Source organism: Pseudomonas sp. HS6-2 (genome assembly GCF_049325675.2).
In the GTDB taxonomy this organism is placed as follows: Bacteria; Pseudomonadota; Gammaproteobacteria; order Pseudomonadales; family Pseudomonadaceae; genus Aquipseudomonas; species Aquipseudomonas putida_N.
In genome coordinates this window covers 4,121,593-4,172,783 of record NZ_CM143906.1, presented here as the reverse complement: position 1 = coordinate 4,172,783, position 51,191 = coordinate 4,121,593, and the positions used below count along the sequence as shown (strand labels likewise).

At 62.3% G+C, this 51,191-nt stretch carries 70 protein-coding genes (2 of these 70 only partly in view); 30 read left to right on the top strand and 40 right to left on the bottom strand.

Features of this window, described 5'->3' with window-relative positions; genetic code table 11:
- Positions 1–1,878: the 5' portion of an ABC transporter permease gene (locus ACOKS3_RS19470; protein WP_422763905.1), read on the bottom strand. The gene continues 630 nt to the left of window position 1, outside the view; the window shows 1,878 of its 2,508 coding nt (coding positions 1–1,878); its start codon is at positions 1,876–1,878; the stop codon falls past the left edge of the window.
- Positions 1,878–2,561: an ABC transporter ATP-binding protein gene (locus ACOKS3_RS19465; RefSeq protein ID WP_103448154.1), complete on the bottom strand. Its 684-nt coding sequence runs from the start codon at positions 2,559–2,561 to the stop codon at positions 1,878–1,880. Before ACOKS3_RS19465 ends, ACOKS3_RS19470 begins: the two co-directional genes overlap by 1 nt.
- A 10-nt stretch (positions 2,562–2,571) precedes the next feature.
- On the opposite strand from ACOKS3_RS19465, the gene ACOKS3_RS19460 reads away from it, so the two are divergent.
- From ACOKS3_RS19460 to ACOKS3_RS19450, 3 genes are all read left to right on the top strand, one after another.
- Positions 2,572–3,177, top strand: a complete 606-nt coding sequence (locus ACOKS3_RS19460; RefSeq protein WP_422763904.1) for an arylesterase — start codon at positions 2,572–2,574, stop codon at positions 3,175–3,177.
- A 58-nt stretch (positions 3,178–3,235) separates the two neighbouring features.
- A complete protein-coding gene (locus ACOKS3_RS19455) occupies positions 3,236–3,517 on the top strand; it encodes a hypothetical protein (protein ID WP_027919636.1) in 282 nt (93 codons plus the stop codon).
- A 131-nt stretch (positions 3,518–3,648) separates the two neighbouring features.
- Positions 3,649–4,626 carry a L,D-transpeptidase family protein gene (locus ACOKS3_RS19450; protein WP_103448151.1) on the top strand — a complete coding sequence of 326 codons (978 nt, stop codon included), beginning with the start codon at positions 3,649–3,651 and terminating at the stop codon, positions 4,624–4,626.
- A 139-nt stretch (positions 4,627–4,765) separates the two neighbouring features.
- On the opposite strand, the gene ACOKS3_RS19445 is transcribed toward ACOKS3_RS19450, so the two are convergent.
- Positions 4,766–5,017 (bottom strand): Lpp/OprI family alanine-zipper lipoprotein, encoded by a 252-nt coding sequence (locus ACOKS3_RS19445; RefSeq protein WP_003250288.1) that lies wholly within the window; start codon positions 5,015–5,017, stop codon positions 4,766–4,768.
- A 508-nt stretch (positions 5,018–5,525) separates the two neighbouring features.
- On the opposite strand from ACOKS3_RS19445, the gene ACOKS3_RS19440 reads away from it, so the two are divergent.
- Positions 5,526–5,807 carry a GNAT family N-acetyltransferase gene (locus ACOKS3_RS19440; RefSeq protein ID WP_008095521.1) on the top strand — a complete coding sequence of 94 codons (282 nt, stop codon included), beginning with the start codon at positions 5,526–5,528 and terminating at the stop codon, positions 5,805–5,807.
- A gap of 65 nt (positions 5,808–5,872) precedes the next feature.
- Here the strand turns inward: ACOKS3_RS19440 and ACOKS3_RS19435 are convergent, their stop codons facing one another.
- Positions 5,873–6,949 carry a 3-deoxy-7-phosphoheptulonate synthase gene (locus tag ACOKS3_RS19435; RefSeq protein WP_054901725.1) on the bottom strand — a complete coding sequence of 359 codons (1,077 nt, stop codon included), beginning with the start codon at positions 6,947–6,949 and terminating at the stop codon, positions 5,873–5,875.
- 234 nt (positions 6,950–7,183) lie between these two features.
- On the opposite strand from ACOKS3_RS19435, the gene ACOKS3_RS19430 reads away from it, so the two are divergent.
- The 3 genes from ACOKS3_RS19430 to cysB all read left to right on the top strand — a co-directional run bounded on the left by ACOKS3_RS19430 (position 7,184) and on the right by cysB (position 9,837).
- Entirely contained in the window at positions 7,184–8,131 is a 948-nt protein-coding gene (locus ACOKS3_RS19430) for a putative 2-dehydropantoate 2-reductase (protein WP_422763903.1), read from the top strand.
- 104 nt (positions 8,132–8,235) lie between these two features.
- Complete coding sequence (locus ACOKS3_RS19425; protein WP_103448149.1) at positions 8,236–8,733, top strand: universal stress protein; 498 nt, start codon at positions 8,236–8,238, stop codon at positions 8,731–8,733.
- Positions 8,734–8,862: 129 nt separating this feature from the next.
- Positions 8,863–9,837, top strand: coding sequence for an HTH-type transcriptional regulator CysB (gene cysB / locus ACOKS3_RS19420; protein WP_027593928.1), 975 nt, complete (start codon positions 8,863–8,865; stop codon positions 9,835–9,837).
- Between the two features lie 54 nt (positions 9,838–9,891).
- Here the strand turns inward: cysB and ACOKS3_RS19415 are convergent, their stop codons facing one another.
- The 5 genes from ACOKS3_RS19415 to rloA form a co-directional block, all read right to left on the bottom strand.
- Positions 9,892–10,626, bottom strand: a complete 735-nt coding sequence (locus ACOKS3_RS19415) for a phosphoadenylyl-sulfate reductase (protein ID WP_103448148.1) — start codon at positions 10,624–10,626, stop codon at positions 9,892–9,894.
- Between the two features lie 90 nt (positions 10,627–10,716).
- Entirely contained in the window at positions 10,717–12,060 is a 1,344-nt protein-coding gene (pabB, locus tag ACOKS3_RS19410; RefSeq protein WP_103448147.1) for an aminodeoxychorismate synthase component I, read from the bottom strand.
- Positions 12,061–12,175: 115 nt separating this feature from the next.
- Positions 12,176–13,156 carry an alpha-L-glutamate ligase-like protein gene (locus ACOKS3_RS19405; RefSeq protein WP_422763902.1) on the bottom strand — a complete coding sequence of 327 codons (981 nt, stop codon included), beginning with the start codon at positions 13,154–13,156 and terminating at the stop codon, positions 12,176–12,178.
- A complete protein-coding gene (gene rloB / locus ACOKS3_RS19400; protein ID WP_027919646.1) occupies positions 13,156–14,691 on the bottom strand; it encodes an osmotic stress tolerance membrane protein RloB in 1,536 nt (511 codons plus the stop codon). Before rloB ends, ACOKS3_RS19405 begins: the two co-directional genes overlap by 1 nt.
- A 5-nt stretch (positions 14,692–14,696) precedes the next feature.
- On the bottom strand, positions 14,697–15,233 hold the full coding sequence (gene rloA, locus ACOKS3_RS19395; protein WP_027919647.1) for a retropepsin-like aspartic peptidase RloA: 537 nt from the start codon (positions 15,231–15,233) through the stop codon (positions 14,697–14,699).
- Positions 15,234–15,533: 300 nt separating this feature from the next.
- Between rloA and ACOKS3_RS19390 the strand changes: the two genes are divergently transcribed.
- The 6 genes from ACOKS3_RS19390 (at position 15,534) to prpD (ending at position 23,753) form a co-directional block, all read left to right on the top strand.
- A complete protein-coding gene (locus tag ACOKS3_RS19390; protein WP_103448145.1) occupies positions 15,534–16,250 on the top strand; it encodes a GntR family transcriptional regulator in 717 nt (238 codons plus the stop codon).
- The gene (gene prpB / locus ACOKS3_RS19385) at positions 16,247–17,137 is read left to right on the top strand and encodes a methylisocitrate lyase (protein ID WP_027919649.1); all 891 of its coding nucleotides are present in this window, start codon (positions 16,247–16,249) and stop codon (positions 17,135–17,137) included. The genes ACOKS3_RS19390 and prpB overlap by 4 nt, the downstream gene beginning before the upstream one ends.
- Positions 17,138–17,199: 62 nt before the next feature.
- On the top strand, positions 17,200–18,327 hold the full coding sequence (gene prpC, locus ACOKS3_RS19380; protein ID WP_060483892.1) for a bifunctional 2-methylcitrate synthase/citrate synthase: 1,128 nt from the start codon (positions 17,200–17,202) through the stop codon (positions 18,325–18,327).
- An 80-nt stretch (positions 18,328–18,407) separates the two neighbouring features.
- On the top strand, positions 18,408–20,996 hold the full coding sequence (gene acnD, locus ACOKS3_RS19375) for a Fe/S-dependent 2-methylisocitrate dehydratase AcnD (protein WP_103448144.1): 2,589 nt from the start codon (positions 18,408–18,410) through the stop codon (positions 20,994–20,996).
- 13 nt (positions 20,997–21,009) lie between these two features.
- Positions 21,010–22,200: a 2-methylaconitate cis-trans isomerase PrpF gene (prpF, locus tag ACOKS3_RS19370; protein ID WP_103448143.1), complete on the top strand. Its 1,191-nt coding sequence runs from the start codon at positions 21,010–21,012 to the stop codon at positions 22,198–22,200.
- Between the two features lie 68 nt (positions 22,201–22,268).
- Complete coding sequence (gene prpD, locus ACOKS3_RS19365; protein ID WP_103448142.1) at positions 22,269–23,753, top strand: 2-methylcitrate dehydratase; 1,485 nt, start codon at positions 22,269–22,271, stop codon at positions 23,751–23,753.
- A gap of 120 nt (positions 23,754–23,873) precedes the next feature.
- Here prpD and acnB read toward each other — a convergent pair whose 3' ends face one another.
- Positions 23,874–26,483 carry a bifunctional aconitate hydratase 2/2-methylisocitrate dehydratase gene (acnB, locus tag ACOKS3_RS19360; protein WP_103448141.1) on the bottom strand — a complete coding sequence of 870 codons (2,610 nt, stop codon included), beginning with the start codon at positions 26,481–26,483 and terminating at the stop codon, positions 23,874–23,876.
- A 403-nt stretch (positions 26,484–26,886) separates the two neighbouring features.
- Here acnB and ACOKS3_RS19355 point away from each other — a divergent pair, with 403 nt between their 5' ends.
- Both ACOKS3_RS19355 and ACOKS3_RS19350 read left to right on the top strand, forming a co-directional pair.
- A complete protein-coding gene (locus ACOKS3_RS19355; protein ID WP_422763930.1) occupies positions 26,887–27,354 on the top strand; it encodes a DUF1289 domain-containing protein in 468 nt (155 codons plus the stop codon).
- A gap of 75 nt (positions 27,355–27,429) precedes the next feature.
- The gene (locus ACOKS3_RS19350) at positions 27,430–28,083 is read left to right on the top strand and encodes a hypothetical protein (RefSeq protein WP_103448139.1); all 654 of its coding nucleotides are present in this window, start codon (positions 27,430–27,432) and stop codon (positions 28,081–28,083) included.
- Positions 28,084–28,090: 7 nt separating this feature from the next.
- On the opposite strand, the gene queD is transcribed toward ACOKS3_RS19350, so the two are convergent.
- The 26 genes from queD to ACOKS3_RS19220 form a co-directional block, all read right to left on the bottom strand.
- A complete protein-coding gene (gene queD, locus ACOKS3_RS19345) occupies positions 28,091–28,447 on the bottom strand; it encodes a 6-carboxytetrahydropterin synthase QueD (protein WP_103448138.1) in 357 nt (118 codons plus the stop codon).
- 63 nt (positions 28,448–28,510) lie between these two features.
- Positions 28,511–28,723, bottom strand: coding sequence for a helix-turn-helix transcriptional regulator (locus ACOKS3_RS19340; RefSeq protein ID WP_054883587.1), 213 nt, complete (start codon positions 28,721–28,723; stop codon positions 28,511–28,513).
- Positions 28,724–28,746: 23 nt separating this feature from the next.
- Complete coding sequence (locus ACOKS3_RS19335) at positions 28,747–28,923, bottom strand: hypothetical protein (protein WP_422763901.1); 177 nt, start codon at positions 28,921–28,923, stop codon at positions 28,747–28,749.
- 14 nt (positions 28,924–28,937) lie between these two features.
- Positions 28,938–29,672 carry a metallophosphoesterase gene (locus ACOKS3_RS19330; RefSeq protein ID WP_422763900.1) on the bottom strand — a complete coding sequence of 245 codons (735 nt, stop codon included), beginning with the start codon at positions 29,670–29,672 and terminating at the stop codon, positions 28,938–28,940.
- 37 nt (positions 29,673–29,709) lie between these two features.
- On the bottom strand, positions 29,710–30,024 hold the full coding sequence (locus ACOKS3_RS19325) for a hypothetical protein (RefSeq protein ID WP_422763899.1): 315 nt from the start codon (positions 30,022–30,024) through the stop codon (positions 29,710–29,712).
- A 52-nt stretch (positions 30,025–30,076) separates the two neighbouring features.
- Positions 30,077–30,268 carry a hypothetical protein gene (locus ACOKS3_RS19320; RefSeq protein WP_422763898.1) on the bottom strand — a complete coding sequence of 64 codons (192 nt, stop codon included), beginning with the start codon at positions 30,266–30,268 and terminating at the stop codon, positions 30,077–30,079.
- A 46-nt stretch (positions 30,269–30,314) separates the two neighbouring features.
- Positions 30,315–30,797 (bottom strand): hypothetical protein, encoded by a 483-nt coding sequence (locus ACOKS3_RS19315; protein WP_422763897.1) that lies wholly within the window; start codon positions 30,795–30,797, stop codon positions 30,315–30,317.
- A complete protein-coding gene (locus ACOKS3_RS19310) occupies positions 30,787–31,188 on the bottom strand; it encodes a phage protein NinX family protein (RefSeq protein WP_422763896.1) in 402 nt (133 codons plus the stop codon). The genes ACOKS3_RS19315 and ACOKS3_RS19310 overlap by 11 nt, the downstream gene beginning before the upstream one ends.
- Positions 31,185–31,580: a hypothetical protein gene (locus ACOKS3_RS19305; protein WP_422763895.1), complete on the bottom strand. Its 396-nt coding sequence runs from the start codon at positions 31,578–31,580 to the stop codon at positions 31,185–31,187. Before ACOKS3_RS19305 ends, ACOKS3_RS19310 begins: the two co-directional genes overlap by 4 nt.
- A complete protein-coding gene (locus tag ACOKS3_RS19300) occupies positions 31,577–31,828 on the bottom strand; it encodes a hypothetical protein (RefSeq protein WP_422763894.1) in 252 nt (83 codons plus the stop codon). Before ACOKS3_RS19300 ends, ACOKS3_RS19305 begins: the two co-directional genes overlap by 4 nt.
- Positions 31,825–32,319, bottom strand: a complete 495-nt coding sequence (locus ACOKS3_RS19295) for a hypothetical protein (protein WP_422763893.1) — start codon at positions 32,317–32,319, stop codon at positions 31,825–31,827. Before ACOKS3_RS19295 ends, ACOKS3_RS19300 begins: the two co-directional genes overlap by 4 nt.
- 199 nt (positions 32,320–32,518) lie before the next feature.
- Positions 32,519–33,319 (bottom strand): hypothetical protein, encoded by an 801-nt coding sequence (locus ACOKS3_RS19290; RefSeq protein WP_422763892.1) that lies wholly within the window; start codon positions 33,317–33,319, stop codon positions 32,519–32,521.
- 15 nt (positions 33,320–33,334) lie between these two features.
- On the bottom strand, positions 33,335–33,685 hold the full coding sequence (locus ACOKS3_RS19285; protein ID WP_422763891.1) for a hypothetical protein: 351 nt from the start codon (positions 33,683–33,685) through the stop codon (positions 33,335–33,337).
- A 74-nt stretch (positions 33,686–33,759) separates the two neighbouring features.
- Entirely contained in the window at positions 33,760–34,917 is a 1,158-nt protein-coding gene (locus ACOKS3_RS19280; RefSeq protein ID WP_463581452.1) for an RNA-directed DNA polymerase, read from the bottom strand.
- Positions 34,918–35,115: 198 nt separating this feature from the next.
- A complete protein-coding gene (locus ACOKS3_RS19275; protein WP_422763889.1) occupies positions 35,116–35,469 on the bottom strand; it encodes a four helix bundle protein in 354 nt (117 codons plus the stop codon).
- Between the two features lie 52 nt (positions 35,470–35,521).
- Positions 35,522–36,094 carry a DUF1566 domain-containing protein gene (locus ACOKS3_RS19270; RefSeq protein WP_422763887.1) on the bottom strand — a complete coding sequence of 191 codons (573 nt, stop codon included), beginning with the start codon at positions 36,092–36,094 and terminating at the stop codon, positions 35,522–35,524.
- Between the two features lie 116 nt (positions 36,095–36,210).
- Positions 36,211–36,687: a hypothetical protein gene (locus ACOKS3_RS19265; protein ID WP_422763886.1), complete on the bottom strand. Its 477-nt coding sequence runs from the start codon at positions 36,685–36,687 to the stop codon at positions 36,211–36,213.
- 67 nt (positions 36,688–36,754) lie between these two features.
- A complete protein-coding gene (locus ACOKS3_RS19260; protein WP_422763885.1) occupies positions 36,755–37,117 on the bottom strand; it encodes a hypothetical protein in 363 nt (120 codons plus the stop codon).
- Positions 37,092–37,457, bottom strand: coding sequence for a DUF7740 domain-containing protein (locus ACOKS3_RS19255; protein ID WP_422763884.1), 366 nt, complete (start codon positions 37,455–37,457; stop codon positions 37,092–37,094). Before ACOKS3_RS19255 ends, ACOKS3_RS19260 begins: the two co-directional genes overlap by 26 nt.
- An 81-nt stretch (positions 37,458–37,538) precedes the next feature.
- Positions 37,539–38,081, bottom strand: a complete 543-nt coding sequence (locus ACOKS3_RS19250; protein ID WP_422763883.1) for a hypothetical protein — start codon at positions 38,079–38,081, stop codon at positions 37,539–37,541.
- A gap of 7 nt (positions 38,082–38,088) precedes the next feature.
- Positions 38,089–38,652 (bottom strand): siphovirus Gp157 family protein, encoded by a 564-nt coding sequence (locus ACOKS3_RS19245; RefSeq protein WP_422763882.1) that lies wholly within the window; start codon positions 38,650–38,652, stop codon positions 38,089–38,091.
- A complete protein-coding gene (locus ACOKS3_RS19240) occupies positions 38,649–39,380 on the bottom strand; it encodes a hypothetical protein (RefSeq protein WP_422763881.1) in 732 nt (243 codons plus the stop codon). The genes ACOKS3_RS19245 and ACOKS3_RS19240 overlap by 4 nt, the downstream gene beginning before the upstream one ends.
- 290 nt (positions 39,381–39,670) lie before the next feature.
- Positions 39,671–39,865, bottom strand: coding sequence for a hypothetical protein (locus ACOKS3_RS19235; protein ID WP_422763880.1), 195 nt, complete (start codon positions 39,863–39,865; stop codon positions 39,671–39,673).
- Positions 39,862–40,053 carry a hypothetical protein gene (locus ACOKS3_RS19230; protein ID WP_422763879.1) on the bottom strand — a complete coding sequence of 64 codons (192 nt, stop codon included), beginning with the start codon at positions 40,051–40,053 and terminating at the stop codon, positions 39,862–39,864. The genes ACOKS3_RS19235 and ACOKS3_RS19230 overlap by 4 nt, the downstream gene beginning before the upstream one ends.
- Positions 40,053–40,460: a hypothetical protein gene (locus tag ACOKS3_RS19225; protein WP_422763878.1), complete on the bottom strand. Its 408-nt coding sequence runs from the start codon at positions 40,458–40,460 to the stop codon at positions 40,053–40,055. The genes ACOKS3_RS19230 and ACOKS3_RS19225 overlap by 1 nt, the downstream gene beginning before the upstream one ends.
- Before the next feature lie 433 nt (positions 40,461–40,893).
- Positions 40,894–41,103, bottom strand: a complete 210-nt coding sequence (locus ACOKS3_RS19220) for a hypothetical protein (RefSeq protein ID WP_422763877.1) — start codon at positions 41,101–41,103, stop codon at positions 40,894–40,896.
- 440 nt (positions 41,104–41,543) lie between these two features.
- Here ACOKS3_RS19220 and ACOKS3_RS19215 point away from each other — a divergent pair, with 440 nt between their 5' ends.
- The gene (locus ACOKS3_RS19215; protein ID WP_422763876.1) at positions 41,544–41,870 is read left to right on the top strand and encodes a DUF1654 domain-containing protein; all 327 of its coding nucleotides are present in this window, start codon (positions 41,544–41,546) and stop codon (positions 41,868–41,870) included.
- Positions 41,871–41,912: 42 nt separating this feature from the next.
- On the opposite strand, the gene ACOKS3_RS19210 is transcribed toward ACOKS3_RS19215, so the two are convergent.
- From ACOKS3_RS19210 to ACOKS3_RS19195, 4 genes are all read right to left on the bottom strand, one after another.
- Entirely contained in the window at positions 41,913–42,347 is a 435-nt protein-coding gene (locus ACOKS3_RS19210) for a DUF6941 family protein (protein ID WP_422763875.1), read from the bottom strand.
- Positions 42,344–42,703 carry a helix-turn-helix domain-containing protein gene (locus ACOKS3_RS19205; RefSeq protein WP_422763874.1) on the bottom strand — a complete coding sequence of 120 codons (360 nt, stop codon included), beginning with the start codon at positions 42,701–42,703 and terminating at the stop codon, positions 42,344–42,346. Before ACOKS3_RS19205 ends, ACOKS3_RS19210 begins: the two co-directional genes overlap by 4 nt.
- A gap of 52 nt (positions 42,704–42,755) precedes the next feature.
- The gene (locus tag ACOKS3_RS19200; protein WP_422763873.1) at positions 42,756–43,139 is read right to left on the bottom strand and encodes a hypothetical protein; all 384 of its coding nucleotides are present in this window, start codon (positions 43,137–43,139) and stop codon (positions 42,756–42,758) included.
- A gap of 217 nt (positions 43,140–43,356) precedes the next feature.
- The gene (locus ACOKS3_RS19195; protein WP_422763872.1) at positions 43,357–44,199 is read right to left on the bottom strand and encodes a S24 family peptidase; all 843 of its coding nucleotides are present in this window, start codon (positions 44,197–44,199) and stop codon (positions 43,357–43,359) included.
- A 96-nt stretch (positions 44,200–44,295) separates the two neighbouring features.
- Here ACOKS3_RS19195 and ACOKS3_RS19190 point away from each other — a divergent pair, with 96 nt between their 5' ends.
- The 14 genes from ACOKS3_RS19190 to ACOKS3_RS19125 form a co-directional block, all read left to right on the top strand.
- Complete coding sequence (locus ACOKS3_RS19190) at positions 44,296–44,544, top strand: transcriptional regulator (RefSeq protein ID WP_422763871.1); 249 nt, start codon at positions 44,296–44,298, stop codon at positions 44,542–44,544.
- A gap of 32 nt (positions 44,545–44,576) precedes the next feature.
- Positions 44,577–44,777, top strand: coding sequence for a hypothetical protein (locus tag ACOKS3_RS19185; RefSeq protein ID WP_400642593.1), 201 nt, complete (start codon positions 44,577–44,579; stop codon positions 44,775–44,777).
- A gap of 323 nt (positions 44,778–45,100) precedes the next feature.
- On the top strand, positions 45,101–45,895 hold the full coding sequence (locus tag ACOKS3_RS19180; protein ID WP_422763870.1) for a Rha family transcriptional regulator: 795 nt from the start codon (positions 45,101–45,103) through the stop codon (positions 45,893–45,895).
- On the top strand, positions 45,892–46,674 hold the full coding sequence (locus tag ACOKS3_RS19175) for a helix-turn-helix domain-containing protein (RefSeq protein ID WP_422763869.1): 783 nt from the start codon (positions 45,892–45,894) through the stop codon (positions 46,672–46,674). Before ACOKS3_RS19180 ends, ACOKS3_RS19175 begins: the two co-directional genes overlap by 4 nt.
- Complete coding sequence (locus tag ACOKS3_RS19170) at positions 46,671–47,432, top strand: replication protein P (RefSeq protein ID WP_422763868.1); 762 nt, start codon at positions 46,671–46,673, stop codon at positions 47,430–47,432. The genes ACOKS3_RS19175 and ACOKS3_RS19170 overlap by 4 nt, the downstream gene beginning before the upstream one ends.
- On the top strand, positions 47,429–47,827 hold the full coding sequence (locus ACOKS3_RS19165) for a recombination protein NinB (protein ID WP_137137297.1): 399 nt from the start codon (positions 47,429–47,431) through the stop codon (positions 47,825–47,827). Before ACOKS3_RS19170 ends, ACOKS3_RS19165 begins: the two co-directional genes overlap by 4 nt.
- Entirely contained in the window at positions 47,827–48,129 is a 303-nt protein-coding gene (locus ACOKS3_RS19160; RefSeq protein WP_422763867.1) for a nuclease domain-containing protein, read from the top strand. Before ACOKS3_RS19165 ends, ACOKS3_RS19160 begins: the two co-directional genes overlap by 1 nt.
- The gene (locus tag ACOKS3_RS19155) at positions 48,126–48,488 is read left to right on the top strand and encodes a RusA family crossover junction endodeoxyribonuclease (RefSeq protein ID WP_422763866.1); all 363 of its coding nucleotides are present in this window, start codon (positions 48,126–48,128) and stop codon (positions 48,486–48,488) included. The genes ACOKS3_RS19160 and ACOKS3_RS19155 overlap by 4 nt, the downstream gene beginning before the upstream one ends.
- Positions 48,485–48,616 (top strand): hypothetical protein, encoded by a 132-nt coding sequence (locus ACOKS3_RS19150; protein WP_422763865.1) that lies wholly within the window; start codon positions 48,485–48,487, stop codon positions 48,614–48,616. The genes ACOKS3_RS19155 and ACOKS3_RS19150 overlap by 4 nt, the downstream gene beginning before the upstream one ends.
- Positions 48,607–49,197, top strand: coding sequence for a hypothetical protein (locus tag ACOKS3_RS19145; RefSeq protein ID WP_422763864.1), 591 nt, complete (start codon positions 48,607–48,609; stop codon positions 49,195–49,197). The genes ACOKS3_RS19150 and ACOKS3_RS19145 overlap by 10 nt, the downstream gene beginning before the upstream one ends.
- 211 nt (positions 49,198–49,408) lie before the next feature.
- Positions 49,409–49,720, top strand: coding sequence for a peptidase M48, Ste24p (locus ACOKS3_RS19140; RefSeq protein WP_250034722.1), 312 nt, complete (start codon positions 49,409–49,411; stop codon positions 49,718–49,720).
- Positions 49,720–49,989, top strand: coding sequence for a hypothetical protein (locus ACOKS3_RS19135; RefSeq protein ID WP_422763863.1), 270 nt, complete (start codon positions 49,720–49,722; stop codon positions 49,987–49,989). Before ACOKS3_RS19140 ends, ACOKS3_RS19135 begins: the two co-directional genes overlap by 1 nt.
- A gap of 49 nt (positions 49,990–50,038) precedes the next feature.
- Positions 50,039–50,677 carry a hypothetical protein gene (locus ACOKS3_RS19130; RefSeq protein ID WP_422763862.1) on the top strand — a complete coding sequence of 213 codons (639 nt, stop codon included), beginning with the start codon at positions 50,039–50,041 and terminating at the stop codon, positions 50,675–50,677.
- Between the two features lie 4 nt (positions 50,678–50,681).
- Positions 50,682–51,191: the 5' portion of a hypothetical protein gene (locus tag ACOKS3_RS19125; RefSeq protein WP_422763861.1), read on the top strand. 1,086 nt of this gene lie beyond the right edge of the window; the window shows 510 of its 1,596 coding nt (coding positions 1–510); the start codon lies at positions 50,682–50,684; its stop codon lies off the right edge, out of view.

Here is a 51,191-nt window from a genome sequence, read left to right as displayed (position 1 = left end):
GATGTCGAAGGTCAGCAAGTCGCCCAGATGCAGCTTGAGGCTGGCAGCCAGCTCGGCCTCGACCGACACGCCGGGGATTTCATCGCTGCCAGGCAACGCTTGCCACCAACTGCCTGCGCTCAGCTCATTGCCCTGAGGCAGGTCGGCCGCCCAGGTCAGGCTGAGGTCGCGTTGCACGGCTCGCTCGCCGGCGGAATCCTTGCTGACGATCTGCTGCACCGGTTGGTCGTTTATCTGAATCAGCCGGCCGGGGGTCACCGGATACAGCGGTGCCGAGTGGGCATTCACATCGTGCAGGCGCTGGGCGAACGGTTCGCGGTCAGTGGGCAGGATGTTCAGGGCAAAATGGTTGGGGGCGTCCTTGGGCAGCTGGGCCTGCCAGTTGTCGAGCAGCTCTGCCCGCAGCAGCGCAACCAGAGCCATGGCCAACAAGATCAGGCCAAAGGCCAGGGCTTGCCCGGCAGCGGCCATCGGGTGGCGCAGCAATTGGCCGAGGCCCAGGCGCCAGGCCAGAGGTGCGTCGGCGAGCGCCTTGCGCAGGCTCTGCAAGCCGAGCAGAAGCAGCCCGCCCAGCAGCAGCGCGGCGATCAGGCCGCCGCCCAGCAGGGCGAAGGTCAGTAGCAGGTCAAGGCTCAGGCGCCACATGATCAGGCCCAGGGCGAGCAGGGCGGCGCCATACACCAGCCAGCTGCTCGGTGGCACGGGCAGCAGATCGCGACGCAGTACGCGCAACGGTGGCACCTGGCCCAGCGCGGCCAGCGGCGGCAAGGCAAAGCCGGCCAGGGCCACCAGGCCGGTGGCGATGCCGGCCAGTGCCGGCAGCAGGCCTCCGGCCGGCACTTCGGTGGGCAGCAGGCCATGCAGCAGGCGGAACAGGCCCAGTTGCGCCAGCCAGCCGAGCAGGGCGCCGGCCAGGGCCGCGACCAGGCCAAGCATTGCCAGTTGCAGGCAATACAGCCCCAGTGCCTGGTGCCGCGACAGCCCCAGGCAGCGCAGCAGGGCGCTGGCATCCAGGCGGCGCGTAGCGTAGCGGCTGGCCGACAGCGCCACGGCCACGCCCGCCAGCAGCACGGCCACCAAGCTGGCCATGTTCAGGTAGCGCTCGGCTTTGCCCAGGGCACCGCCGATCTGCCGGTTGCCATCGCGGGTGTCGAGCAGGCGCTGGCTGGCGGCAAGGTTGTTTTCCACGGCCTGGCGATAGTGCGCGAGGGCTTCGGCATTGCCGCGCCACAGGTCGCGGTAGGAAACCCGGCTGCCGGGCTGGATGACCCCGGTAGCCTGCAGGTCCGCCAGGTTCATCATCACCCGGGGCGTCAGGCTGTAGAAGTTGTTGGCACGGTCTGGTTCGTAGGTCAGCACGCGGCTCATGCGCAAGGTCTTCATGCCGACGTCGATGCTGTCGCCAACCTTCAGTCCCAGGGCCGCGAGCAGGCGAGGTTCGACCCAGGCTTCTCCCGGTGCCGGGCCGCCGCCAGGAGTTTCCTCGGCGTAGGGCGCGGCGGCACTGCGCACCTGGCCGCGCAATGGATAGGCACCATCGACCGCCTTGATGCTCGAAAGCTGGATGCCGGCATCGCCGCCCACCACGCTGGTGAACTCCACGACCTGGGCATGCCGCAGCCCCAGCGCCTGGCCCTCGCTGAGCTGTTCTTCGCGGGCCGGTGCGCTGCCTTGCAATACCAGGTCGGCGCCGAGGAACTCGCTGGCGCGCAGTTGCATCGCGCCATTCAGGCGGGCGCCGAAATAGCCGATGGCGGTGCTGGCGGCCACCGCCACCAGCAGGGCAAAGAACAGTACGCGCACTTCGCTGGCGCGGATGTCGCGCAGCAGCTGGCGCAAGGCCAGGCCGCACAGGCGGGACAGCGGCATATGCTTCATCAGGCCTCCACCGGCGCCACCAGGCGGCCTGCGTCCAGGCGGATCTGGCGCCGGCAGCGGCGAGCCAGGCGCTCGTCATGGGTGACCAGCACCAAGGTGGTGCCGCGCTCCTTGTTCAGCTCGAACAGCAGGTCGCTGATACGCTCGCCGGTATGGCTGTCGAGGTTGCCGGTGGGTTCGTCTGCGAACAGCACTGCCGGTTGTGCGGCGAAGGCGCGGGCGATGGCGACCCGCTGCTGCTCGCCACCGGAAAGCTGGCGCGGGGTGTGGGCCAGGCGCTTGCCAAGGCCGACCCGCTCCAGCAGGGTGCGGGCGTGCTCGCGGGCGTCGCGCCGACCGTCCAGTTCCAGAGGTAGCATCACGTTTTCCAGGGCGTTGAGGCTGTCGAGCAGCTGGAACGACTGAAAGACGAAACCGACATGCTCGGCGCGGACCCTGGCGCGCTGGTCCTCGTCCAGCGGGCCGAGGTCGTGCCCGGCGAGGATGACCTGGCCGGCGCTGGGGCGGTCGAGGCCGGCGAGCAGCCCGAGAAGGGTCGACTTGCCCGAGCCGGAGGCGCCGACGATGGCCAAGCTGTCGCCCTGGGCAAGGTCGAGGGACAGGGCGTGGAGGATGGTCAGGTCACCTTCCGCACTGGGGACCACTTTGCTAAGGTTCTGCGCAACGAGAATGCTGGGGCCCATGGAGAATCCGATGCGAGTGTGGTGGTTGAGTGCCGGTCTGGCCCTGTATTGCCTGGCCCAGAGCGCGGCGGCGGGAACATTGCTGGTTGTCGGCGATAGTATCAGCGCCGGTTTTGGCCTGGATACCCGCCAGGGGTGGGTCTCTTTGTTGCAGACCCGGCTCAAGGACGAAGGTTTCGACGATCAGGTGGTCAACGCGTCGATCAGTGGCGACACCAGTGCAGGTGGCCAGGCGCGGCTGCCGGCGCTGCTTGCAGCACACAAGCCGAGCCTGGTTGTGCTGGAGTTGGGGGGCAATGATGGCCTGCGCGGGCAGCCTCCGCAGCAATTGCAACAAAATCTTGCCTCGATGGTCGAGAGTGCCCGCACGGCGGGGGCCAAGGTGCTGCTGCTGGGCATGCGCCTGCCACCGAACTATGGCGTGCGATATACCACGGCCTTCGCCAACGTCTACGAACAGCTGGCAACGGAAAAAAAGGTGGCGCTGGTGCCGTTCTTCCTCGAAGGGGTGGGCGGTGTGCCGGGGATGATGCAGGCCGATGGCATCCATCCGGCACAGGGTGCCCAGCAGCGTTTGCTGGAAAATGCCTGGCCGGCGATAAAACCCTTGTTGTGACGCTTTAAACGGGGCCGGCTTTCGGCTAATGTTGCGCCCCCCGTTTCGAGAGCCCCCGATGCCGCGCCCTGCCTGGTCCTTGTTTGCCTACCAACTGATCGAGCCCGATGAACAGCTCGACCTGTTCGCTTGCCAGGAAATCCGCGTCCACCTCGTGGCCCGTCAACTCGAGCTCGGCGTGCCGGTCGACCGTACCTTGTGCGGCGGCCTGCTGCCTGCGCAGCCGCGCTGGTCCGGTGTGCCTCGCAGCATCTACCGTGACGGGCGCCTGTGCGACCTGTGTCGGGCGATTCTCGATGCCCAGCGCCGCGGTATGCGGCCGGTCTGGCCTGAGCTCTGAGCTGAATCTAAGGTGCGCAACTGTGTGCACCTTTCATCATCTGAAACGCTTGTAAGGTGCCAACGCCTCCCGCTTGCAGCGAGGCGGGTGTACAATCGTGCTTCTTGACTACCTTTCGAAGGATTTACCGGATGTTGCCGCGCTTTCCCGCCGTCACCCGTTGCCTGTCCCTGGCCGCCCTGCTGGTAGCGGGCCCTGCTGCTGCGCTGGAACTGCCGCTGCCACCACCCGGTGAAGACGTCGTTGGCCAGGTCCAGACGATCAAGGCCAAGTACGAAGACACCTTTGCCGACATCGGCACTGCCAACGACCTCGGCTACCTGGAAATGATCGCCGCCAACCCGGGTGTCGACCCGTGGCTGCCGGGCGCCGGCACCGAGATCGTCCTGCCGACCCGCTACATCCTGCCGCCGGGGCCGCGCGAAGGCATTGTCATCAACCTGGCCGAGTACCGCCTGTACTACTACCCGAAAGGGCAGAACGTGGTGCATACCTTCCCGTTGGGTATCGGCCGTGAGGGCTGGGGGTCGCCTGTAGCGATGACCAAGATCACCGCGAAGACGCCGAACCCGACCTGGACCCCACCCGCGTCGATCCGTGCCGAGCACGCTGCCGACGGTGACATCCTGCCGACCGTCGTGCCTGCCGGCCCGGACAACCCGCTCGGGCCGTTCAAGTTCACCCTGGGTGTGCCGGGCTACCTGATCCACGGTTCAAACAAGAAGTTCGGTATCGGCATGCGCACGAGCCATGGCTGCTTCCGCATGCTCAACAACAACGTGCTTGAACTGTCGAAGATGGTACCGGTGGGCACGCCGGTGCGCATCATCAACGAGCCTTACAAGTTTGGCATCAGTGGCGGCAAGGTTTACCTCGAGGCGCACACGCCGCTGGATGATCATGGCAACCCGTCTGTGGTCGACAAGCACACGGCGGTCATCAATGCCTTGCTCAAACGGGAAGACTTGGCCAACAACCTGCGCATGAACTGGGACATGGTGCGTGACGTGGTTGCAGCTGAAGACGGTATGCCGGTGGAAATTGCCGTGCCCGTCAATAACCAGGGCGCCGCACCCATGGTGACGAGCATTCCGCCCGAACTGCAGTAACGCTTTTGCAACACCTTCGGGGCCCGCTCAGGTTAACAACCTGAAGCGGGCCTCTTCGTTTCCGGGGCAGGGCTTTCGTCCAGGCAATAAAAAAGCCGACCCACTAGTGGGTCGGCTCCATAACAATCCGTGAGGATTATTACTTGCGGCTGGCTTTGTCCAGCATACGCAGAGCGCGCTCGTTGGCTTCGTCAGCAGTCTGCTGAGCCTTCTGAGCGGCTGCCATTGCGTCGTCAGCCTTACGGTAGGCTTCGTCAGCACGGGCTTGGGCGCGAGCTGCTGCGTCTTCAGTCGCAGTCAGACGAGCTTCGGTTTCTTTGGATACGCTGCTGCAACCGGTAGCCAGAACTGCGGCCAGAGCCAGAGCAGAGAATTTCAGAACGTTGTTCATCGTGTTCCCCTTCAAGGACTTTCTATTAAATAGCCATCTCTCGGAAAAGAGAAACTGGCCGGCGTACATAGTACCCATTACTTGTAGTAAGTAAACTGACAGAGCGCAAGAACTGCAAAAAAAATGTTGCACGGGGTCACGCCGACAAGATTTGCGAGGGATTTGTGAAAAAACCGTGTAGCGGGCGCAAGCGACTGTAGAGCAGGAACTTTTTTGTTGAACTAAGGGTGACTTTAACTGTCCCTCAGCGTCTAAGCACAACAACATCCGGTTGCTGTTGCAGGGTGCGCCAGGGCAAGGCCCTGGCGTGGCTTCCTGCTACTTTTTAATGCTCGCCACCTTGAGAAATCCCGCATGCGGCGCCTACTATTTGGGGGTGTCCGACCCGGTCGAACGATTGCTGTCGGCTGATGGTCCAAGGGGCTAGAGGTGGCGTTGAGGTTCCTCCGCCGGATAAACCACATCGGTTAAGGTAAGGGTCTGCCAGAAAGACCAGCGAGGAGTAGTGATGAGTGAAGCGCTGACCATCCACCATGACCAGGCCGGTCATCAGTTCGAAACCAACGTGGACGGTCATCGTGCCTACCTGACGTACATGGACCTGGGCAAGCAGACGCTGGACATCTATCGCACTTTCGTACCCAACGCCCTGCGTGGCCGCGGGATCGCAGCAGCGTTGACCGAGAAGGCCCTCGAGTACGCCGACCAGATGGGTTACACGGTGATCCCTTCCTGCTCGTATGTGGAGCGCTACATGGAGCGTCAACAGCGCCATTCGAGCAAGGCTTGAACGGGCGACAAACGCCAGATACAAGAACGCCGGGCAATGCCCGGCGTTCTTCATTGCGCTGAAGTTCAGCCGCGCTTGCGCTGTGGCAGCACATCCTTGAGCTTGGCGTGCATGCTGCGCAAGGTTTTCTCGGTGGCCGACCAGTCGATGCAGGCATCGGTGACCGACACGCCGTACTGCAGTTCGTCGAGGTTTTTCGGGATCGACTGGCAGCCCCAGTTCAGGTGGCTTTCGACCATCAGGCCGATGATCGACTGGTTGCCTTCGAGGATCTGGTTGGCGACGTTCTCCATGACCAGTGGCTGCAGGGCCGGGTCCTTGTTGGAGTTGGCGTGGCTGCAGTCCACCATGATATTGGCCTTGATCTTGGCCTTGGCCAGGTCCTGTTCGCACAGGGCGACACTGACCGAATCGTAGTTCGGCTTGCCGTTGCCGCCACGCAGCACCACGTGGCCATACGGGTTGCCCTTGGTGGTGACGATCGACACGCCGCCTTCCTGGTTGATGCCGAGGAAGCGGTGCGGCTTGGACACCGACTGCAAGGCGTTGATGGCCACGGTCAGGCCGCCATCGGTGCCGTTCTTGAAACCGACCGCCGAGGACAGGCCCGAGGCCATCTCGCGGTGGGTCTGCGATTCGGTAGTGCGGGCGCCGATGGCCGACCAGCTGATCAGGTCCTGCAGGTACTGCGGGGAGATCGGGTCGAGTGCTTCGGTGGCGGTCGGCAGGCCCATTTCGGCCAGGTCCAGCAGCAGCTTGCGGCCAATGTGCAGGCCGTCCTGGATCTTGAACGAGTCATCCAGGTACGGGTCGTTGATCAGGCCTTTCCAGCCGACGGTGGTGCGTGGCTTTTCAAAGTACACACGCATGACCAGGTACAGCGTATCGGACACTTCTTCGGCCAGCACCTTTAGGCGCTCGGCGTATTCGTGGGCGGCCTTGATGTCATGGATGGAGCAGGGGCCGACCACCACGAACAGGCGATGGTCCTTGCCGTCGAGGATATTGCGCACCACTTCGCGGCCGGCAGTCACGGTCTGCAGGGCCTTGGCGCTGAGGGGGATTTCCTTCTTGAGCTGATCGGGGGTGATCAAGGTCTCGTTGGAAGCAACGTTAAGGTCGTCGATCGGTAAATCAGCCATCGTGTTACTCGTCAGGTCACGGGTGCCGGCCGCCAGCAATCCCCGTGCGGCCCAGCAGCAATAATGTTCGCAGCGGGGAGCAGAACCTTAGCGTGTTACTGGGGGCGCGACAATGGCCTGTGCCACGCAGTGCAGGGTTTTTCCCTGGCGCAAGGGGCTTGAACTGCATTCAGGGTGCGCAGAAGGCCGTAAACGGTGTAGAAAAGCGCATCAGAATCAGAGATGGAGAGCAGCATGAACCCTCGCAAACCGCGTATCGGCATCATCGGCAGCGGTGCTATCGGTGGCTTCTATGGGCTGATGCTGGCACGCGCCGGTTTCGATGTGCATTTCCTGCTGCGCAGCGAATATGACGTGGTGCGCGAACAGGGCCTGAAGCTCGAGCATGCCGTGCATGGCACGCTACAGATGCCGGTCAATGCCTACGCCAGCGCTGCCGACATGCCGCCCTGCGACTGGCTGCTGGTGGGCGCCAAGGCGACCGGCAATACCGAACTTGCACCGCTGATCGTCCAGGCCGCCGCTGCTGATGCCAAGGTGGTGCTGTTGCAGAATGGCCTCGGCGTGGAGGAGCAGTTGAGGGTGGCCTTGCCGGGCAACCTGCATTTGCTTGGCGGCTTGTGTTTCATTTGCGTCAATCGCCAGGCCCCAGGGGTGATTCGTCACCAGGCGCTGGGTGCGGTCAACCTCGGCTATCACAGCGGGCCGGCCGAAGATGGCGGTGCGGCGATCATCGAAGCGGGCGCCGGGTTGTTCCGTGCGGCGGGCATCGACTCCCAGGCCATGGCCAATCTCGGTCAGGCGCGCTGGCAGAAACTGGTGTGGAACGTGCCGTACAACGGTCTATCGGTGTTGCTGGGGGCCAGTACCACGCCGCTGATGGCCGATGCCGACAGCCGCGAGTTGATCCAGGCGCTGATGGCTGAAGTGGTGCAGGGTGCCGCCGCGTGTGGGCATGAGCTGCCGGCGGGCTATGCCGAGCAGCTGTTCAGCATGACCGAACAGATGCCCGATTACTGGCCACGCATGTACCACGACCATGTCCAGCATCGCCCGTTGGAGCTGCAGGCGATCTATGCCGAGCCGATTGCTCGCGCTCAGGCGGCCGGCTGCAGCCTGCCGCGGATGCACATGCTGCATCAGGCCCTGGCTTTCATCGACCGCACCAACCGGGCTGGCTGAATCCTCTGCAGGCCGCATCAGCAGTGCGCCGGACGGCAAAGCGCGGGTCCGGTGCGCTGCTAAGCTGAAGCTTGCTCTGCCGCAACGGCAGTCGAGGAGGTCGAATGATCCGCTCCATGCTGTACGCCACCGACCTCGGTGTCTACGCACCTTTTGTCATGCAGCACGCCCTGACCCTGGCTCGCGCCTTCAGCGCAGAGCTCTACGTGATTCATGCGGTGGAGCCCATGGGGCAGTTCGCCGAGTCCCTGCTGCAGAGTTACCTCGATGAACAGACGCTGGATGAATTGCACAGCGAAGGCGTCAACACGGTGATGGCCAATATCGAGCAGCGGGTGCTGGAAAACTTTCGTGACGAATTGGGCGGGGATGCAGACCTGGCATTGATCAAGGCGGTACGGGTGCGCCAGGGTGACCCGGCGCAGGTCATCCTCGAGCAGGCGCAGCGGCTGAGCGTCGACCTGCTGATTTTCGGCAGCCACACAGCCGGTGCCGGGGTGGATGTGCCGATTGGCCGAACGGCGGTGCGCTTGCTGCAACTGTCGCCGGTACCGGTGTACATGGTGCCGCTCTCGCAGCACCTTGGGCGTAGGAAATTGTGAAGCTGGCGGTAGGTTAGTTCGGAGGCGCGTGTAACAAAATAGTTCTAGTTTTATTTCGAGAACCACTAATATAGTTATATCTCGTCGCTGCCTGCTGCCGCTGACTTATCGCCGATTCGAGGGAAACCTATGAAGCTTCAACAACTGCGCTACATCTGGGAAGTGGCGCACCATGACCTCAACGTCTCCGCGACGGCGCAGAGCCTGTACACCTCGCAGCCGGGGATCAGCAAGCAGATCCGCCTGCTCGAGGACGAACTGGGTGTTGAAGTCTTTGCCCGCAGCGGCAAGCACCTGACCCGCGTAACCCCGGCCGGTGAGCGCATCATCAACACCGCTGGCGAGATCCTGCGCAAGGTCGAGAGCATCAAGCAGATCGCTCAGGAGTTCTCCAACGAGAAGAAGGGCACGCTGTCCATCGCCACCACCCACACTCAGGCACGCTATGCGCTGCCACCGGTGATCAGCAGCTTCATCAAGCAGTATCCGGAAGTGGCCTTGCACATGCATCAGGGCTCGCCCATGCAGATCGCGGAAATGGCGGCCGACGGCACCGTCGATTTCGCCATCGCCACCGAGGCGCTTGAGCTGTTCGGCGACCTGATCATGATGCCGTGCTACAAGTGGAATCGTTGTGTGGTGGTGCCGCAAGGTCACCCGCTGACCAAACTGCCGAAGCTGACCCTGGAAGCGGTTGCGGAATACCCGATCGTCACCTACGTGTTCGGTTTCACTGGCCGTTCGAAGCTGGACGAAGCCTTCAACCACCGTGGCCTGACGCCGAAAGTGGTGTTCACCGCTGCTGACGCCGACGTGATCAAGACGTATGTCCGCCTGGGGCTGGGCGTGGGCATCGTGGCCAAGATGGCAGTCGACACCAAGCTCGACAGCGACCTGGTGGCGTTGGATGCCAGCGAGCTGTTCGAAGCCAGCATCACCAAGATCGGCTTCCGCCGTGGTACCTTCCTGCGTGGCTTCATGTGCGATTTCATCGAGAAATTCGCACCCCACCTGACCCGTGAAGTGATGGCCAAGGCCATCCAGTGCCACAACAAGCAGGAACTCGAAGAGCTGTTCGAAGGCGTTGAGTTGCCGGTGCACTGAGTACGGCAGAAACGAAAAAACCGGCCCTTGGGCCGGTTTTTCTTTGCCTGCGAATCAGGCTTTGCTGATCAGGTTGCCGGCATGCAGCCCGCATTCCTTCTGGGTCGACTCTTCCCACCACCAGCGGCCTTCGCGCTCGTGCTGGTTCGGCAGCACTGGGCGCGTGCAAGGCTCGCAACCGATGCTGATGAAGCCGCGTTCGTGCAGGCTGTTGTACGGCAGTTCGAGCATGCGGATGTAACCCCACACTTCCTCGCTGGTCATCTGCGCCAGCGGGTTGAACTTGTACAGGGTGCGCTCGGGCGTGGAGAACGCGCCGTCGATTTCCAGCGCTGCCACCTGGCTGCGGGTGCCTGGGCTCTGGTCGCGACGCTGGCCGGTGGCCCAGGCACTGACGGTGGCGAGCTTGCGCCGCAGTGGTTCGATCTTGCGGATGCCGCAGCATTCGCCGTGGCCGTCCTTGTAGAAGCTGAACAGGCCTTTTTCCTTGACGAACGGGTCGAGCTTGGCGCGATCCGGGCTGAGGATTTCGATCGGCAGGTTGTACTGCTCGCGCACCTGGTCGATGAAACGGTAGGTCTCCGGGTGCAGGCGGCCGGTGTCGAGGCTGAATACCTTGACCTGCTTGTTCAGCTTCCAGGCCATATCGACCAGCACCACATCCTCGGCGCCGCTGAAGGAGATCCACAGGTCGTCGCCAAAGTGCTCGAAGGCGAGCTTGAGGATGTCCTGCGGGGACTTGTTGGCATAGGTCGCGGCCAGGGCGGCGACGTCGAAGGGTTGGCTCATCAGGCGGTTTCCATCTTGGCTGTGGCGCTGTGCGCTCGTAATGGGGTGATGGTAACAAAAAATGGCGGGGTAGACGCCTGGCGATGAGCCTCAAAGGCTCTGCAGCGTTTCCATCAGCACCCGCACCTTGGCAATCGATTCCTCGTATTCGGCCTGCCAGTTCGAGTCGGCCACCACTGCGCCGCCGCCCCAGCAACTGACCTGACCATCCTTGACCAGCAGGCTGCGGATGGCGATGGAGCTGTCCATTTCGCCACGCACGTCCACGTACAGCAGCGAGCCGCAATACAGCGCGCGGCGGGTGGGTTCCAGTTCGTCGATGATCTGCATGGCGCGGATCTTCGGGGCACCGGTGATCGACCCGCCCGGGAAGCTGTCGCCGATCAGGTCCAGGGCGTCCTTGTCGCGGGCCAGCTGGCCGGTGACGCTGCTGACCAGGTGGTGGACGTTGGGGTAGCTTTCCAGGCTGAACAGCTCCGGCACCTTCACCGAGCCGATTTCGCAGGTGCGCCCCAGGTCGTTGCGCAGCAGGTCGACGATCATCAGGTTTTCCGAGCGGTCCTTGGCGCTGTGGCGCAGCTCTTCGGCATTGCGCGCGTCTTCGGCGGGGTCGGCCGAGCGCGGGCGGGTGCCCTTGATCGGGCGGGTTTCCACCTGGCCCTGGCTGACGCGGATGAAGCGCTCTGGGGAGAAACTCAGCAGTGCGCTGCCGTCTGCCAGCTGCTGGTAACCGGAGAATGGCGTCGGGCAGGCTTGGCGCAGGGCCTGGTAGGCGTGCCACGGGTCGCCGTGGCAGGGGGCGCGAAAGCGCTGGGTGAGGTTGATCTGGTAGCAGTCGCCGGCCTCGATGTAGCGCTGCACCTTATCGAAGGCGCCCTGGTACTGTTCGGGTTGCAGGTCGCCCTGCATCGGGGCAAGCAGCTGGAAATCGCCGAACGTAGAGGTGTCGACAGTCTCGAACAATGCCGTCAGGCGAAGCCGCTCTTCAGGCGCCAGGCTAGGGTGGAACACCAGTTGACTGGTGCCAAGCTGGTGGTCGGTCACCATTGCCCAGGCGTATAGGCCCAGCTGTGCATCGGGCAAAGCCAGGTCGTCGCTCGCAAGGCTGGGCAGCTGTTCCAGGCGGCGGCCGAAGTCGTAGCTCAGGTAGCCGATCAGGCCGCCGGCGAAGGGTAGCTCGATGCCGGCGGGCAGCTGTGCTTCACCGAGTTGCGCCAGGCTGGCACGCAGGCGTTCGAGAAAGGCGCGGCCGTCCTCTTCGGGCTGGGCCTGCAGGTGTTGCACGGGCCAGGCGCTGAGCAGGTCGAAGCGGCCGCGTTCGGCGCCGGGGCGGGCGCTGTCGAGCAGGATCGCGCCGGAGGCCTGGCGCAGGCGGGCGAAATATGCAGCGGGGTCGGGCTGATAGGGCAGGGGGTGGAGCGTACAGGTCGGCATCAGTGTGGACGGCGATGTAAAAGCGAGGGAGCGATTGTAGACCTGTGTAGGAAATGCGCCTAGCACCAGGCGCGATATTAAACATTGCCTGGGGCTGCGCAGCAGCCCCAGGGGCTTAACGCGGATGCACGTGCCCGAACAGATTCTGGGTCACGCGTACGCGCTGCTCGGCGTCTTCGGTAATGCCTTCCTTGGCCAGCGCTTCGATGTGCGCTTCGATGGCATGGGTGCGCTGGGTCAGCCCGGTGTCGTTGGCGATCTGGATGTTCAGGCCGGGGCGGGCGTTGAGCTCGAGAATCAGCGGTCCCTTGTCTTGGTCCAGCACCATGTCCACGCCGATGTAGCCCAGCCCGCACAGCTCGTAGCAGCCGGCGGCCAGCTTCATGAAGCCGTCCCAGTTCGGCAATTGCACGCCGTCCACCGCGTTGGTGGTGTCCGGGTGCTTGCTGATGATGTTGTTCAGCCAGGTGCCGCGCAGGGTCACGCCGGTGGCCAGGTCCACACCCACGCCGATGGCGCCCTGGTGCAGGTTGGCCTTGCCGCCGGACTGGCGGGTCGGCAGGCGCAGCATGGCCATCACCGGGTAGCCCATCAGCACGATGATGCGGATGTCCGGCACGCCTTCGTAGCTGATGCTCTTGAAGATCTGGTCCGGGGTCACCCGGTACTCGATCAGCGCACGGTCGCGATGGCCGCCTAGCGAGTACAGGCCGGTGAGGATGCTCGACACCTGGTGCTCGATTTCCTCGTGGCTGATGATCTTTCCCGACACCGTGCGATAGCGGTCTTCGAAGCGGTCGGCGATCACCAGGATGCCGTCACCGCCGGCGCCCTGCGCCGGCTTGATGACGAAGTCGTTGCGCCCGCCGATGATCTCGTGAAGCTTTTCGATCTGCTTCTCGGTCTCGATGATGCCGTACATCTCTGGCACATGGATGCCAGCGGCGAGGGCACGCTCCTTGGTGATGATCTTGTCGTCGACGATCGGGTACAGGCTGCGCTTGTTGTACTTCAGTACATAGTCCGCGTTACGCCGGTTGATCCCCATGATGCCCCGGGCCTCCAGGGCTTTCCACGTCTTGAGCAGGCCGAACATCAGGCGTCAGCCTTCTTCAGGAATGCCTTGAAGCGCACGAGCTCGGTCAGGCGGTAGCCGCGGTAGCGACCCATTGCCAGCATGAAGCCCACCAGGATCAACAGCACGGCCGGGAAGGTGAAGACGAAGTACACCAGCTCCGGCACCATCATCAGCAGGTGCGCCAGGGAGGCGGCGAACAGGGTGCCGATCGCTACTTTCATGGCATGGCCACCACCGCGCTCTTCCCAGGTGATCGACAGGCGTTCGATGGTCATGGTCAGGATCACCATCGGGAACAGCGCCACCGAAAGGCCGCGCTCCAGGCCCAGCTTGTGGCTGAACAGGCTGATGGCGGCAATCAGGACCACGACGAAGGTCAGCACCACCGACAGGCGCGGCAGCATTTGCAGCTTCAGGTGTTCCAGGTACGAGCGTAGCGACAGGCCCAGCGCGGTGATCACCGTGAACAGCACGATGCCGAAGCCCAGCTGGGTTTCGCGGAAGGCCAGGGCGATCAGCACCGGGGTGAAGGTACCCAGGGTCTGGATACCGATCAGGTTGCGCAGGATCAGGATCACCAGCACGCCGATCGGGATCATCACCATGATCATGAAGGTCTGTTGGGTCTGCAGTGGCAGGCCGTACAGCGAATATTCGAGGAAGTCGGCGTCGGTGTTCTCGTCGGTCAGCTTGGCCAGGCGGATGGCGTTCATCTCGCTGTTGTTCATGCTGAAGGTGACGTTGGCCTTCTTGCCGCCATCGACGGTGATCAGGTTGTCATCACCGGTCCACCACAGCAGGCGGTCGGCCGGCAGGCCCTGTTCGCCGGTGTCCGGGTTGAAGTACAGCCAGTCGTTGCCGTTGAAGCTGCGCAGCCACAGTTCAGGCGTTTGCGGGGTGTCGGCAACCAGCCGGATGGTGTGGACCTTTTCCATCGGCACGTGGGCAATCGACAGCAGCAGGTCGATGACCTGGGCCTTCTTCATCGGCGAAGTGTCGCCGGCCAGCAGCAGCTTGACGTTGTCGTCGTTGAGGTTGTTGACCCGCTTGATGGTCTCGCTGACGAAGGTCTCGACGTCGGCCGAGTGCTGGCGGATCGGTGCCATCAGGGCTTCTGCGGCGATCTTCTCGGGGCCGTCGATGGCCAGGCTGTCACGGAAGGTCGGGCCTTTGATGGCGGATTTTTCGTTGCTGTAGCGCTTGGTCAGCACCAGGCGGTAGTACAGGGTCTGGTTGCCGCTGACGCGGCGCGCCGACCAGGTCACTTTGCGGTTGCCATCCGCGCGGTTGACGCTGACGCCGTAGTTGTTGGAGATGAAGCTCTCGTTGAGGCTGACGTAGTCACGGTTCAGCGGCGGCACGAACATCTGGATCTTGACCGGGTCCTTGGAGCTGGCGACGAACTCGACCTTGGCGTCGATGTTCCACAAGTCGTCGGTCTCGTCCTCGGTCACCGGGATGCCGAGCACGAAGATCTGATAGGCCGTGACCGCCACGCCGAGCAGCACCAGCACGGTGATCAGGACTTTCAGATGGAGGGTAAGAGAGCGCATCGGGGTTACTCTGCTTTGGGAGCGTCGGTGGCACAGGCAGGTTTGCCGGCCGCGTATTTAAGGCTTGGGTCGACCAGCGCGTCGAAGTGCTTGAGCGCCTCGGAGCCGATCAGCAGCGGGAACTGGAAGGCGCTGCGGTCGGTGAGGTTGACTTCGATGGTGCGTCGGGCCTGGCCCATGCAGATTTCAAGTTCGATGACCGGACGGGCGGTGTAGGCCTTGCCGGATTCCGCATCATAGTCGCCAGCGCGGCGCTTGATCTTGCTCACGCGCGCCAGGGGGCGTTCGATGGGGTGCGAATGGGCGGCGTCGATGGCCAGGTAGAAGCGCACCCAGCTTTCGCCGTTGCGCTTGAAGCGCTTGATGTCGCGGGCACTGAGCGACGCGGTCTTGGCCCCGGTGTCGAGCTTGGCGGCCACTTCCAGGTCAAGGTCGCCGAGCCGGGCGTATTCGTTCAGACCGTACACGGTCTTGCCCGCCGCCTGGCCAAGGGCCGGCAGCAGGGTGAGGCATAACAGCAATAATACGGGTGTAAGTCTCATAGTCCTGGCGCGGTGCTGAGCTGTGCAGTGTTCGGGGGCAAAGGTGACTGGCAACGACTGCGCAAGCTTCCTCGTTCATCTGTCAACAACATGAATTGATGACAAATACACTATCGATACCCCGTTGAAGGCGCGGCATTCTATCACGCCGGCGTCTTGACGCCAGCGTGCCGCGATCTGACAACGCCATCACTGGGTAAGTTCGTTCTTAGACGATTGTCGACAATATTCATTTTGTCTTTGACTGCAAGCCTGTGATTCGCTAGTTTCTGCTCAAGAGATTAGCAAGGTGTCGACAATATGCTGGACCTGACCACCCCGAGCCCCGTCGAGTCGGACGAAACGGAAACCTTGTCCGAGAATGTCTTCCGGCGCATCCAGGCGGCGATCGTAAAGGGCGACATCGCCCCAGGCAGCAAGATCTCCGAACCGGAGCTGGCGCGCACCTATGGCATCAGCCGCGGCCCGCTGCGCGAGGCCATCCATCGGCTGGAGGGCCAGCGTTTGCTGGTGCGCGTGCCGCATGTCGGCGCGCGGGTGGTGTCGCTCAACCACGCCGAGCTGATCGAACTCTACGAAATCCGCGAGTCACTGGAAGGCATGGCCTGCCGCCTGGCCGCCGAGCGCATGAGCCAGGCCGACATCGACGAGCTGCGCCGGGTGCTCGATACCCACGAGCGCGATGCCGCGTTCCAGGCCGGGCTTGGCTATTACCAGCAGGAAGGCGATTACGACTTCCATTACCGGATCATCCAGGGCAGCGGCAACCAGACCCTGGTCAAGATGCTCTGCGGCGAGCTGTACCAATTGGTGCGCATGTACCGCATCCAGTTTTCCGCCACGCCCAACCGGCCGCGCCAGGCCTTTGCCGAACACCACCGCATTCTCGATGCCATCGCCGACCGTGACGGCGAATTGGCCGAACTCCTGATGCGCCGCCACATCGGCGCGTCCAAGCGCAACATCGAGCGTCACTATCTGGACGCCAACAACAACAGCCCACGAGGTGAGAAATGACTGTGAAGAGCACCCCCGGTCAGCGTTTCCGCGACGCCGTTGCCGCCGAACATCCCCTGCAAGTGGTCGGCGCGATCAACGCCAACCATGCACTGCTGGCCAAGCGTGCCGGTTTCAAGGCCATCTACCTGTCCGGTGGCGGCGTTGCTGCCGGCTCCCTGGGCCTGCCTGACCTGGGCATCAGTGGCCTGGATGACGTGCTGACCGATGTGCGCCGCATCACCGACGTCTGCGACGTGCCGCTGCTGGTGGATGTCGACACCGGTTTCGGCGCCTCGGCCTTCAACGTTGCCCGCACCGTGCGCTCGATGTGCAAGTTCGGTGCTGCGGCTATCCACATCGAGGATCAGGTCGGCGCCAAGCGCTGCGGCCATCGCCCGAACAAGGAGATCGTCACCCAACAGGAGATGGTCGACCGCATCAAGGCAGCAGTGGACGCCCGCACCGATGACAGCTTCGTGATCATGGCGCGCACCGACGCCCTGGCGGTGGAAGGCCTGAACGCTGCCCTGGACCGGGCTGCCGCCTGCATCGAGGCTGGTGCCGACATGATCTTCCCGGAAGCCATCACCGAACTGTCGATGTACAAGACCTTCGCCGACCGGGTGCAAGCACCGATCCTGGCCAACATCACCGAATTCGGTGCCACGCCGCTGTACACCACCGAAGAGCTGGCCTCGGTCGACGTGTCGCTGGTGCTGTACCCGCTGTCGGCGTTCCGCGCCATGAACAAGGCGGCGGAGAACGTCTATACCGCACTGCGCCGCGACGGCACGCAGAAGAACGTGATCGACACCATGCAGACCCGCATGGAGCTCTACGATGCCATTGGTTATCACGCTTTCGAGCAGAGCCTCGACGCGCTGTTCGCGCAGAAGAAAGGTTGAGCGTACCGCTCCCGAATTAGCCAGATCGCTTCCTATAACAAGTTCAAGAAAGGAGAAACACCATGGCCGAAGCAAAAGTACTCAGTGGCGCTGGCCTGCGCGGCCAGGTGGCCGGCCAGACCGCACTGTCGACCGTGGGCCAGGCCGGTGCCGGCCTGACCTACCGTGGCTACGACGTCCGTGACCTGGCCGCCGGTGCCGAATTCGAAGAAGTCGCCTACCTGCTGCTGTACGGCGAGCTGCCAAGCAAGGCCGAACTGGCCGACTACAAGCGCAAGCTCAAGGGCCTGCGTGACCTGCCGCAGGCGCTCAAGGAAGTGCTCGAGCGCATCCCGCGCGATGCGCACCCGATGGACGTGATGCGCACCGGTTGCTCGGTGCTGGGTACCCTGGAGCCGGAGCTGACCTTCGACGCCCAGCGCGAGAAGACCGACCGCCTGCTAGCGCTGTTCCCGGCCGTGATGTGCTACTGGTACCGCTTCACCCACCACGGCGTGCGCATCGACTGCACCAGCGACGAAGACACCCTCGGCGGCCACTTCCTGCACCTGCTGCATGGCAAGAAGCCGAGCGAGCTGCACGTCAAGGTGATGAACGTGTCGCTGATCCTCTACGCCGAGCACGAGTTCAACGCCTCGACCTTTACCGCACGGGTCTGCGCCTCGACCCTGTCCGACCTGTATTCCTGTGTGACCGCTGCCATCGGTTCGCTGCGCGGCCCGCTGCACGGCGGCGCCAACGAAGCGGCAATGGAACTGATCGAGCGGTTCCAGAGCCCGCAGGAGGCCACCGCCGAACTGCTGCGCATGCTGGAGCGCAAGGACAAGATCATGGGCTTCGGCCACGCGATCTACAAAGAGTCCGACCCGCGCAACGAGGTGATCAAGGGCTGGTCGAAGCAGCTTGCCGACCAGGTGGGTGACACGGTCCTGTACCCGGTTTCCGAAGCCATCGACAAAACCATGTGGGAGCAGAAACGCCTGTTCCCCAACGCCGACTTCTACCATGCCTCGGCGTACCACTTCATGGGCATCCCGACCAAGCTGTTCACCCCGATCTTCGTCTGCTCGCGCCTGACTGGCTGGGCCGCGCACGTGTTCGAACAGCGCGCCAACAACCGCATCATCCGCCCGAGCGCCGAGTATGTCGGCGTCGAACAGCGCCAGTTCGTGCCGATCGAGCAGCGCTGATTAGATAAAGAGAGGCAACCCGCTTCCCGTGTGGAAGCGGGGGCAACCTTCCGAATCCTGTGACCGAGCCTGACTCCAAGATGAATACTGCATTCCGCAAGAACCTGCCAGGCACAGCCCTGGACTACTTCGATGCCCGCGCTGCCGTCGAGGCCATCAAGCCCGGTGCCTACGACAGCCTGCCGTATACCTCACGCGTGCTGGCCGAAAACCTGGTGCGCCGCTGCGACCCGGCCACCCTCGACGCCTCGCTGGGCCAGCTGATCGAGCGCAAGCGCGACCTCGACTTCCCATGGTTCCCGGCCCGCGTGGTGTGCCATGACATCCTCGGCCAGACCGCCCTGGTCGACCTCGCCGGCTTGCGTGATGCCATCGCCGACAAAGGCGGTGACCCGGCCCAGGTCAACCCGGTGGTGCCGGTGCAACTGATCGTCGACCACTCCCTGGCCGTGGAGTGCGGTGGCTTCGACCCACAGGCGTTCGAGAAGAACCGCGCCATCGAAGACCGTCGTAACGAAGACCGCTTCCATTTCATCAACTGGACCAAGAAGGCGTTCAAGAACGTCGACGTGATCCAGCCCGGCAACGGCATCATGCACCAGATCAACCTGGAGAAGATGTCGCCGGTCATCCACAGCGACCGCGGCGTGGCCTATCCGGACACCTGCGTCGGCACCGACAGCCACACTCCGCATGTCGACGCCCTGGGCGTGATCGCCATCGGTGTCGGCGGCCTGGAAGCCGAAAACGTCATGCTGGGCCGCGCCTCGTGGATGCGCCTGCCGGAAATCGTCGGCGTCGAGCTGACCGGCAAGCTGGCACCGAACATCACCGCCACCGACCTGGTGCTGGCCCTCACCGAGTTCCTGCGCAAGCAGAAAGTCGTCGGCGCCTACCTCGAGTTCCATGGCGAAGGCGCCCGCGCCTTGACCCTGGGCGACCGCGCCACGATCTCCAACATGGCCCCGGAATACGGCGCCACCGCTGCGATGTTCGCCATCGACCAGCAGACCATCGACTACCTCAAGCTGACCGGCCGCGATGATCAGCAGGTGCAGCTGGTGGAAACCTACGCCAAGGTTGCCGGCCTGTGGGCCGACAGCCTGGCCAAGGCCGAATACGAACGTACCCTGAGCTTCGACCTGTCGAGCGTGGTGCGCAACATGGCCGGCCCGTCCAACCCGCACGCCCGCGTCGCTACCAGCGACCTGGCGGCCAAGGGCATCGCTGGCGCCTGGGAAGAAGTGCCGGGGCAGATGCCCGACGGCGCGGTGATCATCGCCGCCATCACCAGCTGCACCAACACCAGCAACCCGCGCAACGTGATTGCCGCCGGCCTCCTGGCGCGCAACGCGAACAAGCTCGGCCTCAACCGCAAGCCGTGGGTCAAGTCGTCGCTGGCACCCGGCTCCAAGGCCGTGCAGCTATACCTGGAAGAAGCGGGGCTGGAAAAGGAGCTGGAGCAACTGGGCTTCGGCATCGTCGCCTTCGCCTGCACCACCTGCAATGGCATGTCCGGCGCACTGGACCCGGTGATCCAGCAGGAAATCATCGACCGTGACCTGTACGCCACCGCCGTGCTTTCGGGCAACCGCAACTTCGACGGGCGTATCCACCCTTACGCCAAGCAGGCGTTCCTCGCCTCGCCGCCGCTGGTGGTGGCCTACGCGATTGCCGGCACCATCCGCTTCGACATCGAAAAGGACGTGCTGGGCGTGGTCGACGGCAAGGAAATCCGCCTCAAGGACATCTGGCCGAGCGACGAGGAAATCGATGCAGTCGTGCGGGCAGCGGTGAAGCCGGAGCAGTTCCGCAAGGTCTATATCCCGATGTTCGCCATCGAGGAAGACCGCGGGCCGAAAGTCGCGCCGCTGTACGAATGGCGCCCGATGAGCACCTATATCCGCCGCCCGCCTTACTGGGAAGGGGCCTTGGCCGGTGAACGCACACTGCGTGGCATGCGCCCGCTGGCGGTGCTGCCGGACAACATCACCACCGACCACCTGTCGCCGTCCAACGCCATCCTGCTCGACAGCGCTGCGGGTGAATACCTGGCGAAGATGGGCCTGCCGGAGGAGGACTTCAACTCCTACGCCACCCACCGTGGTGACCACCTGACCGCGCAGCGCGCCACCTTCGCCAACCCCAAGCTGTTCAACGAAATGGTGCGCAAGGACGACGGCAGCGTGAAGCAAGGCTCGCTGGCGCGCATCGAGCCGGAAGGCAAGGTCACCCGCATGTGGGAGGCCATCGAAACCTACATGGAGCGCAAGCAGCCGCTGATCATCGTTGCCGGTGGCGACTATGGCCAGGGCTCGTCCCGTGACTGGGCGGCCAAGGGCGTGCGCCTGGCCGGTGTCGAGGCGATCGTCGCCGAGGGCTTCGAGCGCATTCACCGCACCAACCTGGTGGGCATGGGCGTGTTGCCGCTGGAGTTCAAGCCGGGCACCGACCGCAAGACCCTCGGCCTGGATGGCAGCGAGACCTATGACGTGCTCGGCCAGCGCAAGCCACGGGCGACGCTGACTCTGGTGGTCACGCGGCGCAATGGCGAGCGAGTCGAAGTGCCGGTCACCTGCCGCCTGGACACTGCTGAAGAAGTGTCGATCTATGAGGCGGGCGGGGTGCTGCAGCGCTTTGCCCAGGACTTCCTCGAAGCGACCGCTTGAACAGGACTTGAACATGGCACATGTAGCGCAAGTGAGAATCCCCGCCACGTACATCCGTGGCGGTACCAGCAAGGGCGTGTTCTTCCGCCTGCAAGACCTGCCGGAAGTGGCCCAGGTCCCAGGTCCGGCGCGCGACGCCTTGCTGTTGCGGGTGATCGGCAGCCCCGACCCTTATGCCAAGCAGATCGACGGCATGGGCGGCGCCACTTCGAGCACCAGCAAGACGGTGATCCTGTCGAAGAGCATCAAGCCCGGGCACGATGTCGATTACCTGTTCGGCCAGGTCGCCATCGACAAGGCCTTCGTCGACTGGAGCGGCAACTGCGGCAACCTGTCTGCCGCAGTCGGCTCGTTCGCCATCAGCAACGGCCTGGTCGATCCGGCGCGCATTCCGCGCAACGGCATCGCCACCGTGCGCATCTGGCAGGCCAACATTGGCAAGACCATCATCGCCCATGTACCGATCACCGAAGGCGAAGTGCAGGAAACCGGCGACTTCGAACTGGACGGCGTGACTTTCCCGGCCGCCGAAGTGCAGCTGGAGTTCCTTGACCCGGCCGCCGACGAGGATGGCGATGGTGGGGCGATGTTCCCCACCGGCAACCTGGTGGACGACCTGGAAGTGCCGGGTGTCGGCACCTTCAAGGCGACCTTGATCAACGCTGGCATCCCGACCGTGTTCGTCAATGCCGCCGACATCGGTTACACCGGTACCGAATTGCAGGATGCGATCAACGGCGACCCACAGGCGCTGCTGCGTTTCGAGACCATCCGCGCCTATGGCGCCGTGCGCATGGGCCTGATCGAGCATGTCGACCAGGCTGCCGGGCGTCAGCACACGCCGAAGGTGGCTTTCGTTGCCCCGCCGAGCACCTACACTGCGTCCAGTGGCAAGGCGGTTGCGGCTGGTGACATCGACCTGCTGGTGCGTGCGTTGTCCATGGGCAAGCTGCACCACGCGATGATGGGTACCGCGGCCGTGGCCATCGGTACCGCCGCGGCCATTCCAGGCACCTTGGTCAACCTCGCTGCGGGCGGGGGTGAGCGCAGTGCCGTGCGTTTCGGTCATCCGTCCGGCACCTTGCGGGTCGGGGCCGAGGCGCGCCAGGTGGATGGCCAGTGGACGGTGACCAAGGCAATCATGAGCCGCAGTGCTCGCGTGCTGATGGAGGGCTGGGTTCGCGTGCCTGGCGATAGCTTCTAACGCACCACTGGCGCTCGGCTTGGGATGAGTAGGGCTGCAATGCAGCCCCAACTTCACAGGAGCTGGCTATGAGCGCCAATGTGGACCTGAACGACCGCCCGGACTACGACCGGGTGCTGCAAACCCTCGCCGACTACGCCCTCACATACCGGGTCGAATCCCCTGAAGCCCTGGACACCGCACGCAACTGCCTGATGGACACCCTCGGCTGCGGCCTGCTGGCCCTGCGCTTCCCTGAATGCACCAAGCTTCTCGGCCCGCTGGTGGAAGGCACCGTGGTACCCAATGGCGCGCGCGTTCCCGGTACCGCCTATCGCCTCGACCCGGTCAAGGCGGCCTGGGATATCGGCTGCACCGTGCGCTGGCTGGACTACAACGATACCTGGCTGGCCGCCGAGTGGGCGCATCCTTCCGACAACCTTGGCGGCATCCTGGCGGTTGCCGATCACCTGTCGCAGAAGCGTGTGGCCAGCGGCGAAGCGCCGCTGCTGATGCGCGACGTGCTCGAAGCGATGGTCATGGCTCACGAGATCCAGGGCGTGCTGGCGCTTGAGAACTCCTTCAATCGTGTGGGCCTCGATCACGTGATACTGGTCAAGGTGGCCTCGACCGCCGTATGCGCCAGGCTGATGGGTGCCAACCGCGAGCAGATGCTTTCAGCCTTGTCTCATGCCTTCGTCGATGGCCAGGCGCTGCGCACTTATCGGCATGCGCCCAATGCCGGCTCGCGCAAGTCCTGGGCGGCCGGTGACGCCTCCAGCCGTGGTGTGCGCCTGGCCGATATCGCGCTGCGTGGGGAGATGGGCGTGCCGGGCGTGCTGACTGCGCCGCAATGGGGTTTCTACGATGTGTCGTTCAGCCACACCAACAAGGACCTGGCGCTCAAGCCTGCCGGCCAGTACGAATTGCGCGTGCCGCAACCGCTGGCCAGTTACGTGATGGAAAACGTATTGTTCAAGGTTAGCTTTCCCGCCGAATTCCATGCCCAGACGGCCTGCGAGGCGGCGGTCACCCTGCATCCGCTGGTGCGTAACCGCCTGCATGAAATCGACCGCATCGTCATTACCACCCAGGAGTCGGCGATCCGCATCATTTCCAAGAGCGGCCCGTTGGCCAACGCCGCTGACCGTGACCACTGCCTGCAGTACATGGTGGCGGTGCCGCTGATCTTCGGTCACCTGGTGGCCGAGCATTATGAAGATGCCTTCCATGCCAACCATCCGAGCATCGATCGCCTGCGCGAGAAGATGGAGGTAGTTGAAGACCCGCGCTTCAGCCGCGAATACCTGGAAGCGGACAAGCGCTCGATTGCCAATGCCGTGCAGGTGTTCTTCAAGGATGGCAGCAGCACCGAGCAGGTGTCGGTGGAGTATCCGATCGGGCATCGGCGGCGGCGGGAGGAGGGGATACCGCTGCTGGAGGCCAAGTTCAGGGAAAACCTGGCGACGCGCTTTGTGCGGCAGCGCTGTCAGCAGATTTTCGAGCTGTGCAAGGATCAGCAACAGCTGGAGCAGATGGCAGTGCACCGGTTTGTGGAGTTGTTCGTGATTTGAGGTTGCCTGTGCTGGCCAATTCGCGGGGCAAGCCCGCTCCTACAGGAATTGCATTGCCAGGATGAATAAAAAAGCCCCGGCATTTCTGCCGGGGCTTTGTTTACAGCCTACAACCGATGCTTATGCCTGAACCACCGGGATCTTGGCGTTGGCTGCCGCTTCGCGGAACTCGGCGATCTGATCGAAGCTCAGGTAGCGGTAGACGTCGGCAGCCATGCTGTCGATGTCCTTGGCGTACTGCATGTACTCTTCGACGGTCGGCAGCTTGCCGATGATCGAAGCGACCGCAGCCAGCTCGGCCGAGGCCAGGTACACGTTGGTAGCGTCGCCCAGACGGTTCGGGAAGTTACGGGTCGAAGTGGAAACCACGGTCGAACCGGTCTGCACACGTGCCTGGTTACCCATGCACAGCGAGCAGCCTGGCATTTCCATGCGCGCACCGGCCTTGCCGTAGATGCCGTAGTAGCCTTCTTCGGTCAGCTGGTGGGCGTCCATCTTGGTTGGCGGGGCCAGCCACAGGCGGGTCGGGATACCGCCCTTGACCTTGTCCAGCAGCTTGCCGGCAGCGCGGAAGTGACCGATGTTGGTCATGCACGAACCGATGAACACTTCGTCGATCTTCTCGCCCTGTACCGAGGACAGCAGGCGGGCATCGTCCGGGTCGTTCGGCGCGCAGAGCACAGGCTCTTTCACGTCGGCCAGGTCGATTTCGATGATTTCGGCGTATTCGGCATCGGCGTCGGCCGACAGCAGCTCAGGCTTGGCCAGCCAGGCTTCCATGGCCTGGGCGCGACGCTCCAGGGTGCGGGCATCGCCGTAGCCTTCGCCGATCATCCAGCGCAGCAGGGTGATGTTGGACTGCAGGTACTCGGCGATGGCCTTTTCCGGCAGCTTGATGGTGCAACCGGCAGCGGAACGCTCGGCCGAGGCGTCGGACAGCTCGAAGGCTTGCTCGACGGTCAGGTCGTCCAGGCCTTCGATTTCCAGGATGCGGCCGGAGAAGGCGTTTTTCTTGCCTTTCTTCTCGACGGTCAGCAGGCCCTTCTGGATGGCGTAGTAAGGGATGGCATGCACCAGGTCACGCAGGGTGATGCCTGGCTGCAGTTTGCCCTTGAAGCGCACCAGGATCGATTCTGGCATGTCCAGCGGCATGACGCCGGTGGCGGCGGCGAAGGCCACCAGGCCGGAACCGGCCGGGAACGAGATGCCGATCGGGAAGCGGGTGTGCGAGTCGCCACCGGTACCCACGGTATCAGGCATCAGCATGCGGTTCAGCCAGCTGTGGATGATGCCGTCGCCCGGGCGCAGCGACACGCCGCCACGGGTGCGGATGAAGTCTGGCAGGGTGTGGTGGGTGTTGACGTCGATCGGCTTCGGATAGGCCGCGGTGTGGCAGAACGACTGCATCACCAGGTCAGCGGAGAAGCCCAGGCATGCCAGGTCTTTCAGCTCGTCGCGGGTCATCGGGCCAGTGGTGTCCTGGGAGCCGACGGTGGTCATCTTCGGCTCGCAGTAGGCACCTGGACGCACGCCCTGGCCTTCTGGCAGGCCGCAGGCACGGCCGACCATCTTCTGCGCCAGGGTGAAGCCCTTGCCGGTGTCGGCAGGCTGCTCTGGTTTCTTGAACAGGTCGGAAGTACCCAGGCCCAGTTCGGCACGGGCTTTTTCGGTCAGGCCACGGCCGACGATCAGCGGGATACGGCCGCCAGCACGGACTTCGTCCAGCAGCACTTCGGTTTTCAGCGCGAACTCGGTGACCAGCTCGTCGCTGCCGTGACGGCGCACTTCACCTTTGAACGGGTAAACGTCGATGACGTCGCCCATGGCCAGGTTGGTGCAGTCGAATTCGATCGGCAGGGCGCCGGCGTCTTCCATGGTGTTGTAGAAGATCGGGGCGATCTTGGTGCCGAAGCAGAAGCCACCGGCGCGCTTGTTCGGCACGTACGGGATGTCGTCGCCGAAGAACCACAGCACCGAGTTGGTGGCGGATTTACGCGAGGAACCGGTACCGACCACGTCACCGACGTAAGCCACCGGGAAGCCCTTGGCCTTGACCGCTTCGATCTGTGCCAGCGGGCCGACCGAACCCGGCTGCGACGGCTCGATGCCGTCACGGGCCATTTTCAGCATGGCCAGGGCGTGCAACGGGATGTCAGGGCGCGACCAGGCGTCTGGAGCCGGGGACAGGTCGTCGGTGTTGGTTTCGCCAGGCACCTTGAACACGGTCAGGGTGTACTTGTCGGCGATGGCCGGACGCGAGGTGAACCACTCGCCGGCAGCCCAGGATTCCAGCACGGCCTTGGCGTGAGCGTTGCCGGCCTTGGCTTTTTCGGCCACGTCGTGGAAGGCATCGAACATCAGCAGGGTGTGCTTGAGCTGTTCGGCCGCGACGGCGCCCAGATCGGCGTCGTCGAGCAGCGCAACCAGCGTCTCGATGTTGTAGCCGCCCTGCATGGTGCCCAGCAGTTCAGCAGCGTGCTTGCGGTCGATCAGTGGCGACTTGGCTTCGCCCTTGGCGACGGCGGAGAGGAAAGCGGCCTTGACGTAGGCAGCTTCGTCGACCCCTGGTGGAACGCGGTTGGTGATCAGGTCTACGAGGAAGGCTTCTTCGCCGGCCGGCGGGTTTTTCAGCAGCTCGACCAGGCCTGCAGTTTGTTCGGCGTTCAGCGGCTGGGGCACGATACCCAGGGCGGCACGCTCTTCGATGTGTTTGCGGTAGGCTTCAAGCACAGTTATTACCCTCATCAGTGGTCCCTAAAGGGAGTCCGGGACGCTCATCCAGCATTCAATGCACCCATGCGCTGCCACGGCTTTGTGGGCCGCCCAGCCAGAGTCGCAAAGAATCCTTACAGAAGCTGCTTTCAAAGTTTTACGCCTGCAGAACGGGAGCTGATGAGGGCTGGCACGGGCATGCGAGGATGCATGGCCCGGGCCAACGCCGTTCTACCGGATGAACTGTGCTCGTGACGCTTTGAAAACAGCTTCCAACGGACATTGTTGCCTTGAAAAGGCGGGATGATTCTACGGTAAAAAAAGCCCGAAGGTAAGGCAGCGATCATGACTTTAACGGGTGACCCTGGTTAGACAAAGGGCTAACATGACCCCGTGTTCCACCGCCAAGCCGTTGTTTTCAATGTCCAACCAGTCCATCAAGACCCCTTGCGTCGGCCTTTGCTCCACTGTTTACGGGGACACGGTTTGCCGTGGCTGCAAGCGTTTCCACCATGAAGTGATCAACTGGAACGGTTACGCCGACGAGCAGAAGCGTGCCGTCTGGCTGCGCCTGGAGCAGCTGTTGGTGCAGGTGATGATGGCCAAGCTGGAAGTGTTCGACAAAGACTTGCTGCGCCAGCAGTTGCAGCAGCGCTCCATCCGCTTCGTCGAGCAGCAGTCGGAATACTGCTGGGCCTACCAGCTGATTGCCCGTGGGGCGCGGATGATTCGTGAGCTGGAAGCCTACGGCATGGTGCTGTTGCCGGAGTTTCGCGATTGGGAACTGCCGCAGCTGCGCGACGCCATCGACCGCGAGTTCTTCCTCTTGTCCGAGGCGCATTACCAGCGCTACATCGCCCCTGCGTTCCTCAAGCAGGCACTTGAGTAGCCCGCTTTCCCTCTGACGCTCATGCCCGGGTTGACCTAGCGTCGGTCTCTCCACGAACTGAAGCGGAGAGTCAGCATGAGCGATTACAACTTCAACCCCGGTTTTTCTTTTCTGGCGCGCTGCTGGTGGCAGGTCTCGGGCGGTTTCATCCAGGCCGAGCAGTGGGACACGCTGGACCACGCCCTTGCGCCGATCTGGGTCCAGTTCGGCAGCGAAGGGTTCGTGCACAACGATCATTGGGACCGCTACCTGAGGGCGGAACCTGAGGGTGTGAAGGTGCTGCAGCTAGGGCCATCAGACTACCGGACCTCGGAGCACAGGTACTGCGAACTGTTCTGGTTTGGCGCGTACAACCTTCGCCAGGACCGGAGCGGGGCCAAGCTACGGTATGAGATCCGGCCCTATGACAGGGTATGGACACCGTACAACTGGATCCTCGAGAACAATCCCAGCCCCTGGTCCGGTTATGTGGCCATGAGGCGCCCCAGCCAAAGAGCCGGGGCTCTGGGAGCCGAGAGCACCTCGATGCTCTGGAGCCTCGGAGGCCTGGATCTCAGTAATCTGAGCAAAGGGCAACGTCATTGCAATATCGAATTGCTCAGCCCGTCCGGTAGGTTGGCCAGGCGGTACTACAAGCGTGGGGCATGGTTGCTGAACACCGTCAGCGGCACGCCAGGCCTGATATCGCTGGAAATCGAAAACGTGCCTCACCCCGCGTTCAAAGGCTAGCCTTCGATCAGTCGCCGGTATATTCGCACCCGCTGGTGCAGGTTTCGTGGATACGCACCTTCGACAACTCCGGCATCAGCGGCTTGACCTGTTGCCAGATCCACTTGGCGATCACTTCGCTGGTGGGGTTTTCCAGGCCTGGGATGTCGTTCAGGTAGTTGTGGTCCAACTGCTCGTAGATCGGCTTGAAGATCGCCTTGACCTCGGCGAAATCGCGGATCCAGCCAGTGTGCGGGTCAAGCGGGCCGGTCAGGTGCAGGCCGACCTTGAACGAGTGGCCGTGCAGGCGGCCGCACTTGTGCCCTTCAGGGACGTGGGGCAGGCGGTGGGCCGATTCGAATGTAAATTCCTTGAAGATTTCCACTGGTGGACCTGTATAGCTGGTGGGATAAGGGCTTGAGCGGAAATTGGTGTTTCAATGTACTGCTCAATGTACTGATTGGTCGTTGCTGGGCTCGAAAGAGGTCATCCACTGGGTGATGTCTGACTGGCGCCAGGCGACTGAATTGGGTCCTATCTTAACCTGTTTTGGAAAGGTGCCCTCACGGATTCTGCGATAGACGGTGTTCCGTCCGATCCCGGTCACGTGCAGCACCTCGTCGAGGCGCAGGAAGCGGTCAATGTTTTCTGCGTGTCGCATGGGTGTCTCCTTTATATAGAGGGTCAGGCGAGAAAGTGATGCCCGACCTTCGCCGCCCGGGCGGCTTCCTCGGTGCGGAACATGAGCCTGGTCTTGCTGGTGCTGCCCCATGCGTTGCACTCGACATCGACCCACCAGGCGCCGAACTTGCGGTACGGCTCGCCGAGGATCTTCGTGACGTAGCAGTCGATCAGGTTCATGGATGGCTCCTGGCTCAGTCCCAGTCGTGAGTGATCTTCGGGTTAATAGGTGGTGTGCATTGGAGGGTGGCCAGATCAAGAAGAGTGAAATGGCCATCCATCCAGCCGGCGGTGTCGATGTGGAAAACATTGCCGAGCACGGCCGGCTGCCGGAGCGGGGTGTGCCCACATACAAGGGCGCGCAAGCCTTGGACGCCCTCCTTGTCGCCATCCTGAATTCGGCTGCGCGACCACATGCAGGTGTTTTGCGTCAGTCGCAACTGCTTGGCGGTCTCGGGCGCTTCAAGACCGGACCGCAACTGATCCCAGGACGGGAAAGGGCAGTCCGCGTGCACGACACCCACCAGGCCGCCGGGCGTCTCCACCTCTATGGCGATCGGCAGCTCGCGGAACTGAGCGGCGAACTCTCGCTGCTCATCCCAGGCCAGGCCGGCGAACCAGGCGCCGCCGTTGTAGACCCAGTTGTCTACGTCGCAGGTATCGAACCGGCATACATAGTCGTCGTGGTTGCCGCGCACTGGGTGGAACCATGGCTTGGCCAACCAGGCGAGCACATCCCGACATTCAGGCCCACGGTCGACCAGGTCGCCGACACTGAACAGCCGGTCAGCTGCCGGATCGAAGCCGACTGCGTCCAGGGCGCTCTGCAGGCGGGTGAAGTGCCCGTGAATGTCGCCAACCGCGAAATCGCGGCCAGCCGTGTTCCTGGCGAAGCGCTTGATGCGCAACACCTCGATGTTTTCGAGCATTGGTGTCTCCACGCCGCCGGTGGCGGCAGGTTGGTGGTCAGTCGCAGCTGCTCGAGCTGGAACCGCTATCGCTGGAACTGCTGCTGTCGCTCGACGAGTAGCTGCTGCCGCTGTCGTAGGTGCTGTAGTCCCGACTGGCGCACGAACTGCTCGAGCGAGCGGGCTCGTAGCTGTCCGCCAGATGTATGGGATGCATAGGGCTGACCGGGCTCATGGGGTTGAGCGGGTCGAGCATCGGGTCTTGCCGGCCGGATGCCGGGCTGTGGCCACGGGCATACCCGGTCGGGCCGAGCGCGGCGCGTTGTGCCGGCTTCTTCTTGCGCTTGAACAGGCGGGCCAAGAAATTGAGCATGAGTCTCTCCATGCCCGCGCATGTCGGCGGGCTTGAGTAGTAGGGGGAGGGGTTACTCGCTGTACTGCTTGCGGATGCGGCGGGCGATGGCTCGAAGCTCCCAGCCCATCTCAAACATCTCGTTGTTGTCGCGGCGCGAGACGACCGGTGAGCGCGCGACGTTCCGGCCGCCGAGGATCCAGGCGGCCAGCAGGATCAACGCCGATTCGAGCTGGCGCCGGAGCCAGCCTTTGCGCGGGATCATCGCGGCCCCCTGTAGATCAGGTAGGCCATGTACATCAGGGGCAGGATCATGGTTGGACCTCCTGCTGCACGCCAAGCTCTCCCATCACCTCGGTGGCGATGGCAAAGCCAGGGCTCCCAAGTGGGCATTCCTGGATGATGCGGTTCAGGCCATCGATCAGATCGCGGGCCGTGCCGACCATCATGTCGGCGTCGGCATCCATGTCCAGGCCGAGGGCTTCGCCAATGCTGCCGATGGAGACGCAGGCATCCAAAAGCATGCGCTTGCTGCGCTCTGCATCCTTGCGTAGGGCCTCGTTCTCGGCGAGCAGGACAAGCACTGCAGCCGGGTGTACCGCAGCGATGAACTCGCGGTATTCCTCCGGGCAGTGGATGCTGTCCCCATGGGCGCTCAGCGCGTCGCCATCTGCACCGTGCCTACCGTCCCTATCCGTTGTAAGCCGCAGGGTGGAGTTGCTGGTCCACCAGGTCCATGACACCCCGCCTGTGGCCTCGGCCAAGGCCTTCAATTTTTCGCAGTCACTGCTCATGGCATAGCTCCTTCGGCACTTTGATGGTTTCGCCGAGCTTGTAGTGGACGAGGCCTCGGCAGAACGCGACGAGGGCGGTGGGGCCGTAGCACCAGACTCCCGCGCCCTCCGGCCCACCGCTGTAGCAGACGTCATCGGCCAGGCCTGGGCAGTGCTGGGCGCTGCCGCGATGCCTGTCGATTAACTGGCAGCCTTGTGCCCAGTAGGTGGATGGGCGGTAACCGAAACCCTCCGCTGCGCCTCGGATGCTGATGCTGGTAGGCACGCCGTCGCGGTGCCACACAGTTGTCCGGCATTCCGGGTCTATGGTGAATCCTTCGGCCATGGCCACCGCCCAGTCCAAGGGCGCCCCGATCAGGTTGGACGCCTTCACTTCGATCAGGTCGGTCATGCTCGCTGCTCCTTCTTACGCTCCACATCGATTTGCTCGTAGAGAGCGTCAACGCGCTTCTGCTTGCGGTTGATCGCCTCGGAGCGGGTCAGATGGTCCCTCATGGCCTTGCCATAGGGCTCGATCTTCTCGATCAGCCGAAGGCGTTCATTCGGGTCTTGCGACGCGTTGAATTGCGTGGCCAGGCGATCACGCTCACCAAAGTCGAGGTGGTCAAGTGCGCGGTTTTCCTTCTCCATCTCATCAATGACGGCCGCCGATTGCCGGCTCCAGCGCAGGTACAGGACGTCACTTCTCTTGGGCTTGATGAAAAAGTGCTGCGACCTGATCCAGTCCACCAAGTCTTCTTTGGTCATTTCGTCGAGCACATCTTTGCGCGCGGCTTTTGTCACAGCTCATACCTCTCATCAATCCAGCGCCCAGGCGCCAGTACGGGTGTAGGTTCGGGTTGGGTTTCGTGCGGGGAGAGTTGGCGCTCGTTGCCGGCCTGCAGCTGGCTGTCGGGAATGCAGCTGATTCCGACCCCGTTCAGCAGGTAGCAGGTGACGCCGCGCTGGCTGTCGTGCTGCACGTCGATGACGTTCTCGGTTGCGCTGGCGCCGGTGGCCAGCAGCAGGAGGCAGAGGGCGAGGCGGGTCATTTGCGCAGGCCCTCGTCCGGGTCCAGCCCGTAACGCCGGCACAGCGCTTGGGCTACGCCTGAGCCGCATACAAAGGCGTCCATCATGAGCACCCAGCGTTGGGTCTTCTGCCTGCTGGTTCCGCTGACACACCTGACCGCAGTGCCGATGAGGTCATCTTCCGTGTATTCACAGCCCGCCAGCGTGATGGTCCGGCTCTTCCCGTTCAGGTGCTCGAGCGCTGCCCGGAACTGCTCGATGTACTCTTCCTGGGTTGATCCCCACCGGTTGACCAGGCATTCATCATCAACCGGGAAGCCTTCATCTTCGGGCTCGTCCGAAGGGGTGCCAGGCACCATCAGGAATTCACTCTCCACAGCCTGAAGAAGGTCGGAGAAGCGCTTTGTGTTCCTGACGTTGACCTCAAGAACGCTGATCGGATGCGAGTGATGCAGGCCGAAAATGTCGTAAATGCGCGCCACGTCTGGGTGCAATTGGTTTTCTTCAGGCATGACTTCGTCCTTGGCCGCCATATCGCGGCAGTGAATAGAGGGGAGAGGGGTTAGAAATCGAGAGAGTATTCAGCCAAGTAGGCTTCTTGCGGGGTCTGTCCACGCGCCCAGTTGTATTCCTTCCACAGCTCTGGCATGCCGGGCGTGTGTCCGTGCTTGGCGGCAATAGCCACTAGTTCGGCCCACCACTGTTCCCAGCTCACGGCTGGCGCTCAAGGGCGGCGCACGCTGCGATGGCTGCCGTGGTTATGTCGTTGCGGTGAGCTGGTAGGTAGCCGATCAGAGCCATGTGCGCCTGACTCGCTACACGGAGCGCTTCGGCCAGCTTGTCGTTCAGCTGCTCGACCACTGAAAGGTTCTTGATTCCGTGGCTGCGAGACTGAAAATCATCGACCCTGCGGCGCAGATCGTCGCGCTCCTCACGCACCTCGCGAAGCTCTTTGCCGATCCGCTCGACCTCGGTCGTGTCAGCCCCGATTCGGTGATTCAGCTCTTGCGCAAAGGCTGCGCACCAATTGGTTGTTCCGCGCAGATGATTGGCAGGCCCAAAAGATGCGAACTGATAAGCCCCCAAGACCTGTTCGGCATTGATCACCGGCTCGGCCTGGTGCTGCTCGGCAAGCGCTACGCCGGCCATCGGCCCCAGGCCAACAATCGGCAGTCCAGTCGCCGCCGCATCACGCTCTGCCTCTTCTTTGGTCCACCAGATGGCAGTACCAACCATCCAGGCTATAGGCTCGGGGTGGGGCTGCGGGGCTGCCATGGCTTGGATGATGTTCAGCAGATCATGGCGCTCAAGTTCATCGCAGTCGCCCAGGCACAGGCGATCGCCAATGTCGCGTGTGCACTGCGCATCGTCCTCGGTCAACTCTTCGGAGCTGCCAACCCAACCGCAACGGCGGCATTGGGCGGGGTAGTAACGTCCAACCAGCGGCTCCAGGCCAATGTATGGCGGCACGCTGACCATCTCTGTGTTGCTGGATCGGTTTTCTGTGGGCATGGGTAACTCCGGCGGTCAGTCGAAAAGGTGCTCGCGGCGCCCTGTCTCGTGGTAGTGCAGGTCCTGGATGGCCTGCTGCGGGTCGATGGTGAACATCGGGTTGCAGGTAGTGCAGTGGCCGGCGATCTTGATTGCCTGGAACGACAGCGTGATGGATGAGTGGTCCCGATAGCAGGACGGGCACTTGATCGAGTCGCTTTCGCAGCACAAGCGAGCTTCGTCTTCGCCGTCGTGGATGGTCTTGCATACTGGGCATTCGAACATCTCCTCCACTTCTGGCTGGCAGCACTCCCTGGCTCCATCTTCATCGTCGTGGATGTCGCCACAGGAGCCGCACTTGTAGAGCGTCCTGATCTGAATCTTCATGGTGCCTCCAGGCAGGCGCCGCCCTCGCCGGGGAGGCGTTATCGTTGAATAGGGGAAGGCGCTGGCGGGCAGCGCTATCGTTTCGGGTAGGTCTGCGTCAGCGCGCCATTGACCACATGCCCGCGCCGCAGCACCAGGTTGGCCAGCGCGGCGCGGTCTTTCTGGCTGTGACTGGCCTGGCCAAGCAGGCCGAAGTAGCTGTTGGCCGTCTCGCGCAGGCTCTCTGCTGGTGCCGCAGCGGTACGCTTCATGGCCTGAGCCACTGACTTCTTGCGCGTGGTGCGGCGCCAGGGCTTGATCACATGCCCAACGAAGTCCACGCCGCGGTCAATTGGCTGCAGTATGGTCTTCGAAGGGTTGAGCCTGACGCCGAGGCTGGGCAGGAAGTCTTCGATCTGCTGGAGCCAGTCATTCAACTGCTGCGGTGACTCATGCAGCAGCACGAAGTCATCGACGTATCGGATGTAGTGCTTGGCCCTGAGCGTGTGCTTGCAGAACTGGTCCAGGGCGTCGAGGTAGACGTTGGCGAAGAACTGCGATGACAGGTTGCCGATGGGCAGACCGAGGTACGCCGGCTGCGCGGTGAGGCGCTTGTGCTGCGGTACTCGGTTGAAAAGGTTCGCCGGGCTGCGCTCCACGTGGTTCTCGCGCGGGTCATGCATCAGCACCTGCAGGGCCAGCCGCCTGAACCACGGGTCATCGATACGGCCGGCCAACTGCCGGCCAAGCACGCGCTTGTCGATCGACACGAAGAAGTTGGCTAGGTCGCACTTGAGGTAGAAGCCCGGCCGCGACCAGTTCTGTGTCTGGCTGCGGATCTTCGCCTCCATTCGCTTACCGGCGTACAGCGTGCCGCGCCCTGGGATACAGGCGCAGCTGTCCGCTATGAAGCTGCGCTCGATGGCGGGGCCGATGCGGTTGTACAGCAGGTGGTGCACGATGCGGTCGCGGAAGTCGGCAGCCCATACTTCGCGGGCCTTTGGCCGGGTGACCACAAAGCAGATTGAGCGACCTGGCTGGTAGGTGCCAGCCTGGAGCTCGTCGAATAGGTCGAGGAGATTGATCTCCATGTCCACTTCGAAGCGTCGGGCGCTCGCGGTGTTCCGCTTGTTCCGTCGGCAATCGTAGTAGGCCTGGGCCAATTCCTCGAAGGTGAAGCTCGCAACGGGCGAATCTGCGGACGGGGCGGACGAGACGCTCGTTGTTCTTGTCGTTGTTGTTGAGCCAGCCATCCTCAAAGTCCATGTTGTAGGCGTTGTTGGCGGAGAACTGCGACCTATCGTGCTATCTACGTCGCCAGGACGATTGCTCAGCCTGGAAACTGCGCCGGACCTACCAGCATTCGTTGGCGGTATCCGTGCTGCGCATGGCGGTGATCATAGATCAGCGGCACGACCAGATTCAGCGCACAGGCAGGAGGGCCGTAACCCTCAAGCAGCGGGCGCGGTTGCGGATTTCTTCCAGGCGTTCGCCTGGCGACCTATGGAGGCCGTGAGCTTCATTGCCTTGGCGTGCTGCCCCTTGCTGATCAGGCCCTTGTTGGTGAGGGCGCGCAGTAGGTAATTCAGCATCCAGACGCTCTCGAGCAGGAGGTTCAGGTGCGGGAGCTTGTCCCTTGCCATATTGGCGCGACCGATCAGCACCAGGGCCTGAAGGCATTCGTCCCGGATCTTCGAGCCGACGACCTGCTTGAGATCGCGAGGGATGTTTCGAACCAGGTCGAGCGATAGGCCGAGCAGTTCCTCGGCCACCTTGTGTATCTCAAGCTCTGTGTGAAGGGCCATCCTGGACTCCTAAAAGCGAGGGCGCCGAGGCGCCCATGAATGAAGAATTGGATTACGGAATAAATCTGCGGACGGGGCGGACGAGACGCTCGTAGACCTTGCCGGAGTAGTCGAGCCAGCCACCCTCAAAGCCCACGCTGTAGGCGCTGCTGGCGGAGACCTGCGAAGACGACCAGTGATAGGCCTTTTCGAACAACTCCGGCACGTTCGCCTCGGCCACCTGCAGCTCGCGGCGCGCCGGCAGGTAGAAGTCGCTGTGCCCATCGGCGGTGAACTCGCTGGCCAGCTTAGCGGCCGGGTGTTCGTTGCTGTCGGCCAGCAGTGCCCGGGTATTGACCAGGCCGTCGCTCATGCTGGTGGCGCCTTCGCATTCCTCGCCACGACCGCCCCATTCAGCGCGAAGCTGCTCGGTTAGTACTGGCACGATCAGGTAGTAGTCGGGCGCGCCGCCCTCGCCGCGCACCAGGCCGGCGTTATAGCCGCCTTGCCCTGGCCAGTACGAGCCCAAGGCCGGAACGCTGGAAGGCGCTGAATCAAGCGCTGCATAGTTCAGCAGGCGGTCGAACTCGCGCTGGATGATTCGGGACGCCACACCGGCGTCAATGCTGATACTGACTTGCTCCATGGGGTGCTCCTGATGGAAGTAGGTGCAGGCGGCCGGCGCTTCCCGGCACGCTTCTGGTCTGATCGCCGTCCTGACGAACCCGGAATCGCCTGCAAAGAAAGGAATGAAGGGGTGAATTACTGAAGGATGAGGCTGCGGACGGGGCGGACGAGACGCTCGTTGTACTTGCCGTAGTGGTAGAGCCAGCCACCCTCAAAGCCCATGGTGTAGGCGCGGTAGGCGGAGAACTGCGTGCTCAAGTGGTGCCAGCGGTCCTCGCGCAGGGTGACCAGGCCTTCAGCCTTCGCCGCCATCACCAGCTGGCCTTCCAGGCAGGATGGGATGTGCGCGCCCAGCTCCAGGGCCTTGATGGCGATCTCGCTACCGGCCTCGGCCATGGCGCGGGTGTTCGCCTCGCCGTCGCTGTAGCTGCCGGCGCCCTTGAGCTCGACGCCGTACTCGCCCCAGGCACCTTCGAATTCATCAGGCAGCAGCACCAGGGCGCGTTCTTGGCCGTTCAGCCAATAGCGGGTAACGAAGATGCCTCCAGCCAGTGGCTGGCCGCGCTCAGGCAGGTCGGCGGCGGCAATGGATTGCAGTACAGATTGGGTCATGACTTTCTCCAGGGTGTAGGCCGCCCTCCATGGCTGGTGGCGGTGAGTTGGTAATGCAGGATTGTGGTCAGGCGCGGCTGGCGATCAGCAGCAGCCCGGTATCATCTGGGTCGTCGCCCATCAGCAAATCAGGCGCGCGCAGCTCGCGCCCAATGCGGAATTGGTCGAGCCGGCGCGCCACAAAATCCGACACAACGATTTCGTGGCGCGGTGCACTGAGGAAGTGGCGGGCCGCTTCAGGCCCTAATTCATGGATGCGGTGGATCATCAGGGTCATGGCTTCGCCGTTCTCTTCGACCTCGGCCCATCCCATGATGTCGGCCAGGGCCTGGCGGGTGCCTTGGCCGGCCTTCATCCGAAGATCTTCAACCTTGGCCCTGGCATCTTTGGCCCTGCGCTTCTCGTCACGCTGCTGCTGCGTCAGGGTCATCACCGCCTCCATTGCGCACGAACGATGTGCCCGGCGCGTACTCCAGCAGGTCGCACACCCGGTTGATGATCTTGAGCGCTGCGTCGAACACCTTGGCTTCGTCCGGCTCGCGTGCCAGCCGCTTCATGTTCGGTTGGTGCTCGAGGCAGACTTTGTCGGCCAGGCGCCGGGCCAGCCTGCGCAAGTGGTCGGCGCTGTCGTGCACGCGCAGGCTCAGCGCGAAGGCCAGGGCCACATCATCAGGCCGGTATTGACCGCCGCTGCGGGTGTTGTACAGCTTCTTGACCGGCCGATTCATCCAGGCCGGCAGGGTTACGACTCCAGAGGGTGCTTTCTGCATTTCGGTGCTCCGTGAGGCCGCTGGGCGGCAGGTGGAACTGTTCTTGCCGCCGGCGGTGGCGGACCAGGTTGTTGATGCTCTTCATTTCCTGACGCGAACCCGTGGGAAGTTGATGTCGTTGCGCTCGATGATGTTAACCAGCGTCCCGTAGTTCAGGCCCAACTGCTCGGCTACCTGGGCGCGGTGCAGGCCGGTATCGCGCAGGGCGCAGATTTGCTGAACCACCTTCAGTTCCTCGATCCGCTTCAGGTTTCGCTGGATCTGGCGCTGGGCATCGCGCTTGCTGTTGGCCAACTTCTTCCGCTCGGCGCGACGAAACACGAAGTTGCCTTCCCGCGAGGCACGGAATAGGGCCTGCTTGGAAATGCCAGTGGCCTCATGAACCTGCTGGCAGGTCATGGTCTTGGCCATCTCGGCGACCTGGTCGGCGCGGGCTTTCATTTTTTCCTTACGAGGCGATGGCGTTGCCTTCTTGGCAGCTACCTTTGCGGCCGGCGCTGGCTGCGCTTCAGGGCCTTTGCGCGGAGGCAGCGGCCGGTAGGTGAATCCCTCCAGAACGACAAGCTGGCCGCCAGACGCGAAGAAGGCCGCTTGTGCGGCCTCCAGGTCGATTGATTGATTCATGACCACCTCACTTGATGCGGATCGAGCTCTCGCCGCGCTCCAGGTGCGCCCAGGCCGGCTCGGGGATCAGTTCGTGTTCGCAGTCTTCGCCCGCGGCGACGCGCTTGCGGACGGCTTCGTTGTGCTCGCGCAAGGCCTTGAGCTTGGCGGCGATGGCGTTCTTGTCCGGCGCGATCTTGGTCACCACCGACGTCAGCTCATCCGGTACCGCTTGTTCGTTGTCGACAATCACCTTTTCCTTGCCGGTGACCAGGCTGATGGTGAAGAGGGGGCGTTTAATCGACTTGATGTTGGCCGCATCCATGTTCCGACGCAGGTAGTCGGTGATCGCCGTGACGCTATTGGCCTTGATGCGCTTGAGCTCGTTCAGGCGGTCGATCTCGGCGTCGATGGCGCCGATATCACCCTCGATGTTCCGGCGCAGCATGACGATGTTGTCGGCCTTCACTTCGAACTCGCCCTGGATACCGGCCATGGTGTCCTGAATGGCTTGCCTCAGGCCTTCGTCGTCGGTGTCGCACATGGCGGCCAGTTCGGCCATCTGGCCGGTGAGTGCGTAGAGCTGGGTCATGCTGCGGCCTCCTGGGGTTTGCCAGCTTCGAGGTTCTTCAGTTCAAGCGAGATCCGCGCGGCGCCTTTCTCGTCCTTGCGGCCGATGAGTTTGCGCACCGCGTGGTCGTGGATCTTCTTGCGCTCATGCGGCGTGACGGCTTTCTGCATGGTCGTGATCGTGTCCTTGATGAAGTCCAGGCGCTCCTGCTGCTGCCGATCGATCTCGGCTTGCCGATCTTCGGCCAGCTCGATCGCCTGCTCGGCCTGCAGCTGCTGGACGTAGTTCTGGTCGTCGAACATGCCCAGGAACACATCGGCACTGAAGCCCAGCATGGACAGCGCCTTCTTGATGGCGTCAGTCAGCGACTTCTTCGGCGCCTCGCCGTCGGTGGTCATGCCGTAGTTGGTCTTGTACTGGTACCGCGTGCAGCCGTACTGCTCGATCTCGCCGCGCTGGCCGTCCTGCATGAACCAGAGGCAGATCTTGACGGTGTGGCCGATCTCGCGGCCAATGCAGGCGCGCTTGTCGCCTTCACCGGCGTAGATCTCGTGGCCTTCGTCGAAACGCTCTTCGATGATCTTCCATCCCCAGCCGATGCCGACCGGGCCAAACAGCTCGGTGGCTTTCATGACCATGGCGGTGCCGTTCAAGCTGGTGATCTGCTGGCCGCCGACCTTGGCGTCCTTGGTGAATCGGGTGTCGGTCGTCTGGACCTTCTCCCAGATGCTCATGTTGGTAGTGGACATTAGAAAACCTCGCGCCAGGCCGGCGCCGTCAGTTGAAATAGGGGAAATGCCAGGTCACCCAGGATTGGAGGTCTCGCCCAGGCCCTGGCTGCGGTGGATGGTTGCGCGCTCTCGCCGCTTACGCTCCCGAAGGGGTACGGTTATCCCCGATGGGGCCCGCCGTGCTCGGGTGCGTGTGATTCAGGAAGTGATGGAGCCAGCCTAGGCGCTCGCAAGCATCCAGGCAGTGCAAATGAAGAGGGTGGTGAAGCTGCCGCGTCAAAAGGCCAAGCGTCGCGCTTGCTGGCGGGTCATGGCCGCACACGGATGGCGATTCGGCGACCTTTCATGGTGACGCCAAGGCTGCGCGTCAGGCTCTGCACCGCCGTATCGCGAGGCAGGCCCACGGCCTCGTTGAACGGAAGACCGAAGCTGATCACTGCAAGGCTTCGCTCGATCTGCTCAAGCTGCTCGTCGATCAGGGATTTAACCGGTGCAGTGGTCATGCAACCTCCTTGCGCCCACCAACAATCTTGTTGAGGCGCCCGCAGTAGTGGTTGAACTCTTCGATGGTGATGCGCTGGTCGGCCAGCATTTCTGTGAGGAGCTTGAGGACCATGGATTGCCAGGACAGGGGTGTCGCTGGGTCGGCCATGGCGTCGAGCTCGTTGTCGATCAGGACATAAGGGCTCATTACGCGTCCTCGGCCTGTGCCAGCACTCCCTCTTTCGCGAAGGGAGTGAGCAGCGTGCGGGCGATCTCCCGCAGCATGGCATCGGGGTTGGCCACGCTCATGATCTCGTCGGCCGCTGTTGCGGCATCACTGGGAACCTTGCAACGCGCCGCCAGGACCAGGCGGCCCAGCACAGAGTTGCTGATCCCAGACAGGCCCAGCTGGCCCATCACGAACTCATCCACCGCCTGGGCGAAACGATCGAAGGTCACGCCCCACTGCCGGAAGTTGCGCTGGAACACGAAGTCGCGGCGCGCCATCAGCTCTGCGATGCCGTCGTCGATCCAGCGCTCCTCCGCCGAGCTTTCGCTCACCGCCGGAGGCAACTGGTTGTCGTACTGCCATTGTGCTGCTCGAAGTGCGCCCATGGCGTCCTCCAGATTGGTTGTGCGGCCGCATTGGCCAGGAGCCAGGCGCGGGTGACCAAACCCACCGTGAAAGGTGGCCTGGCGCCTGCCAATGCGGTCGAAGTGAAGGGAAGGGTTGATGCAGATGCCGGGCGCTACCCCGGCAGCTGGCTTGGCGTGGACCCATCCAGCGGCGCAATTCGTATAACCTCGGAGCGAGGGAAGGGACGTCCACAGGTACTTCGGTAACCGCGCCCGGAGCTGGGCGCTTCTCTGCATCGGGGTATGATCTGGCAGGAGCCAATCTCTGCATCGACCGGTGTTCGTTCCTCCCGATCTCGCTGGATAGAAGCTGTGCTGCTTGGCGGCAGGATTCAGATCAAACCCCGATGCAGCCTGCGATGGGGAGCAGGGCATCGGGCAGTTAACGTCAGGCTGACGTGGCGCTGGTTGTTCAATCGACGCTGATTTTCCCGCTGCCAGGTTTCGCGATGGTCTTGAGCATCTCGCGCTGCAGCTCGCCGATCGCCCAGGCCGCAGCCATCACTGCAACTTCACGGCACATCGCTCCTCTCACGTCGAAACCCTCAACGCTGATGCCTTCTTTGGTGATGGTCACGCGCCCGGTTTTGCGGATCTTCATCTCATCGTCAGTTGCGTACATGGCTTTCTCCAGTGGATTCCCAAAGCACCCGGTCGCCCAGGTGCTTCAGTGAATCGTTCTGTCCCATTACCGCCGGGATGGCGGGGCGCATTGCATGCCCGGGTCGTTCACTCAGTTCAGGCGTTTCACCTTCGTCAGCCGTACAGGGTGATCCCTGTCGTGGGCAGCCTTTCGGGGCTGTCTGGCGCCGGTCGCCGGCAGAGGCAATGCGGTCTGTTGGTTGTTGCGCTGGTTGTTAAAGAGCGGCGGCCGGTGAGGGCCTCTGCAGTCCCTGGTGAGTGACTGCTTGAGATGAACGATAAGCCAATGCCTAATTCTTGTAAATAGGTAATGCCTAATTTTTTCATGGTTGCCTAATCTCATCGTTGGGCTTGCATCGCGCGATGGCTCATGTAAGCTCCGCCTAATGCTGGATGGATATACAGTTAGCGGAGGAAGGAATGGCCAAGCATAAGAAGTTGGCGCCGCAGGCGCGCCAGGAAATTACCGGACTGGAACGCCTGGGCCTGCGGGTTTCGTCGATGATCAATCACCCAATCGCGCAGGCTCAGCGATGGGTTACGATTCATCGCCTGGACACGGATGGCGATATGGAGTGGGAAGAGGTGATGGGTCTGCTGGCAGAGACGCCAGAGATCGATCTGACTTTCAACGACGATGAGAGCGTGACTGTCAGATGGGAGCAGCCGAGCGCCGAGGATCGCGACGACTTGATCATCGAGAAGGATTGGGAGGAGGAGAAGCTGGAGGAGGAGGCGCCTTTCTGACAGACAAAAAAAAGCCCGCTGTTTAGCGGGCTTTCATAATTGTCAAATTATCGTCATACCTTCTGGAGGTTGCGAGATTTGTAATCCACTGCACTCAATTTCTTCACCATCAGCCACTACCGTCACATGAATTTTAGTGGGGCCTGACAGGTGAAGAGGGGACAAGACCACGACGGCCTTCGCCTCAATAACTTTAGGGACTTCAATCAGGCCTACGTTCTGACGCATTTCCGTGATCTGGGCTTCATCCAGAGAAATATCGAAAATGACATTTCCATCCATGGTGCCTTTAAAGCTTACCGATTGAAAAAGCTTATCGGCAGGCGTACTGACGGTTATCACTGCACATAGCTTAGGCAGCACGCTAGGGAACGTTTGGAGGTACATCAGGGAGCCAAAAATCCCCATCATGGAGATCTTATTGTTGATCTCATTTCTGATGTCGTCACAGAACACTGAGTAAGCAAAGCGTGTCATTTTTTGGCCTTCAATTCGTAGGCTTTTTCTTGCCTGTCTAGAATTTCTTCGAGCTTGTCCGCTGAAATACCGAGCACCTCACGAAGCTTTTTACAAGTCGAGCGTTGAGGGTCTGTATTTCCTTTCTCCAGTCGCGCTACTTGTGCTTGGGTAGTCCCAAGCAGGGCAGCGAATTGGGTTTGGTTGAGGTTTCTCTTGAGCCTGAGTGTTCGAAGAGTGTCACCTTCCTCGACAAGAACCTCTTTAGCGACCCATTCCCTAGCTTCAGCCATGCCGGCTCTATGCTCTGCACTAGCGTCAAGCTTTGCAATGAGCTTGGAAAAAGCAGTGTTCTTTTTGGCAAGGGGCACGGGCATGACCGCAGTCTCAAACTGGATCACAACTCCTCGCGTTAGAGATCCTGAAGCGTCACCAACCGTCTGCTTCAAGGCGCTTGTAAGCTGAATAGACGCGCTGTGTGACAGGGTGGCTAGGGTCATAATTGAACGCTCTCTCGACGACGGCTAGTACAAAATAAAGATCTTTAGCAGGGATAAATGCATAAATAACCCTGTACTCGTGCCCTAATCGAGACAACTCAAAATCCCTGAGTCGCCAGATGTTAAGGCCCTTGCGGTACAGGTTCAGCCATTTGGCTACGCTCATTGACGCGCCTTGCTCTGGTGCGTGCGGCTGGCCACCGTAATGATCCCATGACAATTTTTCCATGAGGTCCTGGCTGCCAGCGATCTCCTCAAGCAAGGCTACCAAACGGTATCCCGCTGCTGGCTCCTTCTCCAAAATGACTTCCACGTCCCCGGTGGCTTCGTCACCTACTATGAGCTCGTACAATATATCACCCTTGGTATATTTTCAAGGCGAAACGAATTTTGAAGCTCTCGCTGAGCCGTTGGGATGGAGCCATTTCGGCCTGCCATCGCCCCTCAAGACCATAAAAATTACGTGTCACTTTACCCCGTTTGGGTGATGGCAAAGCACCACGGTCTCGCGCTCTAATCTTTCCTAGCTCTCAAACCAAATGCGCGTTCCAAACCAGCAGCACCCGTGCCTGGATGTAGGTCATGTCCCGCCGGATCAGCCGATCCTTGTGCCTCGGGTTGTCCGAAATCATTTCGTAGTGCTCCTCATCAGCCACCTGCAGGCGCTTGATGTAGAGCAGGTCATCCCAGACGAAGAGGTATACCCCGTCGCCCACGAACTCGCGAACGTTGATGTTCACGATCAGCGGATCACGGTGCTTGATGGTGGGCTCCATCGACTGGCCCCAGCCGGTGACCACCTTCAGGTGGAAGTGCTCTTCGAATTCAACGCCAAGCTCCCGTAGATGGCTAGGGCTTACGCGAATGTCCTTAAGCATTTCCGGGTAGTCGTGCGTGGCCTGGCCATTGCCCATGGCCCCGCGAACATCGTAGTGAGCAATCCGAACCTCATCCCCTACGAGACCCGGGCGGGAGTAGGCCGCGGCGATTACGTTGTCCTGATCCGAAGCTTCGGCAGCGGCCATCAGCTGCGCGCGAGCACTTTCCGGCAGGTTCTTACCCTGCTTGGCGAGCATGTTGCGAACGATATCCGCAGCCGAGGTGGGCGCTGGCTCTTCAACCGAGACTGAGGCGACGTCCGGCAGGCTCTCGTAGGTAAAGCCTGGGCGCAGCCCCCAATGCTCGGGGCCTACAACGTCAGCAAAGTAGGCGATGACGTCCATCAGCTTCGACTTGTCGATCCGACCGTTTTTCACCCAGCCCTGAACCGACGGAGGCTTCACCTGGAAGTCGTCTGCGAGTTGTTTCTTCGATACGCCCTTGGCGATCCGCGCTGCATCAATGGCTGCGCCTAATTCTGGTCCGGTAAGCATTGCCTAATTAGGCCTATGGGGGCGTTGATTAGGCAATGGCTTGTACGAAATAAGGTAATGCCTTATATTCATCGGTAAATCTCCAGGAGAGAACTCATGAAATCAGCAGAAGCAGCCAAAGAAGCATCCCGCTTGCTGGGCAGCCAGGCGGAAATGGCGCGCCGGCTGAATGTTGCGGCTCCAACCGTCAACCAATGGTGTTCCGGAGAGCGCGCAGTCCCAGCCAAGCGCGCGCTGCAGATCGAAGCGCTCACGAACGGAGTGGTAGGGCGTGCAGATCTTTGCCCGTCGTTCCCGTGGACTCAGGCGGACAACCAGTCCAGCCATTCTCTTTCCGCCGCATAACCAATTTCATAGCCGCAAGGAGCCACACCAGCATGTACACAGACCCCAGCCAGAAGCGCGACATTCCGGTCAAGGTTCGTTTCGAGCCAGTCCTTGACCGAATCCTTCGGAAGGCTGCGAGCAGGACCCGCATGCAGCACGCCACGTATCTGTACGAAATCATCGAGTGGGCCGTCGAGAACGGCGTGATCGAGGAGCTGATGCAGCCCAAGAAACAAGATATCGCGGGCTGAGGCCCCTCTGGAGGGCCGAATGTTTTTTGAAATGAGCAAGCTACCGCCTGATGCCAGACGACGGATCGAGGCCCTGATGAGGGCCAATGAATGGACCCTCGAAAAAGCGCTGAACGAGATGGCGCTGGAAGCCGTCTCGGCTGGAGCTACATCCGCCGTCGGGCGAAGGAAAGCCAAGGTGCTACAGCTGGTGCCCCTGAAAAGGGCCTCAGAGAGAGACTCTTCAGGGTAGGGCAGAGCCCCTCTCTGAATTACAGGCACAAAAAAGCCGGGATTGCGCCCCGGCTCTCTGCAACATCACATAACTGGGACCAATTATGCATATGCAGACCCAAAGTGTACAGACCTTCAGCCGGCCCGCGCCACAAAATGCGAACCACGATTCTGTGGCGCGCATGTCGTCGCGGGAGATTGCCGAGGTCACCCAAAAACGTCACGACAATGTGTGGCGGACCATCGAATCCCTTCATGCCAAAGGCCTGATCGGACTCCCTCAATTTGAGGAAGTCCCTAATCCGGGCCCTGGGCCGCTTTGCATCAAGCAGTACCTGATCGGCAAGCGCGACAGCTTTGTTGTCGTCGCCCAGCTGTCGCCCGAGTTCACCGCCGCACTGGTGGACCGATGGCAGCAGCTGGAGGCCCAGGTAGCGAAGCCGATGCCCGCCGACCTGAGCAAGCTGGAAATCCTCCAGATGGCCCTTGAGTCGGAGAAAGCCCGCGTACTGCTCACCGTCCAGGTCGAGGCCCAGGCCAAGAAGATCGACCACCTGGAGAACCTGTTCAAGGAAGGCATGAGCCACGTGCAGTTCTGCAAGGGCCTCAATGGGGTCAACGTGATGCAGGTTGGACACTTCCTTGAGCGCCGAAACTGGCTCTACAACGAGAGCAAGTCCGGTACCCGGTACCGTGTGGCCGCCTACGCCCGCGACAAGTACATGACCGAGCACCAGCAGGAGATCACTCCGCACGGGCGCGACGCGTTCATCAGCTACACGCCGATCCTGCTGCGCAAGGGCGCCGTGCGCCTGTACGAGCTCTACCTGGCCGGCGAGCTGCCCATGAAGAAGAACTGGGACGGCCTGCACACCCACGACAAGGCCGTGCGAGGTGCAGCGTGAGCGTCCAGTCCATGGCATGGGCCCTGGAGCAGCGCGACATCGTAGACGCCACTGCGCGCTATGTGCTGCTGGTCCTGGCCAACTATGCCGACAAGAACGGCCGAGGGGCTTTTCCGTCCTCCGCAAGCATCAGCGATGACACCGGCCTATCCATCCGCACGGTGAAGTACAAGCTCGACCACCTGCTTGAGATCGGCGTGATTCGCCTTGGGAATCAGGCGATTGCCGGTGCCTACATCGACCGTCACGACCGTCGCCCGACCGTCTATGACCTGTGCGTAGAACGGGGTGCAACAGCTGCACCCGGTTCTGAACGGGGTGCAAATGACGACGCAACGGGGTGCAGCTCACGACAGAACGGGGTGCAAACCACGACAGAACGGGGTGCAACAGCTGCACCCAATCCATCAATAAACCATCAAGGAACCATCAAAGAACCGAAGGGCCCAGTCGCTGACGCTCCTGCGGCACCGAAGAAGGCTCAGAAGTTCGACCCGATGACCTGCAAGCCCACCAACGTGAGCGAGCAGACCTGGGCCGACTGGTGCCAGCACCGCCGCGAGATCGGCAAGCGCCTGACCAAGACGACTTGTGAGCGTCAAGCCAAGACCCTGGCCGGCCACCACGCGCCCGACGCTGTGATCAACCAATCGATCAGCAACGGCTGGACCGGCCTGTTTCCGGAGAAGGTGTTACCTGGTGCCCAGCAGGGCCATCTGCGCCGCACCGGTCCCGACTTCAACGACACCAGCTGGGCTGATGACCTGGGGGACCTATGAACGCACAACCAAAACTGCGCAGCGTCACGCAGATCATGGCGGCGACCAAGAACGCTCCCGCCGAGGTGCAGGCCCCGGCCAAGCAACTGGATCAGCGCACGACCAAGGTGGTCAACGCATTGTTTCTAGAGCTGCAGGCTATCTTCCCGGCGTGGAAGCAGGCCTGGCCTGATGACGACGCTCTGATGGCCGCCAAGCGCAGCTGGATCAAGTCCTTTGCCGCGGCCGGCATCAACACCCTGGAGCAGATCCGCTTCGGCATCCAAAAATGCCGGTTGCTGGGTACCGACTTCGCCCCGAGCAGCGGCAAGTTCATCAAGCTGTGCCAGCCGACCCCGGAAGAGATGGGCATTCCGCCGCTTGCGCGGGCCCTGGCAGAGGCGCTGGAGAACTTCCACCCCAGCCGGGCAGGTTCCCGCGCCTGGTCGCACGCAGCGGTGCGCCACGCGGCTCTGCAGTGTGAGGCGCAGAACCTGGGGGCGATGGAGGTAGAACGGGCCGAGAAGGTCTTCGCCCGGGCCTACGACATCACCATCCGCATGCTGGTCGCCGGCGAGCCCCTGGGCGATATCGCTGCCGGGATCGGCCATGACAGCCAGAAGAGCCAGGCCCAGCTGGCTGACGAGTACGCCAGCCAACGCCAGGCCCGGCTGCTGGACCTCCAGCAGATTCCATCCAGCGCCGCCGCATGCCGTGCACACCTGCTGGCCAAGTTAAACATCAAGCGCGCCGGGCAGCCGGCCGGGGAGGGGGTGTGACTGAGTTCCTGATGCGAAGTATGGGCGACGTCAGCGCGCTGCTGGGGCGCCTGCAGGCCCAGGACTTCACCAAGCCCAAGCTAATCGTTATCCGCGACGAGAAGCGCCCCGATGTCTGCAACCGAAAGATGTGGGCCATGCTCCGCGACGTCTCCCAGCAGGTGGAGTGGTACGGCCGCAAGCTCACCGACGAAGACTGGAAGCACATCTTCAGCGCCGCGGTGCAGAAGCAGGACGCAGTGCCTGGCATCGACGGTGGATTCGTCGTCCTGGGCGTCTCGACCCGTAAGCAGTCGCAGAAGTGGTTCAGCGATCTATTCGAAGTGATGCATGCCTTCGGCGCCGAGCATGGCGTGCGCTGGACTGAGCCGGATCGGTGGGGAGGGCAGTACTGATGCGAGTCGTGTCCAAGAGGGTGCGCGAGAGCGCCCGCGGCCAGGACTGCACCGTGCGCATCCCTGGCATCTGCAATTTCAACCCCGACACCACCGTGCTGGCGCACCTGCCGTGCGGGCAGAAGGGCATGGGTATGAAGGGCTTCGACACCGTGGCGGTATACGCCTGCAGCGCCTGCCACGACGTTCTCGACGGGCGCGGGAAGGGCGAGGTGGACTGGTCCGACATGCCTCGAGCAATCGCTGAGACTCATGAGGCCCTGATCCGGGCCGGCATTTTGACCGTGAAGGGGGCCGCATGACGGAACTGACTCTACCGTGGCCACCGGCCGCATGCAGCCCGAATGCCCGGGTGCACTGGACCGGAAAGAGCAAGGCGGCCAAATCCTACCGAGCAGCTTGCCACCTGCTGGCGAAGCAGGCCGGCATCCAGGCACCGGAGGGTGACGCCCTGCTCCTGCTCGAGTTCGTGCCGCCGGATCGCCGCCGGCGCGACGACGACAACCTGCTGGCGATGTTCAAGGCGGGCCGTGACGGCCTGGCAGATGCCCTGGGCATCGATGACAGCGTGTTCGCCACCCAGATCAGGGTGAGCAAGGAAACGACCAAGGGCGGCGCCGTGCGCGTCCGTATCGAGGAGCAGAAGGGGGCAGCAGCATGAACTGGACACCAACCGACAGCGGCCAGCTGCTCATCCTGGCCATGATCATCTTCGGCGGGTATGCGCTCGCACGCGCTGCGGCCATCAAGGCCAAGCGCAAGCGCGAGGAGGGCGGCCCATGCAACTGAACTCAGCACGAGCCGCTTGGCACGATTGCCTCTACACCCCGAGGGACAGCCAGGGTGCAGTCATGCAGGAGATGGGGCTGCTGGGTCGCATGATCCAGAAGACCGACAAGCAACGGAAGTCAGGCCACCAGGCTCACCAGGCCATCGCCGGCCGCATCCAGCAGGCCATCGACACGCTGCCGGCCTATCTGAAGGCGTTCGGCAACCACATGTACAGCCCGATGGCTACGGCTGACGATGCTGATGACGCGCACCAGGCTGTGTTCTGCGTGGCCTATGCCGCCGGCCCACGCATGTACGCCAAGAAGTTCGAGAAGGCGCGCCTGGTCGCCCTGGGCGTTCTCTACCGGTACCGCCGCATGCACCAGGGCGGGCAAAGCGAAGGGCAGGACCCGTGCCCGACACCTGAAGGGTTCCGCGAGTGGCTATTGCGCACGCTGGACTTGGAGTTGAGCAGTGTGGCCTGGGCCCGGGAGTGGGAGGGGTTTATCGACGGTTGCTTCGCAGCCTGCAATGACCTCGACAAAGAGGCGCTGGTGCCTGTGGCAAGGGCGATATCGGTGATGCGAGAGGTAGCATAAAATCGAATCGTTATAACGTATTGACAAAATGCACGGCTGACGGTAACTTTTTCCCATCGTGACAATTTTGCCTTTGGCAAACATCACCAGAAAGCCCGGCCTTAGCGCTGGGCTTTTTCGTTTCTACTCCCCATTCGTTGTGCGCTGCTCCTCGCACTTGCCCGCGCCCTGATGAGGGCCTCAAACGGGCCTTTTCTTCCAGGGACCATCTATGGCCGAACCAGCAAGCACGACTGCCGGCGTCCTGCTGGTGAAGTACGGCGTGATTATTGGTGGCTTCGCAGGAGCGATCCTCTCGCTGACCTTTCTGCGAGGCCTTACCCGGGGGCAGGCGGTTGCCGCCTTCTTCACCGGATTCGCATCAGCAGTTTTCTGCACCCCGCTTGCCATCAGCTACTTCAACCTTGGCACCAGCGGAGAAACCCAATACGGCGTGGCCTTTCTCATAGGCCTACTGGCAATGAACATCATCCCAGTCCTGAAGTCGGTGGTGAGCCAGTTCGGAGCCAAGGGGGCTACCTGATGAGCTCTACCCTGATTTCAGCCCTGGTCGGGGCCAATGCGTTCCTGAGCGTCCTGGTGGTGATCGCGGCCTGTGACTACCTGCGGCGCATACGGCCGGCAGATGAGCCGCTGCTTGCTGCTGCGTTCTACCTGGTTGCCATCGGCGCGTTCGGTTCGTTCGTCCTGGCCATGAGCGGGCATGTGCCGACTCTGTACAGCGTGATCCTCAAGCTTGGCATCGTGCTGTACGCGGTTGCCCGGCGTGGCCATGTGTTCCAGGCGGGATAGCGCGCCACAAAACAGACAAGTGCCATTTTGTGGCGCGCAAAGGATGAGCATGACCGAGAAGCAGACACCAGACTGGGAGCGCATAGAGCAGCTCTACCGGGCCGGCCTGCTGTCGGTGCGCGAGATCGCAACGGCATGCGGTGTTTCTCACACCGCGATCCAGAAGAAGGCAAAGGCCCTAGGCTGGGAGCGTGACCTTCAAGCCAAGATCAAGGCGAAGGCCGATTCGCTGGTTGCCAAAGCGGAGGTTGCCAAAGAAGTTGCCACGGAAACCCTGGCAACCGAACGCGGCATCGTCGACGCGAATGCCAAGGTAATTGCCGACATCCGCATAGGGCACCGGACGGACATTGGCCGCTACCGTAGGCTGGCAAACAAGCTGCTGGAAGAGCTGGAAGGCCTGACCGATAACCGCGACCTCTTCAGTCAGCTGGGCGAGCTTCTGCTGAGCCCGGACGACAACGGCGTGGATCGACTTAACGACCTGTACCGCAAGGTGATCGACCTGCCGAACCGCACCAAAGTGATGAAGGAACTGGGCGAAACGCTCAAGAACCTGATCACCCTTGAGCGTCAAGCCTATGGCCTCACCGGCGATGATGCCGGAGGCCCTGCGACTCCAGCCGACGATGCATTCCCAACTGACCCGGTGGAGGCGGCCAAGGCCTACCAGAAACTGATGGGCTGAAGCCATGCCGATTCCATTCCCGTTCGACTTCCGCAATCCGGACTACGGGCAGGTGTTCGAATGGCGCGCCGAGCGGCTGCAGCGGATTAGGAAGGCGCCTGGCGCTGTTCCGGCCATGAAGGCGTTCTACCGCGACAACCCAGCCCAGTTCATCATCGACTGGGGCATGACGTTCGATCCCCGCAACGTTGAGCGCGGCCTGCCGGCCAGCATCCCATTCCTGCTGTTCCCGAAGCAGGAGGAGTGGGTCGAGTGGTTCATCGAGCGCTGGAAGAACCAAGAGCCCGGCATCACCGAGAAGACTCGCGACATGGGGATGTCCTGGCTGACTGTCGGCCTGGCCAATTCGGTATGCCTGTTCCATCACGGCGTGGTGGTGGGCTTCGGCTCGCGCAAGGAAGAGTACGTCGACAAGATCGGCTCTCCCAAGAGCCTGTTCTGGAAGGCGCGCGAGTTTATGCGCCTGCTGCCGAGCGAGTTCCGTGGCGGGTGGGAATCGAACAAGCACGCCCCG

What these genes read in the sequence shown, in the direction of transcription:
- ACOKS3_RS19185 (WP_400642593.1), top strand. Translation starts at nt 44,577, where the DNA reads ATGTACACAGACCCCAGCCAGAAGCGCGACATTCCGGTCAAGGTTCGT.
- ACOKS3_RS19230 (WP_422763879.1), bottom strand. Translation starts at nt 40,053, where the DNA reads ATGAGCCCTTATGTCCTGATCGACAACGAGCTCGACGCCATGGCCGAC.
- ACOKS3_RS19460 (WP_422763904.1), top strand. Translation starts at nt 2,572, where the DNA reads ATGCGAGTGTGGTGGTTGAGTGCCGGTCTGGCCCTGTATTGCCTGGCC.
- ACOKS3_RS19260 (WP_422763885.1), bottom strand. Translation starts at nt 37,117, where the DNA reads ATGACCCTGACGCAGCAGCAGCGTGACGAGAAGCGCAGGGCCAAAGAT.
- ACOKS3_RS19160 (WP_422763867.1), top strand. Translation starts at nt 47,827, where the DNA reads ATGCGAGTCGTGTCCAAGAGGGTGCGCGAGAGCGCCCGCGGCCAGGAC.
- prpF (WP_103448143.1), top strand. Translation starts at nt 21,010, where the DNA reads ATGGCACATGTAGCGCAAGTGAGAATCCCCGCCACGTACATCCGTGGC.
- ACOKS3_RS19405 (WP_422763902.1), bottom strand. Translation starts at nt 13,156, where the DNA reads ATGTTCGGCCTGCTCAAGACGTGGAAAGCCCTGGAGGCCCGGGGCATC.
- ACOKS3_RS19415 (WP_103448148.1), bottom strand. Translation starts at nt 10,626, where the DNA reads ATGAGCCAACCCTTCGACGTCGCCGCCCTGGCCGCGACCTATGCCAAC.
- ACOKS3_RS19435 (WP_054901725.1), bottom strand. Translation starts at nt 6,949, where the DNA reads ATGGCTGATTTACCGATCGACGACCTTAACGTTGCTTCCAACGAGACC.
- ACOKS3_RS19390 (WP_103448145.1), top strand. Translation starts at nt 15,534, where the DNA reads ATGCTGGACCTGACCACCCCGAGCCCCGTCGAGTCGGACGAAACGGAA.
- acnD (WP_103448144.1), top strand. Translation starts at nt 18,408, where the DNA reads ATGAATACTGCATTCCGCAAGAACCTGCCAGGCACAGCCCTGGACTAC.
- ACOKS3_RS19210 (WP_422763875.1), bottom strand. Translation starts at nt 42,347, where the DNA reads ATGACACGCTTTGCTTACTCAGTGTTCTGTGACGACATCAGAAATGAG.
- rloA (WP_027919647.1), bottom strand. Translation starts at nt 15,233, where the DNA reads ATGAGACTTACACCCGTATTATTGCTGTTATGCCTCACCCTGCTGCCG.
- ACOKS3_RS19325 (WP_422763899.1), bottom strand. Translation starts at nt 30,024, where the DNA reads ATGCTCAATTTCTTGGCCCGCCTGTTCAAGCGCAAGAAGAAGCCGGCA.
- pabB (WP_103448147.1), bottom strand. Translation starts at nt 12,060, where the DNA reads ATGCCGACCTGTACGCTCCACCCCCTGCCCTATCAGCCCGACCCCGCT.
- ACOKS3_RS19170 (WP_422763868.1), top strand. Translation starts at nt 46,671, where the DNA reads ATGAACGCACAACCAAAACTGCGCAGCGTCACGCAGATCATGGCGGCG.
- ACOKS3_RS19155 (WP_422763866.1), top strand. Translation starts at nt 48,126, where the DNA reads ATGACGGAACTGACTCTACCGTGGCCACCGGCCGCATGCAGCCCGAAT.
- ACOKS3_RS19285 (WP_422763891.1), bottom strand. Translation starts at nt 33,685, where the DNA reads ATGAAGATTCAGATCAGGACGCTCTACAAGTGCGGCTCCTGTGGCGAC.
- ACOKS3_RS19225 (WP_422763878.1), bottom strand. Translation starts at nt 40,460, where the DNA reads ATGGGCGCACTTCGAGCAGCACAATGGCAGTACGACAACCAGTTGCCT.
- ACOKS3_RS19245 (WP_422763882.1), bottom strand. Translation starts at nt 38,652, where the DNA reads ATGACCCAGCTCTACGCACTCACCGGCCAGATGGCCGAACTGGCCGCC.
- prpD (WP_103448142.1), top strand. Translation starts at nt 22,269, where the DNA reads ATGAGCGCCAATGTGGACCTGAACGACCGCCCGGACTACGACCGGGTG.
- ACOKS3_RS19235 (WP_422763880.1), bottom strand. Translation starts at nt 39,865, where the DNA reads ATGACCACTGCACCGGTTAAATCCCTGATCGACGAGCAGCTTGAGCAG.
- ACOKS3_RS19215 (WP_422763876.1), top strand. Translation starts at nt 41,544, where the DNA reads ATGGCCAAGCATAAGAAGTTGGCGCCGCAGGCGCGCCAGGAAATTACC.
- ACOKS3_RS19335 (WP_422763901.1), bottom strand. Translation starts at nt 28,923, where the DNA reads ATGAACCTGATCGACTGCTACGTCACGAAGATCCTCGGCGAGCCGTAC.
- ACOKS3_RS19350 (WP_103448139.1), top strand. Translation starts at nt 27,430, where the DNA reads ATGAGCGATTACAACTTCAACCCCGGTTTTTCTTTTCTGGCGCGCTGC.
- ACOKS3_RS19240 (WP_422763881.1), bottom strand. Translation starts at nt 39,380, where the DNA reads ATGTCCACTACCAACATGAGCATCTGGGAGAAGGTCCAGACGACCGAC.
- ACOKS3_RS19330 (WP_422763900.1), bottom strand. Translation starts at nt 29,672, where the DNA reads ATGCTCGAAAACATCGAGGTGTTGCGCATCAAGCGCTTCGCCAGGAAC.
- ACOKS3_RS19130 (WP_422763862.1), top strand. Translation starts at nt 50,039, where the DNA reads ATGACCGAGAAGCAGACACCAGACTGGGAGCGCATAGAGCAGCTCTAC.
- ACOKS3_RS19205 (WP_422763874.1), bottom strand. Translation starts at nt 42,703, where the DNA reads ATGCCCGTGCCCCTTGCCAAAAAGAACACTGCTTTTTCCAAGCTCATT.
- ACOKS3_RS19355 (WP_422763930.1), top strand. Translation starts at nt 26,887, where the DNA reads ATGTCCAACCAGTCCATCAAGACCCCTTGCGTCGGCCTTTGCTCCACT.
- ACOKS3_RS19275 (WP_422763889.1), bottom strand. Translation starts at nt 35,469, where the DNA reads ATGGCCCTTCACACAGAGCTTGAGATACACAAGGTGGCCGAGGAACTG.
- ACOKS3_RS19150 (WP_422763865.1), top strand. Translation starts at nt 48,485, where the DNA reads ATGAACTGGACACCAACCGACAGCGGCCAGCTGCTCATCCTGGCCATG.
- prpC (WP_060483892.1), top strand. Translation starts at nt 17,200, where the DNA reads ATGGCCGAAGCAAAAGTACTCAGTGGCGCTGGCCTGCGCGGCCAGGTG.
- ACOKS3_RS19290 (WP_422763892.1), bottom strand. Translation starts at nt 33,319, where the DNA reads ATGCCCACAGAAAACCGATCCAGCAACACAGAGATGGTCAGCGTGCCG.
- ACOKS3_RS19320 (WP_422763898.1), bottom strand. Translation starts at nt 30,268, where the DNA reads ATGATCCCGCGCAAAGGCTGGCTCCGGCGCCAGCTCGAATCGGCGTTG.
- ACOKS3_RS19295 (WP_422763893.1), bottom strand. Translation starts at nt 32,319, where the DNA reads ATGCCTGAAGAAAACCAATTGCACCCAGACGTGGCGCGCATTTACGAC.
- ACOKS3_RS19300 (WP_422763894.1), bottom strand. Translation starts at nt 31,828, where the DNA reads ATGACCCGCCTCGCCCTCTGCCTCCTGCTGCTGGCCACCGGCGCCAGC.
- ACOKS3_RS19450 (WP_103448151.1), top strand. Translation starts at nt 3,649, where the DNA reads ATGTTGCCGCGCTTTCCCGCCGTCACCCGTTGCCTGTCCCTGGCCGCC.
- ACOKS3_RS19190 (WP_422763871.1), top strand. Translation starts at nt 44,296, where the DNA reads ATGAAATCAGCAGAAGCAGCCAAAGAAGCATCCCGCTTGCTGGGCAGC.
- cysB (WP_027593928.1), top strand. Translation starts at nt 8,863, where the DNA reads ATGAAGCTTCAACAACTGCGCTACATCTGGGAAGTGGCGCACCATGAC.
- ACOKS3_RS19425 (WP_103448149.1), top strand. Translation starts at nt 8,236, where the DNA reads ATGATCCGCTCCATGCTGTACGCCACCGACCTCGGTGTCTACGCACCT.
- rloB (WP_027919646.1), bottom strand. Translation starts at nt 14,691, where the DNA reads ATGCGCTCTCTTACCCTCCATCTGAAAGTCCTGATCACCGTGCTGGTG.
- ACOKS3_RS19430 (WP_422763903.1), top strand. Translation starts at nt 7,184, where the DNA reads ATGAACCCTCGCAAACCGCGTATCGGCATCATCGGCAGCGGTGCTATC.
- ACOKS3_RS19255 (WP_422763884.1), bottom strand. Translation starts at nt 37,457, where the DNA reads ATGCAGAAAGCACCCTCTGGAGTCGTAACCCTGCCGGCCTGGATGAAT.
- prpB (WP_027919649.1), top strand. Translation starts at nt 16,247, where the DNA reads ATGACTGTGAAGAGCACCCCCGGTCAGCGTTTCCGCGACGCCGTTGCC.
- ACOKS3_RS19455 (WP_027919636.1), top strand. Translation starts at nt 3,236, where the DNA reads ATGCCGCGCCCTGCCTGGTCCTTGTTTGCCTACCAACTGATCGAGCCC.
- ACOKS3_RS19145 (WP_422763864.1), top strand. Translation starts at nt 48,607, where the DNA reads ATGCAACTGAACTCAGCACGAGCCGCTTGGCACGATTGCCTCTACACC.
- ACOKS3_RS19310 (WP_422763896.1), bottom strand. Translation starts at nt 31,188, where the DNA reads ATGACCGACCTGATCGAAGTGAAGGCGTCCAACCTGATCGGGGCGCCC.
- ACOKS3_RS19220 (WP_422763877.1), bottom strand. Translation starts at nt 41,103, where the DNA reads ATGTACGCAACTGACGATGAGATGAAGATCCGCAAAACCGGGCGCGTG.
- ACOKS3_RS19250 (WP_422763883.1), bottom strand. Translation starts at nt 38,081, where the DNA reads ATGAATCAATCAATCGACCTGGAGGCCGCACAAGCGGCCTTCTTCGCG.
- ACOKS3_RS19195 (WP_422763872.1), bottom strand. Translation starts at nt 44,199, where the DNA reads ATGCTTACCGGACCAGAATTAGGCGCAGCCATTGATGCAGCGCGGATC.
- ACOKS3_RS19180 (WP_422763870.1), top strand. Translation starts at nt 45,101, where the DNA reads ATGCAGACCCAAAGTGTACAGACCTTCAGCCGGCCCGCGCCACAAAAT.
- ACOKS3_RS19315 (WP_422763897.1), bottom strand. Translation starts at nt 30,797, where the DNA reads ATGAGCAGTGACTGCGAAAAATTGAAGGCCTTGGCCGAGGCCACAGGC.
- ACOKS3_RS19465 (WP_103448154.1), bottom strand. Translation starts at nt 2,561, where the DNA reads ATGGGCCCCAGCATTCTCGTTGCGCAGAACCTTAGCAAAGTGGTCCCC.
- ACOKS3_RS19280 (WP_463581452.1), bottom strand. Translation starts at nt 34,917, where the DNA reads ATGGCTGGCTCAACAACAACGACAAGAACAACGAGCGTCTCGTCCGCC.
- ACOKS3_RS19270 (WP_422763887.1), bottom strand. Translation starts at nt 36,094, where the DNA reads ATGGAGCAAGTCAGTATCAGCATTGACGCCGGTGTGGCGTCCCGAATC.
- ACOKS3_RS19340 (WP_054883587.1), bottom strand. Translation starts at nt 28,723, where the DNA reads ATGCGACACGCAGAAAACATTGACCGCTTCCTGCGCCTCGACGAGGTG.
- ACOKS3_RS19135 (WP_422763863.1), top strand. Translation starts at nt 49,720, where the DNA reads ATGAGCTCTACCCTGATTTCAGCCCTGGTCGGGGCCAATGCGTTCCTG.
- ACOKS3_RS19445 (WP_003250288.1), bottom strand. Translation starts at nt 5,017, where the DNA reads ATGAACAACGTTCTGAAATTCTCTGCTCTGGCTCTGGCCGCAGTTCTG.
- ACOKS3_RS19265 (WP_422763886.1), bottom strand. Translation starts at nt 36,687, where the DNA reads ATGACCCAATCTGTACTGCAATCCATTGCCGCCGCCGACCTGCCTGAG.
- ACOKS3_RS19140 (WP_250034722.1), top strand. Translation starts at nt 49,409, where the DNA reads ATGGCCGAACCAGCAAGCACGACTGCCGGCGTCCTGCTGGTGAAGTAC.
- ACOKS3_RS19440 (WP_008095521.1), top strand. Translation starts at nt 5,526, where the DNA reads ATGAGTGAAGCGCTGACCATCCACCATGACCAGGCCGGTCATCAGTTC.